At 63.3% G+C, this 56,612-nt stretch carries 52 protein-coding genes, 2 tRNA genes and 1 pseudogene (2 of these 55 only partly in view); 30 read left to right on the top strand and 25 right to left on the bottom strand.

Features of this window, described 5'->3' with window-relative positions:
* Nucleotides 1-601, top strand: partial view of a TonB-dependent receptor plug domain-containing protein gene (locus ACZ5TH_RS10430; protein ID WP_464793859.1) — the 3' portion only. 1,412 nt of this gene lie to the left of the window's left edge; only the last 601 of its 2,013 coding nucleotides appear in the window; its start codon lies off the left edge, out of view; it ends in the stop codon at nt 599-601.
* Nucleotides 602-733: 132 nt separating this feature from the next.
* Nucleotides 734-1,444, top strand: coding sequence for a Crp/Fnr family transcriptional regulator (locus tag ACZ5TH_RS10425; protein ID WP_464771426.1), 711 nt, complete (start codon nt 734-736; stop codon nt 1,442-1,444).
* Nucleotides 1,445-1,495: 51 nt separating this feature from the next.
* Here the strand turns inward: ACZ5TH_RS10425 and ACZ5TH_RS10420 are convergent, their stop codons facing one another.
* Nucleotides 1,496-2,386, bottom strand: coding sequence for a GGDEF domain-containing protein (locus ACZ5TH_RS10420; protein WP_464793858.1), 891 nt, complete (start codon nt 2,384-2,386; stop codon nt 1,496-1,498).
* Between the two features lie 204 nt (nt 2,387-2,590).
* Nucleotides 2,591-2,665: transfer RNA gene (locus tag ACZ5TH_RS10415), tRNA-Thr, on the bottom strand.
* Between the two features lie 86 nt (nt 2,666-2,751).
* Between ACZ5TH_RS10415 and ACZ5TH_RS10410 the strand changes: the two genes are divergently transcribed.
* A complete protein-coding gene (locus ACZ5TH_RS10410; protein WP_449474368.1) occupies nt 2,752-2,922 on the top strand; it encodes a hypothetical protein in 171 nt (56 codons plus the stop codon).
* A gap of 13 nt (nt 2,923-2,935) precedes the next feature.
* Here the strand turns inward: ACZ5TH_RS10410 and ACZ5TH_RS10405 are convergent, their stop codons facing one another.
* Nucleotides 2,936-4,717, bottom strand: coding sequence for an aminopeptidase P family protein (locus ACZ5TH_RS10405; protein ID WP_464793857.1), 1,782 nt, complete (start codon nt 4,715-4,717; stop codon nt 2,936-2,938).
* A gap of 106 nt (nt 4,718-4,823) precedes the next feature.
* Between ACZ5TH_RS10405 and ACZ5TH_RS10400 the strand changes: the two genes are divergently transcribed.
* From ACZ5TH_RS10400 to ACZ5TH_RS10390, 3 genes are all read left to right on the top strand, one after another.
* On the top strand, nt 4,824-6,887 hold the full coding sequence (locus ACZ5TH_RS10400) for a S9 family peptidase (protein WP_464793856.1): 2,064 nt from the start codon (nt 4,824-4,826) through the stop codon (nt 6,885-6,887).
* Nucleotides 6,888-6,996: 109 nt separating this feature from the next.
* Nucleotides 6,997-7,395, top strand: a complete 399-nt coding sequence (locus ACZ5TH_RS10395) for an acyl-CoA thioesterase (RefSeq protein WP_464793855.1) — start codon at nt 6,997-6,999, stop codon at nt 7,393-7,395.
* Nucleotides 7,396-7,484: 89 nt separating this feature from the next.
* A complete protein-coding gene (locus tag ACZ5TH_RS10390) occupies nt 7,485-8,102 on the top strand; it encodes a hypothetical protein (RefSeq protein ID WP_464793854.1) in 618 nt (205 codons plus the stop codon).
* 53 nt (nt 8,103-8,155) lie between these two features.
* Here ACZ5TH_RS10390 and ACZ5TH_RS10385 read toward each other — a convergent pair whose 3' ends face one another.
* The 6 genes from ACZ5TH_RS10385 to ACZ5TH_RS10360 all read right to left on the bottom strand — a co-directional run bounded on the left by ACZ5TH_RS10385 (nt 8,156) and on the right by ACZ5TH_RS10360 (nt 13,846).
* Nucleotides 8,156-8,431 (bottom strand): hypothetical protein, encoded by a 276-nt coding sequence (locus tag ACZ5TH_RS10385; RefSeq protein ID WP_464793853.1) that lies wholly within the window; start codon nt 8,429-8,431, stop codon nt 8,156-8,158.
* Between the two features lie 11 nt (nt 8,432-8,442).
* Nucleotides 8,443-10,302 (bottom strand): ABCB family ABC transporter ATP-binding protein/permease, encoded by a 1,860-nt coding sequence (locus tag ACZ5TH_RS10380; protein WP_464793852.1) that lies wholly within the window; start codon nt 10,300-10,302, stop codon nt 8,443-8,445.
* A gap of 174 nt (nt 10,303-10,476) precedes the next feature.
* Nucleotides 10,477-11,316: a 2,3,4,5-tetrahydropyridine-2,6-dicarboxylate N-succinyltransferase gene (gene dapD, locus ACZ5TH_RS10375; protein ID WP_460986913.1), complete on the bottom strand. Its 840-nt coding sequence runs from the start codon at nt 11,314-11,316 to the stop codon at nt 10,477-10,479.
* A complete protein-coding gene (locus ACZ5TH_RS10370) occupies nt 11,313-11,984 on the bottom strand; it encodes a pyrimidine 5'-nucleotidase (protein ID WP_464793851.1) in 672 nt (223 codons plus the stop codon). Before ACZ5TH_RS10370 ends, dapD begins: the two co-directional genes overlap by 4 nt.
* Before the next feature lie 211 nt (nt 11,985-12,195).
* Complete coding sequence (locus ACZ5TH_RS10365) at nt 12,196-13,071, bottom strand: LOG family protein (RefSeq protein ID WP_464793850.1); 876 nt, start codon at nt 13,069-13,071, stop codon at nt 12,196-12,198.
* A gap of 79 nt (nt 13,072-13,150) precedes the next feature.
* Nucleotides 13,151-13,846: an extensin family protein gene (locus ACZ5TH_RS10360; protein ID WP_464793849.1), complete on the bottom strand. Its 696-nt coding sequence runs from the start codon at nt 13,844-13,846 to the stop codon at nt 13,151-13,153.
* A gap of 159 nt (nt 13,847-14,005) precedes the next feature.
* Between ACZ5TH_RS10360 and ACZ5TH_RS10355 the strand changes: the two genes are divergently transcribed.
* From ACZ5TH_RS10355 to ACZ5TH_RS10325, 7 genes and pseudogenes are all read left to right on the top strand, one after another.
* A complete protein-coding gene (locus ACZ5TH_RS10355) occupies nt 14,006-15,166 on the top strand; it encodes a phosphoserine transaminase (RefSeq protein ID WP_464793848.1) in 1,161 nt (386 codons plus the stop codon).
* Between the two features lie 122 nt (nt 15,167-15,288).
* Nucleotides 15,289-16,869: a phosphoglycerate dehydrogenase gene (gene serA, locus ACZ5TH_RS10350; protein ID WP_464793847.1), complete on the top strand. Its 1,581-nt coding sequence runs from the start codon at nt 15,289-15,291 to the stop codon at nt 16,867-16,869.
* 85 nt (nt 16,870-16,954) lie between these two features.
* On the top strand, nt 16,955-18,085 hold the full coding sequence (locus ACZ5TH_RS10345) for an ATP phosphoribosyltransferase regulatory subunit (RefSeq protein ID WP_464793846.1): 1,131 nt from the start codon (nt 16,955-16,957) through the stop codon (nt 18,083-18,085).
* A gap of 132 nt (nt 18,086-18,217) precedes the next feature.
* A complete protein-coding gene (locus ACZ5TH_RS10340) occupies nt 18,218-19,507 on the top strand; it encodes an adenylosuccinate synthase (protein ID WP_464793845.1) in 1,290 nt (429 codons plus the stop codon).
* A gap of 4 nt (nt 19,508-19,511) precedes the next feature.
* Complete coding sequence (locus ACZ5TH_RS10335) at nt 19,512-19,694, top strand: hypothetical protein (RefSeq protein WP_062113188.1); 183 nt, start codon at nt 19,512-19,514, stop codon at nt 19,692-19,694.
* 174 nt (nt 19,695-19,868) lie between these two features.
* A pseudogene (locus ACZ5TH_RS10330) lies at nt 19,869-20,438 on the top strand (NADPH-dependent FMN reductase).
* A 113-nt stretch (nt 20,439-20,551) separates the two neighbouring features.
* Complete coding sequence (locus ACZ5TH_RS10325; protein WP_464793844.1) at nt 20,552-21,436, top strand: bestrophin family protein; 885 nt, start codon at nt 20,552-20,554, stop codon at nt 21,434-21,436.
* Nucleotides 21,437-21,439: 3 nt separating this feature from the next.
* Here the strand turns inward: ACZ5TH_RS10325 and ACZ5TH_RS10320 are convergent, their stop codons facing one another.
* Nucleotides 21,440-22,771 (bottom strand): dicarboxylate/amino acid:cation symporter, encoded by a 1,332-nt coding sequence (locus ACZ5TH_RS10320; RefSeq protein WP_464793843.1) that lies wholly within the window; start codon nt 22,769-22,771, stop codon nt 21,440-21,442.
* 192 nt (nt 22,772-22,963) lie between these two features.
* Nucleotides 22,964-23,539: a pyridoxamine 5'-phosphate oxidase gene (gene pdxH / locus ACZ5TH_RS10315; protein WP_464793842.1), complete on the bottom strand. Its 576-nt coding sequence runs from the start codon at nt 23,537-23,539 to the stop codon at nt 22,964-22,966.
* Between the two features lie 118 nt (nt 23,540-23,657).
* On the opposite strand from pdxH, the gene ACZ5TH_RS10310 reads away from it, so the two are divergent.
* From ACZ5TH_RS10310 to ACZ5TH_RS10290, 5 genes are all read left to right on the top strand, one after another.
* A complete protein-coding gene (locus tag ACZ5TH_RS10310; protein WP_464793841.1) occupies nt 23,658-24,584 on the top strand; it encodes a DnaJ C-terminal domain-containing protein in 927 nt (308 codons plus the stop codon).
* Between the two features lie 14 nt (nt 24,585-24,598).
* Nucleotides 24,599-25,570 carry a YihY/virulence factor BrkB family protein gene (locus tag ACZ5TH_RS10305; RefSeq protein WP_464793840.1) on the top strand — a complete coding sequence of 324 codons (972 nt, stop codon included), beginning with the start codon at nt 24,599-24,601 and terminating at the stop codon, nt 25,568-25,570.
* The gene (fabI, locus tag ACZ5TH_RS10300; RefSeq protein WP_464793839.1) at nt 25,567-26,376 is read left to right on the top strand and encodes an enoyl-ACP reductase FabI; all 810 of its coding nucleotides are present in this window, start codon (nt 25,567-25,569) and stop codon (nt 26,374-26,376) included. The genes ACZ5TH_RS10305 and fabI overlap by 4 nt, the downstream gene beginning before the upstream one ends.
* A gap of 37 nt (nt 26,377-26,413) precedes the next feature.
* Entirely contained in the window at nt 26,414-27,487 is a 1,074-nt protein-coding gene (gene aroC, locus ACZ5TH_RS10295; RefSeq protein ID WP_464793838.1) for a chorismate synthase, read from the top strand.
* A gap of 400 nt (nt 27,488-27,887) precedes the next feature.
* Nucleotides 27,888-28,676, top strand: coding sequence for a PhzF family phenazine biosynthesis protein (locus tag ACZ5TH_RS10290; RefSeq protein WP_464793837.1), 789 nt, complete (start codon nt 27,888-27,890; stop codon nt 28,674-28,676).
* A gap of 43 nt (nt 28,677-28,719) precedes the next feature.
* Here the strand turns inward: ACZ5TH_RS10290 and ACZ5TH_RS10285 are convergent, their stop codons facing one another.
* Nucleotides 28,720-29,454 (bottom strand): hypothetical protein, encoded by a 735-nt coding sequence (locus ACZ5TH_RS10285; RefSeq protein ID WP_464793836.1) that lies wholly within the window; start codon nt 29,452-29,454, stop codon nt 28,720-28,722.
* Nucleotides 29,455-29,963: 509 nt separating this feature from the next.
* On the opposite strand from ACZ5TH_RS10285, the gene ACZ5TH_RS10280 reads away from it, so the two are divergent.
* The 4 genes from ACZ5TH_RS10280 to ACZ5TH_RS10265 all read left to right on the top strand — a co-directional run bounded on the left by ACZ5TH_RS10280 (nt 29,964) and on the right by ACZ5TH_RS10265 (nt 35,465).
* On the top strand, nt 29,964-31,268 hold the full coding sequence (locus ACZ5TH_RS10280) for a beta strand repeat-containing protein (protein WP_464793835.1): 1,305 nt from the start codon (nt 29,964-29,966) through the stop codon (nt 31,266-31,268).
* A 1,762-nt stretch (nt 31,269-33,030) separates the two neighbouring features.
* Nucleotides 33,031-34,797 carry an autotransporter family protein gene (locus ACZ5TH_RS10275; protein ID WP_464795099.1) on the top strand — a complete coding sequence of 589 codons (1,767 nt, stop codon included), beginning with the start codon at nt 33,031-33,033 and terminating at the stop codon, nt 34,795-34,797.
* A 110-nt stretch (nt 34,798-34,907) separates the two neighbouring features.
* Nucleotides 34,908-35,195: a hypothetical protein gene (locus ACZ5TH_RS10270; protein ID WP_460986894.1), complete on the top strand. Its 288-nt coding sequence runs from the start codon at nt 34,908-34,910 to the stop codon at nt 35,193-35,195.
* Nucleotides 35,196-35,201: 6 nt separating this feature from the next.
* Nucleotides 35,202-35,465, top strand: a complete 264-nt coding sequence (locus ACZ5TH_RS10265) for a DUF5818 domain-containing protein (RefSeq protein ID WP_464793834.1) — start codon at nt 35,202-35,204, stop codon at nt 35,463-35,465.
* A 414-nt stretch (nt 35,466-35,879) separates the two neighbouring features.
* Here the strand turns inward: ACZ5TH_RS10265 and ACZ5TH_RS10260 are convergent, their stop codons facing one another.
* Nucleotides 35,880-37,007 carry a serine hydrolase domain-containing protein gene (locus ACZ5TH_RS10260; protein WP_464793833.1) on the bottom strand — a complete coding sequence of 376 codons (1,128 nt, stop codon included), beginning with the start codon at nt 37,005-37,007 and terminating at the stop codon, nt 35,880-35,882.
* Between the two features lie 38 nt (nt 37,008-37,045).
* Between ACZ5TH_RS10260 and ACZ5TH_RS10255 the strand changes: the two genes are divergently transcribed.
* The 4 genes from ACZ5TH_RS10255 (at nt 37,046) to ACZ5TH_RS10240 (ending at nt 41,257) form a co-directional block, all read left to right on the top strand.
* On the top strand, nt 37,046-37,366 hold the full coding sequence (locus ACZ5TH_RS10255; protein WP_464793832.1) for a hypothetical protein: 321 nt from the start codon (nt 37,046-37,048) through the stop codon (nt 37,364-37,366).
* Nucleotides 37,367-37,692: 326 nt separating this feature from the next.
* On the top strand, nt 37,693-39,465 hold the full coding sequence (recQ, locus tag ACZ5TH_RS10250; protein WP_464793831.1) for a DNA helicase RecQ: 1,773 nt from the start codon (nt 37,693-37,695) through the stop codon (nt 39,463-39,465).
* 167 nt (nt 39,466-39,632) lie between these two features.
* Complete coding sequence (locus tag ACZ5TH_RS10245; protein WP_464778303.1) at nt 39,633-40,061, top strand: protein tyrosine phosphatase family protein; 429 nt, start codon at nt 39,633-39,635, stop codon at nt 40,059-40,061.
* A gap of 62 nt (nt 40,062-40,123) precedes the next feature.
* Nucleotides 40,124-41,257, top strand: a complete 1,134-nt coding sequence (locus ACZ5TH_RS10240) for a BaiN/RdsA family NAD(P)/FAD-dependent oxidoreductase (protein WP_464795098.1) — start codon at nt 40,124-40,126, stop codon at nt 41,255-41,257.
* A gap of 18 nt (nt 41,258-41,275) precedes the next feature.
* On the opposite strand, the gene ACZ5TH_RS10235 is transcribed toward ACZ5TH_RS10240, so the two are convergent.
* The 3 genes from ACZ5TH_RS10235 to ACZ5TH_RS10225 all read right to left on the bottom strand — a co-directional run bounded on the left by ACZ5TH_RS10235 (nt 41,276) and on the right by ACZ5TH_RS10225 (nt 44,247).
* A complete protein-coding gene (locus tag ACZ5TH_RS10235) occupies nt 41,276-42,706 on the bottom strand; it encodes a porin (RefSeq protein WP_464795097.1) in 1,431 nt (476 codons plus the stop codon).
* A 252-nt stretch (nt 42,707-42,958) separates the two neighbouring features.
* The gene (gene dmeF, locus ACZ5TH_RS10230) at nt 42,959-43,978 is read right to left on the bottom strand and encodes a CDF family Co(II)/Ni(II) efflux transporter DmeF (RefSeq protein ID WP_464793830.1); all 1,020 of its coding nucleotides are present in this window, start codon (nt 43,976-43,978) and stop codon (nt 42,959-42,961) included.
* A complete protein-coding gene (locus tag ACZ5TH_RS10225; RefSeq protein ID WP_460986886.1) occupies nt 43,975-44,247 on the bottom strand; it encodes a metal/formaldehyde-sensitive transcriptional repressor in 273 nt (90 codons plus the stop codon). The genes dmeF and ACZ5TH_RS10225 overlap by 4 nt, the downstream gene beginning before the upstream one ends.
* Before the next feature lie 90 nt (nt 44,248-44,337).
* On the opposite strand from ACZ5TH_RS10225, the gene crtY reads away from it, so the two are divergent.
* The 4 genes from crtY to ACZ5TH_RS10205 all read left to right on the top strand — a co-directional run bounded on the left by crtY (nt 44,338) and on the right by ACZ5TH_RS10205 (nt 48,543).
* The gene (gene crtY, locus ACZ5TH_RS10220) at nt 44,338-45,489 is read left to right on the top strand and encodes a lycopene beta-cyclase CrtY (RefSeq protein WP_464793829.1); all 1,152 of its coding nucleotides are present in this window, start codon (nt 44,338-44,340) and stop codon (nt 45,487-45,489) included.
* Nucleotides 45,489-46,970, top strand: coding sequence for a phytoene desaturase (locus ACZ5TH_RS10215; RefSeq protein WP_464793828.1), 1,482 nt, complete (start codon nt 45,489-45,491; stop codon nt 46,968-46,970). The genes crtY and ACZ5TH_RS10215 overlap by 1 nt, the downstream gene beginning before the upstream one ends.
* The gene (locus tag ACZ5TH_RS10210; RefSeq protein WP_464793827.1) at nt 46,967-47,548 is read left to right on the top strand and encodes an LOG family protein; all 582 of its coding nucleotides are present in this window, start codon (nt 46,967-46,969) and stop codon (nt 47,546-47,548) included. The genes ACZ5TH_RS10215 and ACZ5TH_RS10210 overlap by 4 nt, the downstream gene beginning before the upstream one ends.
* A gap of 95 nt (nt 47,549-47,643) precedes the next feature.
* The gene (locus ACZ5TH_RS10205; RefSeq protein ID WP_464795096.1) at nt 47,644-48,543 is read left to right on the top strand and encodes a phytoene/squalene synthase family protein; all 900 of its coding nucleotides are present in this window, start codon (nt 47,644-47,646) and stop codon (nt 48,541-48,543) included.
* Nucleotides 48,544-48,649: 106 nt separating this feature from the next.
* Here ACZ5TH_RS10205 and ACZ5TH_RS10200 read toward each other — a convergent pair whose 3' ends face one another.
* The 9 genes from ACZ5TH_RS10200 to ACZ5TH_RS10160 all read right to left on the bottom strand — a co-directional run.
* A complete protein-coding gene (locus ACZ5TH_RS10200) occupies nt 48,650-50,074 on the bottom strand; it encodes an ammonium transporter (protein WP_464793826.1) in 1,425 nt (474 codons plus the stop codon).
* A 13-nt stretch (nt 50,075-50,087) separates the two neighbouring features.
* Nucleotides 50,088-50,426 (bottom strand): P-II family nitrogen regulator, encoded by a 339-nt coding sequence (locus ACZ5TH_RS10195; RefSeq protein WP_196224712.1) that lies wholly within the window; start codon nt 50,424-50,426, stop codon nt 50,088-50,090.
* Nucleotides 50,427-50,583: 157 nt separating this feature from the next.
* The gene (locus ACZ5TH_RS10190; RefSeq protein ID WP_464793825.1) at nt 50,584-51,159 is read right to left on the bottom strand and encodes a DUF924 family protein; all 576 of its coding nucleotides are present in this window, start codon (nt 51,157-51,159) and stop codon (nt 50,584-50,586) included.
* Between the two features lie 54 nt (nt 51,160-51,213).
* Nucleotides 51,214-52,656 carry a metalloprotease TldD gene (gene tldD, locus ACZ5TH_RS10185; RefSeq protein ID WP_464793824.1) on the bottom strand — a complete coding sequence of 481 codons (1,443 nt, stop codon included), beginning with the start codon at nt 52,654-52,656 and terminating at the stop codon, nt 51,214-51,216.
* 57 nt (nt 52,657-52,713) lie between these two features.
* The gene (locus ACZ5TH_RS10180; RefSeq protein WP_464795095.1) at nt 52,714-52,941 is read right to left on the bottom strand and encodes a zinc-finger domain-containing protein; all 228 of its coding nucleotides are present in this window, start codon (nt 52,939-52,941) and stop codon (nt 52,714-52,716) included.
* A gap of 69 nt (nt 52,942-53,010) precedes the next feature.
* Nucleotides 53,011-53,086: transfer RNA gene (locus ACZ5TH_RS10175), tRNA-Val, on the bottom strand.
* Nucleotides 53,087-53,168: 82 nt separating this feature from the next.
* Nucleotides 53,169-54,116 (bottom strand): MarR family transcriptional regulator, encoded by a 948-nt coding sequence (locus ACZ5TH_RS10170; protein WP_464793823.1) that lies wholly within the window; start codon nt 54,114-54,116, stop codon nt 53,169-53,171.
* 301 nt (nt 54,117-54,417) lie between these two features.
* Nucleotides 54,418-55,269 (bottom strand): D-amino-acid transaminase, encoded by an 852-nt coding sequence (locus ACZ5TH_RS10165; RefSeq protein ID WP_464793822.1) that lies wholly within the window; start codon nt 55,267-55,269, stop codon nt 54,418-54,420.
* 69 nt (nt 55,270-55,338) lie between these two features.
* Nucleotides 55,339-56,612, bottom strand: partial view of a UdgX family uracil-DNA binding protein gene (locus ACZ5TH_RS10160; protein WP_464793821.1) — the 3' portion only. The gene runs 127 nt beyond the window's last position; 1,274 of the gene's 1,401 nt are visible here — the last part of the coding sequence; the start codon falls outside the window, past its right edge; it ends in the stop codon at nt 55,339-55,341.

Here is a 56,612-nt window from a genome sequence, read left to right as displayed (position 1 = left end):
CGCTCTGGTGCCCGAGAAGCTGAAGGGGATCGAGGCCGGGATCGATGTCAGCCCCGTCAAAGGCATGACCTTGTCGGCAACCGCCTTCTATAACCGGCTGGACGACGCCATCGCCAACCTCACGATCGGCACCAATATGCGCAAGCGGGAAAATGTCGACGCCATCGTGGCCAAGGGGATCGAACTGAGCGCTGTCGGCCAGATAGGCTCGCTATTCCTGTCTGCCTCCTATGCCTACAGCCACAGCGTCGTTCATGCGTCGGGCAGCCTGTTCGACGGCCTTTCCCCTGCCCAGACGCCCCGCCACGCCGCCAGCACGACATTGGCCTGGCAGCCCCGGCGCGGATCTGGCCTGTCGGCCACCCTGCGTTATGTCTCCGCCCAGTATGAAGACGATCTTCATGCCGATCGCCTGCCGGGCGCCGTGACGGCCGACGCCGTCGCCCGCTTGTCGATCGGTCACGGCGTCCAACTGATCCTGCGCGGCGAAAATCTGTTCGATGAAGATGTCGTCACCCGCCGCGTCACCACCGGCACGGGGGTGTCGGAGGACCTCGGCGCGCCACGCACATTGTGGGTCGGACTGACCCTCAACCGCTGAATCTTACGCTTCTTGCTCCACTTTAAAGAGGGCAGACGCGCGCTTTGCTAGAGCGGCCGGAACGATCCGATCCGAGGTTCCGTGCGCGCAATTTTCGATGACTCTTCCCCGCCAGCTTTTTCGACGGCCCGATTGGCTGAATTTCGGTCGCCAAGCCCGGCGGAACTCGAAATTTTCTCCAGCCTCGCAGGCCCGGTTCAGCAGATCGCGCGCAACCGGACGATACGGCGGGAAGGGGATACCCCCCAGTCAATCTATATGCTGCTGGAAGGCTGGGCGATCAGCAGCATGACGCTGGCCGATGGCGGGCGGCAGATATTGAAGGTGCATTTGCCCGGCGACATTCTGGGCACGCCCAGCATGGCGCTCGACCGGGCGGCGGAGACTTTGACGGCGCTCACGCCCGTCAAGCTGCGCACGATCAGCCTGTCGGCCTTTGGCGGCCTTTTCACCCGCGCGCCGCACATGGCGGCCCTCATGTTCCTCAGCGTGCAGCAGGAACGCGTCATGCTGATGGACCGGCTCTGCTCGATCGGCCGCACTTCGGCCGAATCCCGCCTCGCCGACTTTCTGGTTCACCTGCATGGCCGCCTGAACGTGGTTCAGCCGGGCACCGGGCCGCGCTTCGAGCATCCGCTGACGCAGGAACAGATTGGCGACGTCATCGGCCTTACCGCCGTCCATGTGAACCGTGTCTTCCGCACGCTGGAGGACAAGGGACTCATCCTGCGGGACGGCCACATGATCGAACTGCTCGACATTCCGGCCCTGCGCAAACTCAGCGGCGTACCGCCCCGTACACTCGCGCGGGATTTGAGTTGGCTGCCCAAGCCGCTGCCCTGACCCGTGTCTGCCATGCTCCAGGAAAAGCCGGGAACGCGGCAGGACCGCCCGTCATCCCATCAGGATCATGTTCCGCCCCTGCGCCTTGGCCCGGTATAGCGCCGCGTCGGCATCGTTGAGCGCGCCCGCCCATTCCGCACCTTCGTTGACGAGCGCAACGCCCGCCGAAAAGGTGATGGCGCCCATCGGCTCATCGGTGTCACGCAGCCTGAAGGCCCGTTGCCCCAGATCGCGTCGGGCTGTGTCCAGCAGCTCCACGGCCTGTTCTGGCGCCAATCCCTTCATTACCACCAGAAATTCCTCGCCGCCCCAGCGGCCCACCAGTTGCCCGCCGCAGCTTTCGACCAGCGAAGTTGCGACCATCTTCAGCACCCGGTCGCCGACCGAATGGCCATATTGGTCGTTGACACGCTTGAAATGATCGACGTCGCAGATCGCGACGGCGAAGGAGCGTTTCGCGCTTTTCAGCTGGTCCATCGCCGTTTCCAGCGCTCGCCGGTTAAACAGGCCGGTCAACGCATCAAGGTTCGCGTCATGGCGCGCGGTGTCGAGTTCCTGCCTTAGGACCTCCACCTCCCTTGCTGCTGCGGCGAGATCCTGCTCGGCCCGCAAGGAACGTTCGATCATGTCGGAAATGACAAGGCCCACGCCAGCGACGTCCTTGTCCGCCAGCTTTTCATAACCGATGTTGAGGTCCCGGTTGAAATCTCCGGTCCGTTCCGCCGCGCTGTTGGCGACTTCGGCCAGCCGCAGGAGTTGATGCCGGGTCTGGTTTCTCAGGGCGTCGGCGTTATGGGCTGTACCCTGACCGCCAAAGCTGCCGAGACAGCGCACAAAGATGTCGTCCGCCTGCTGCTGACTCATCCTGATGCCGCCATCCGTGGCATCGTTGACGGCTTTCGACAGCGGCTCGTTCGTGCCGCTTTTCAGCACGTAGCCCATTGCATAATTTTGCGGCGTAGGCGCGAGGCTTTGACGTTGAAGAAACGTTAAGACCTCGTGCGCAACGGCTTGTTGCTCGCGCACCTAAAATTCCCCCCCGGATTTCCCGATTCCCCCGCAGGCGAAATAATATGGATTAAATTACGTAACAATAATCAAAAATAGGAAAATAGGCGAGCATGACTGCTCCAGCCGGTCGGGAAATGGTGCTGCCGGCGAGGATTGAACTCGCGACCTCAGCCTTACCAAGGATGCGCTCTACCACTGAGCTACGGCAGCACTTTCACCATCCCGCAGAGCCTTTCGGGCTGCGGAGCCGGGCCTATGGCCGCGCGCGTCCTGCTTGTCAAGGCGGGTTGCGGCCGATGCCCCAATTTGCTTATGGCGCGGCGATGACCAGTGGACAGGACGATCGCAAGGCACGGCTGGCGCAGGCGCTGCGCGACAATTTACGCCGCCGCAAGGCGCAGGCGCGGGAGGAGGCAGGTCGCGCCACGCCGTCACCAGCCAACCAGAAAGATCAGGCCGACGAATAAGGGTGCGACGCCGTCACAAGGGCGCGCAGGCCTGTTTCAACCATTCCAGCGCGTCACCATCCAGCTGCGGCCCGACAATCTCGACCGCCTTGGCATGATAGGCATCGACCCACGCCCGTTCGTCCGCCGTCAATAATTCCACCGCGATGGCGTTGCGATCGATCGGCGCGAAGGTCAGCGTTTCAAAGCCCAGCATCTCCCGCTCGGCTCCGGGCACATCACGCCGCTCGACCAGCACCAGATTTTCGATGCGGATGCCATATTCGCCGGTCTTGTAATAGCCCGGCTCGTTGGACAGGATCATGCCCGGTTGCAGAGGTTCGTCGCCACCTCCGGCTGTCGCAATGCGCTGCGGCCCCTCATGCACCGACAGGAAGCTGCCGACGCCATGCCCCGTGCCATGGGCATAGTCGAGCCCTTCCGCCCAAAGAAACTGGCGCGCCAGAACATCCAGCTGGCTCCCGCGCGTTCCCGCCGGAAACAGCGCCCGGCCAAGCGCGATATGCCCCTTCAGCACCAGCGTGAAGCGCCGCTTCATCTCTTCCGTCGGCGGCCCGATCGCGATCGTCCGCGTCACATCGGTGGTGCCGTCGCGATACTGGCCGCCCGAATCGACCAGATAGAAAGATCCCTGTTCAATCGGCCGATTGGTCTTTTCCTCGACCCGGTAATGCACCACCGCGCCATTGGGACCAGCGCCGCTGATTGTGTCGAAGGACAGGTCCTCCAGCAGCCCGGTCTCCTTGCGGAACACCTCCAGCCGGGCGGCGGCCGCAAGCTCATCGACCTCGCCCTTGGGCGTTTCGACGGCAATCCAGTGCAGGAAACGTGACAGGGCAGCACCGTCGCGTGCCTGCGCTGCCTTATGCCCGGCGATCTCCACCGGGTTCTTGATCGCCTTGGGCAGCACGGCCGGATCGCGGAGCGACAATATCGTTGCCCCGCCCGCGTCCAGCGCTTCGAAGATCGCCGCCACGGCCCGCTCCGGGTCCGCTGCCACCGTCTTGCCTGCAAAATCTCCCAGCGCGCCGGCAAAGTCCGCGCGCGGATGCACGCGCACTGCGTTGCCCAGATGCTGCACGACCACTTCGTCAATCTTCTCGGGCGCGACATAGAGGTCCGCCGTCGCATCGGCATGCACGATGGCATAGGCCAGCGCGACAGGGGTGCGCGACACATCCTTGCCCCGGATGTTGAAGGTCCAGGCGATGGAATCCAGCGCCGACAGCACCACCGCGTCCGCCTTCTTCGCCGTCAGCCAGTCGGCCATTGCCTGCCGCTTGTCCGCGGCGCTCTGCCCGGCATAGCGATCCTCATGGATCATCAGCCGCGCATCGCTGGGGGCAGGGCGATCGGGCCAAACGGCATCCACCGGATTGGTCTCCACCGCCACCAGCTCCGCCCCGCGTTCTGCCAGCGCTTCGCTCGCCGCCTTCACCCATGCGCGGGTGTGCAGCCAGGGATCATAGCCGATCCGCCCGCCCTCGGGAGCATGAACGCCCAGCCATGCCGCGACGGAGGTCTGCGGCACGCTCTCAAACTGCCAATGCGCGGCATCCACCTGCTCGCGCACTTGCAGCGTGTAGCGCCCGTCGACAAAGATCGCCGCTTCTTGCCGAAGCACCACCGCGCTCCCCGCCGATCCCTGAAAGCCCGTCAGCCAGGCGAGGCGCTGCGCATATTCGCCGACATATTCGCTCATATGCTCATCGGTCAGCGGCACCACAAAGCCGTCCAGCCGCTCGCGCACCAACTGTTCGCGCAGGGCTTTCAGACGGTCTTCATGGGTCGACATCGCATTTCCTTGATCGAGAACCCTTGCGCAGGGCAGGCTGCCGCCAACATAAGCAGGCCCAGCCGCTTATGCCAGCGCGCCTCCTATACGAGAATCAGGATACTGAATGACCGCCGACAGCACGCCTCCTTCCGCCGCCCGCCGCCCGCACAGCTTCGCCCGCCACGGCATCACAGTGGAAGATCCCTGGGCATGGCTGCGCGATCCGGGTTATCCGGACGTGAAGGACAAGGATGTCCTGTCCTATCTTGAGGCGGAAAACGCCTTTTTCGAAAAGGCGATGGAGCCGCACAAGCGGCTGACCGACGCGCTCTTTGCGGAGATGAAGGGCCGCATCAAGGAAGATGACAGCTCCGTCCCGCAAAAGGACGGCGATTATGTCTATTGGCGGGCGTTCGAGACCGGCGCGCAATATCGCAAATGGTATCGCCGCCCGGTCGCTGGTGGCGACGATCAACTGATCCTGGATGAGCCATCACTGGCGGAAGGACATGAATATTTTCGCCTCGGCGCGCTGTCGGTCAGCCCGGACGGCCGCTACCTCGCCTACGCCATCGACAATAATGGTTCGGAACGGTTCGAGGCGCGGATCAAGGACCTGTTCACCGGCGAAATCCTGCCCGAAGTCATCCCCGACACGCTCTCCTCGCTCGTCTGGACCAGCGACAGCAAGGGCCTGCTCTACGGCATTGCCAACGACCAATGGCGCACTGACAATGCGCGGCTCCACTGGCTGGGCCAGCCGGTGGATAGCGATGTCGAGCTTTTCCATGAGGATGATGAGGGCTTCCGCGTGTCGGTCGGCCTCACCTCCTCGGAAAAATGGATCGTCATCGCCACAGGCGACCATGTCACCACCGAAAGCTGGCTGCTGCCCGCCGACAATCCCTTGGCTCAGCCGCTGCTCGTTTCCGCGCGCAAGCCCGGCCGCGAATATGATGTCGATGAGCATGAGGACACGCTCTACATCCGCACCAACGACACCCATCCCAACTTCCGGCTGGTAAAAGCCTCGCTGAATGCTCCGGATAACTGGTCGGAAGTGATCGCCGCCGATCCGCATTTCTACCTGACCGATTTCACCCTGTTCAAAAACTTCTACGTCACCGAAGGGCGGCAGGACGGGCTCGACCAGATCGAACTGCGCGATTACGCGACCCACTCGGCCAAGCGGCTTTCCTTCCCGGAGGCGAGCTATTCCGCCTCGCTCGACGACAATCCCGAATATGATGTGACGAAGCTGCGCATCGGCTATGAATCCATGGTCACGCCGGACACCATCTACGACTACCACCTCGGCAACGGCGAGATGGAGGTTCTGAAGGTCCAGGAAATCCCCTCGGGCTACGACGCGACCCGCTACGCAACCGAACGGCTGACCATCCCCGCGCGTGACGGCACGCCCATCCCGGTCTCAATCGTCTATCCCAAGGACCACCCCCGCGATGGCAGCGCGCCGCTCCACCTCTATGGCTATGGCGCCTACGGCATCGCGATGGAACCGGGTTTTTCGACCAGCCGCCTGTCGCTGCTCGACCGGGGCTTTGTGTTCGCTCTCGCCCATATCCGGGGCGGCGATGACCTCGGCCAACAATGGTATCTGGATGGCAAGCTCGACAAGCGCACCAACACCTTCAACGACTTCGTCGATGTGGCGAAGGGCCTGATCGAGCACGGCTATACCTCAAAGGGTCGGATCAGCATCTCCGGCGGCTCGGCGGGCGGCGAGTTGATGGGGGCGGTGATTAATTCCGATCCTGACCTCTGGGGTGCCGTCGTCGCGCACGTCCCATTCGTCGATGTCCTCAACACCATGCTCGATGAAAGCCTGCCGCTGACGCCCGGCGAATGGCCCGAATGGGGCAATCCGATCGAGGACAAGGCGGCGTTTGAGACGATCCTGTCCTACGACCCCTACAATAATGTGAGGGCGCAATCCTACCCGCCGCTCCTCGTCACCGCCGGGCTTAACGACCCGCGCGTCACCTATTGGGAACCGGCCAAGTGGGTGGCAAAGCTGCGCGCGACCAAAACGGACCAGAATGTCCTGCTGCTCAAAACCAACATGGGCGCAGGCCATGGCGGTAAATCAGGCCGCTTCGAAAGCCTCCAGGAAACGGCCGAGGAATTCACCTTCATCCTCTGGCAGTTGGGTGCTGATGAGGCATGAGCGTGCTCGTCTCTCCTCCGTTCGCCCTGAGCCTGTCGAAGGGCTCTTCTTTTCTTTGGAGAGAAGTAATGGGCTTCGACAAGCTCAGCCCGAACGGAGAGAGGGGATAATGTCCTCCACATACACCACCCGGATCACCGCAGGCCCCGAGCATATCGACATGCTAGGCCATGTGAACAACGCCGTCTGGGTGCAGTGGATGGAGCAGGTCGCGACCGAACATTGGACCCGCGATGCCGCGCCGAAACATCTCGACGCTTATCTCTGGGTCGTGACGCGGCACGAGATCGACTATCGCGGCAATGTGCGGGAGGGGGAGCTGGTTACCGCGCGCACCTGGATAGCGGAACCGCCGCGTGGCGCTCGGTTCGACCGGCACATGGAATTCATCGGCCCGGACGGCAAGGTCAAGGTCAGCGCCAAATCCACCTGGGCGATCATCAACCGGACAAGCGGCCGCATCCTGCGCGTCCCAGCCGATGTCGCCGCCCCTTTTCTGCCAGACTGACGGCAGCCCATCTCTCTCCAGCAACCGCGCATCCGGAACCCGGTTCATTCCGGCACGTTACCCGGCCCTCAACAGTCTCAGGAGAGAATATGCGTAAATCCGGCTATTCCCTACGCGCTCTTGCCGCCGCTTCGGCGCTTTTCCTGGCGAGCGGTCCCGCGCTCGCAGGCGATGAAGAACAGGCGCTCACGGCCATCGCGCAGGCGCAGGGCAAGATCGACGCCGCCGCCAAGCTGCAGGCGGGCCAGTTCGATCCGGCCGTTCTCGCCAAAGCCCAGACTTCGCTCCGCCTAGCTCAGGAACGGCTGAAGAGCGGCAAGGAGCAGGATGCTATCAAGGCCGCCGTCGAGGCGCAGGGCTTTGCCGACACCGCCATCGGCCAGAGCCAGGTGAGCGTCAAGACCGATGCAGAGGTTCAGGCGTCCACCGCCGCCGCCGCGCAGCAGGATGCCGCCGCCGCCAATGCGCGCGCTGATGCCGCCGAACGTGCCGCCGTTTCCGCTGCTGCCGACGCAAGGGCCGCGCGCGCCGCCGCTGCGACCGCCCCGGCCGCCACCACCGTCACTACCGAAACCGTGAAAAGCGCACCTGTGACAACCGTCCGCAAGGCAGCGCCGGTCAAGCGCAAGATCGTCCGCAAGACGACTTCCGCGCCCGTGCGTGCCACGGTCGTTGAAAAGACGACGACCACCGTCACCAACCGCTGACAACTGGAAGGCAAGCGGCCTCGCGTCCTAAACCGGGGCCGCTTTGCTTAACCTTAGGAGAAGATGCCCACGGCACCTTCCGCCCATAGCAACGTGGCCAGGATGAAGATGGCACCGGCCCACAACAACCGTCGCCCGCGCCCGGTAATTAGCCGCGCACCGAGCTGATAGATCAGCGTAGCGCTGGCGAGCAGCACGCTCGCCACAAGGAAATCATGGCCGGTCCAGCGCACCTCATCGGTGAACCGCATTGCGACCAGCGGCACCATCAAGATGATCGCGATCGCCGCCCAAGGCGCCAGTCGCCAGCCGCGACCGGAGTCCGTCATCTGCCGCATCCTCAACCCATCCTCATCGACGCTTCCCTGACCGCGATGCCGTCATCGATCACCGGATCTGAGGGCATCTCCTCTCGCTCTGTCGCCTGGCGCGTCCACATCGCGGCATAGAGCCCATCGGCCCGCACCAGATCAGCATGGCGTCCGCGTTCCACGATCCGTCCCTGATCCAGCACGATGATCTCATCCGCGTCCACCACCGTCGACAGGCGATGCGCCACCACCAACGTCGTTCGCTTGCGGGAAATGTTGCGCAATACATCCTGGATTTCCGTCTCCGTCCGGCTGTCGAGCGCGCTTGTCGCCTCGTCCAGCACCAGCACGGGCGGGTCCTTCAGCAGCGTGCGAGCAATCGCCACGCGCTGCTTTTCGCCGCCCGACAGCTTCAAGCCCCGTTCGCCCACCCGCGTGTCATAGCCCTGCGGCAGCCGCATGATGAAATCATGGATCGAGGCAGCCTTGGCCGCTGCCTCGATTTCCGCCTGCGTCGCGCCTGCCCGGCCATAGCCGATATTATAACCGACCGTGTCGTTGAACAGCACCATGTCCTGCGGCACGATGCCGATCGCCGCGCGCAGGGATGCCTGCGTAACCTGCGCAATGTCCTGTCCGTCGATCAGGATGCGGCCACCCTGAATGTCGTAGAAACGGAACAGCGTACGCGCGATGGTGGACTTGCCCGCACCCGAAGGCCCGACGATCGCCAATGTCCGTCCGGCTGGCACGGCAAAGCTCACATCATGCAATATCTCGCGATCGGGATCATAGCCGAAGCGCACATGATCGAAGCGTACTTCCCCCGCGTGGACGTGCAGCGCCGGGGCGTTCGGCGCATCGGCGATCTCCGCCTCCGTATCGATCAGCTTGTACATCGCCTCCATGTCGATCACGCCCTGCCGGATCGTCCGGTAAACCATGCCCAGCAGATCGAGCGGCCTGAATAGTTGGCTAAGTAATGTGTTAACCAGCACCACGTCGCCGGTGGTGAAGCTGCCCTTGCTCCATCCCCACACGGTATAACCCATCGCGCCCGCCATCATCAGATTGGTGATCAGCGATTGGCCGATATTCAGCCAGGCTAGGCTGTTTTCCGATTTGACGGCGGCATCGGCGTAACGCCGCATCGCCGTGGAATAGCGCGCTGCCTCGCGACTTTCCGCGCCGAAATATTTCACCGTCTCGAAATTCAATAGGCTATCAACGGCGTGCGCGACCGCGTTGGTGTCCATGTCCACCATGTCGCGGCGCAGTTGATTGCGCCATTCGGTGATGGTGCGGGTGAACCAGATGTAGAGGCCCACCATCGCCAATGTCGCGACGACGAGGCCCGGCCCGAACTTGACGAAGAAGATGACGCAGACCGCCGCCAGTTCCAGCACCGTCGGCGCAATGTTGAACAGCAGGAAATACAGCATCGTGTCGATGCTCTTGGTCCCGCGCTCCACGATCTTGGTGACCGCGCCCGTGCGCCGATCAAGGTGAAAGCGCAGCGACAACCGGTGCAGATGCTTGAAGACATCATCGGACAGCCGCCGCCCGGCCTCCTGCCCAACCCGCTCGAACACGGCGTTGCGCAGATTGTCGAACAGCACGCTCCCAAACCGCGCGCCCGCATAGGCGACGACCAGGGCGACGGCGAGCGCTACGCCCGGTTCCAGACCCGGCGCCATCCGGTCGATCGCGGCCTTATAGGCGAAGGGCATGGCGAGGCTGATGACCTTGGCGAATACCACCAACAGCATGGCAATGGACACGCGCCGCCGCAGCGCCGGGGCGTCTGCGGGCCAGAGATAGGGAAGAAACCGCCGCAGCGTGGCCCAGACGGGCGGAAGGGGGGTGTTGTCAGGTGTGGATGGCGGCATCGGGGGAATGTAGGCGACCGGCGCCCATCTTATAAGCCCCTCCCTTCAGGGAGGGGGAAGGGGTGGGGGCGAGCGCAGCGAGCCGACGCCCTATCCCAGAGGGCGGCACGATTGCTGGCGCAATCGCGGCCCACCCCCCGGCCCCTCCCGCCTGCGGGAGGGGAGTAGTGTCGCTTAATCCCGCAACAACTCATTGATCCCGGTCTTCGACCGCGTCTGCGCATCCACGCGCTTCACGATCACCGCGCAATAAAGGCTCGGCCCTGGCGTGCCGTCAGGCAGCGGCTTACCCGGCAAGGACCCCGGCACGACCACCGAATAGGGCGGCACTTCACCGATGAACACTTCGCCGGTCGAGCGATCGACGATCTTGGTCGACATGCCGATGAACACGCCCATCGACAGCACCGAACCCTTGCCGATGCGCACGCCTTCAACGACTTCCGACCGCGCGCCGATGAAGCAGTCATCCTCGATGATCACCGGGTCAGCCTGCAACGGCTCCAGCACGCCGCCAATGCCAACGCCGCCCGACAGGTGGACATTCTTGCCGATCTGCGCGCAGCTGCCAACGGTCACCCAGGTGTCGACCATCGTGCCTTCATCGACGAATGCGCCGATATTGACGAAGCTCGGCATCAGGATGACATTCTTCGCGATATGCGAACCCGCACGGGCGAAACTGCCCGGCACCGCACGGAAACCGGCGGCGCGAAATGCCCCTTCATCCCAGCCCGCGAACTTGCTCGGCACCTTGTCCCACCAATGGCCAGCGCCCGGACCATTGTCGATCATGACATTGTCGTTGAGGCGGAAGGACAGAAGAACCGCCTTCTTCGCCCATTGATTGACCTGCCAGCCCTCCGCCGTGGGTTCAGCAACGCGCAACTCACCCTTGTCCAGCAGCGCCAGCGCCTTGTCGACCGCCTGACGGACTTCGCCCTGCGTTGTCAGGCTGACATTGGCCCGGTCCTCCCAGGCGGCGTCGATGGTGGCGATCAGATCTTGGCTCATGGTCTTGTCCCCAGAATGTCGGCCAAAAATGGCGTCAGATGGTCGGTTTCGAAATCGATAAAATCCGGATGATGCTCGTGATTGCCTGCTTCAGAGCCATTATTCACCCAGATGGTGGACATGCCGATCGCCTTGGCAGGCCGCAGGTTGCGCGCCATATCCTCGAAGAAAGCGGCGCGGGTAGGATCGACGCCATGGACACGGCACAGCTCGGCATAGCCCGACGGATCGGGCTTCGGAATATATTGGCAGGCATGGATGTCGTGGATCAGCTCGAATGTCTGCCCAAGACCCAGCTTGTCGAGTACGCGCTGCGCATAATCCGCATCGCCATTGGTGAAGATCAGGCGGCGGCCGGGCAGGGCAGCGATATGCGCATTCAGCGCCTCATCCACCTCCAGCCGATCCATGGAAATATCATGCACATAGTCCAGGAAAGCGCGCGGCTCGATGCCATGATGATGCATCAGCCCCGATAGCGTCGTGCCATGTTCCATGAAATAGCGCTTCTGCGTGGCCTTCGCGACGTCCGGGTCACAGCCCAGCAGCCCTTGAATAAACTCGCCCATCTTCACGTCGATCAGCGCGAACAGGTCCGCCTTCGCCGGGTACAGCGTATTGTCCAGATCGAAGATCCAGCAATCGACATGATCAAGCTCGGCACGCATGGCCGCGCCCTAGTCTTCACAACCCCAAGAGGCAACATCTAACCCTTCTCCCCCATGGGGAGAAGGATACGAAGCCTTGGCCCGAAAGGCCTTAGGCGAAGTTGGATGAGGGGGAAGGGGCTAGGCGTCATCTCTCGCCCCTCTCCAGTTCCGACTAGGCGCTTCGCACCAAGTCTCCACATCCTCTCCCCTGAAGGAGAGAGGACAAGCATCAGCGCCCCGGCACTTCACTATCCTGATAAAAACTCTGCACAGCCTCCCACGCATCCTCGGCCGTCTCGACCCAGGTCAGCAAATTCAAGTCCGAAGGCGAAATCACCCCCTCATCCGCCAGCGCTTCGAAATCCACAACACGGGTCCAAAAATCCCGCCCGAACAGCAATATCGGGATGGGCTTCATCTTCCCGGTCTGGATCAACGTCAGCAGTTCAAACATTTCGTCAAAAGTACCGAACCCGCCCGGAAACACAGCCAATGCCCGCGCCCGCAACAGGAAATGCATCTTCCTGAGCGCGAAATAGTGGAACTGGAAGCTCAGCTCCGGCGTCACGAAACGATTGGGCGCCTGCTCATGCGGCAGCACGATGTTCATCCCGATCGTCTGCGCGCCCACATCCGCCGCGCCGCGATTGGCCGCTTCCATGATCGAAGGGCCGCCGCCCGAACACACCACGAAGTGGCGGCATCCCGCCTCATTCACCGGATATTGCGCCGCCATCCCCGCTAGCTTGCGCGCTTCTTCATAATAGCGCGCCTTCTTCCCCAGATTCTCCGCGATCCGCCGCTGGTCGGGCGTCGTGGCGGCGTCGATCCGCGCCTGCACTTGGCTTGGCTCCGGGATGCGAGCCGATCCATAAAAGACGAAAGTGGATTCGATCCTCGCTTCGTCCATCAACAGTTGCGGCTTCAACAGTTCCAATTGAAACCGCACCGGCCGCAAATCCTCGCGCAGCAGGAACTCCGTATCCTGAAAAGCCAGGCGGTAGGCGGCGCTGGTGGTTTGCGGGGTGTCCACGCCTTTCTGGGCATCGGCGGCTTCCTGCCGGGCGGGACGGAATTTGCGTTCTTCGATTTCTTTTCTTGTCATTCAACCCAACTTAGGAAGGTCAGCGGCAAAAGCCACCCGCCTTTTTCGCGCTCAGCGGCAAAAGCCGCCCTCGCCGCTGTCAGCGGCAAAAGCCACCTCTTCCACCCATATCGAAATGAAAATGATCATGATGCGCGACATTATAGTCGGGGCTGAGCACCGTGCGGAACCGCTTGCAGGCGCTCGCTCTGACTACCTCCAGAAACTGCCGCGTCTGCCGGTCGCCATTCCATCCCTGCTCGATGGTGATCCGCCGCCCGTCTGACAGGACAAAGGCCGACACATCCACCGCATTGCTGTGCGCATGTTCGGACAGCCTCCCGCTGCCAGCGATCGGCCGACAATTATAGGTGCCGAAAGTCTCGATCCGCTCGATCTCCGCGCCCAGGATCAGTCGCGCGGCAGGCTGAACCCCATAGCGCGCCCATGCCGCGAAATTGGCTGCCAGCCCGCATGTCATCGCGCCCAGATTGGTGGCAGGCACGCCGATGTCGAGCAGCTTGACGCTGCCCATCGCCGAACAGCCGCCGCCGAAATTCTGATCGGGCAGGGGCGTGAACAGCACCGATTGCGATTGCAGCTTCACCAGGCACTGGCGCAATTCCATCGGCGGAGGCGCGGCAGGACGGGCGCTCTTTACAGGCTTGGACGGACGCTCCACCCGCCCGCGCGGGACGAGGTCCCCGCCGCACGATGCCAATGTCACGCACAGCGCCAGCAGAGCCGCCTGGCCCGCGCCGCGTATCGCCGCTTTCCCCCTGACCCGCTCGTTCATGATCAACCATTTACCATGCCTGACGCAATTGAGGGTTAACGAGCGCAACGGTTCGTCGCATCCAGACATTCAGCTTGACTCTTCCCCTGCGATCTTTAGGGCGGCCAGCGGGCCACGCGGTCCCAACGCCGCGCGAGCTCTCTGCAAGGAGAAGCGTACATGACTGATGTTACCGCCGCCGACGCCACTATTGCGCCCGCGGCCAAGCCGACGAATAAACCGGCTCGCCCCTATTTCTCTTCGGGTCCCTGCGCCAAGCCTCCGGGCTGGAGCGCCGACAAGCTGAGCGCTGAATCCCTCGGCCGCTCGCACCGCGCAAAGATCGGCAAGACGCGCCTCGCTTACTGCATCGACCTGATGCGCGAGCTGCTGAACCTGCCCGACACCCACCGCATCGGCATCGTGCCTGGTTCCGACACCGGCGCTTTCGAAATGGCGATGTGGACGATGCTGGGCGCCCGCCCGGTGACGACGCTCGCCTGGGAAAGCTTTGGCGAAGGCTGGGTGACGGACGCCGCCAAGCAGCTCAAGCTCGATCCCACGATCATCCGCGCCGACTATGGCCAGTTGCCTGACCTCGGCACTGTCGATTTCTCGAACGACGTTCTCTTTACTTGGAACGGCACGACCTCGGGCGTGCGCGTGCCGAACGCCGACTGGATCCCGGCGGATCGCGAAGGCCTGACCTTCGCCGACGCCACCAGCGCAGTCTTCGCGTACGAGATCGACTGGACCAAGATCGACGTCGCCACCTTCTCCTGGCAGAAAGTTCTCGGCGGCGAAGGCGGTCATGGCGTGCTGATCCTCGGCCCCCGCGCGGTCGAGCGTCTGGAAAACCACACCCCCGCCTGGCCGCTGCCCAAGGTCTTCCGCCTGATGGCAAAGGGCAAGCTCGCCGAAGGCATCTTCAAAGGCGAGACGATCAACACCCCGTCCATGCTGGCTGTCGAAGACGCGATCTTCGCGCTGGAATGGGGCAAGTCGCTGGGCGGCCTCAACGGCCTGATCGCCCGCAGCAACGCCAACGCGGCCGCGCTCAACAAGATCGTCGAGGAGCGCAGCTGGCTCGGCCATCTCGCTGCCGATCCGGCGACCCGCTCGACCACCAGCGTCTGCCTGACCGTCGAAGGTGCGGACGAAGCTCTCATTAAGAGCATGGCTGGCCTGCTGGAAAAGGAAGGCGCGGCCTATGACGTCGCGGGTTACCGCGATGCCCCGGCTGGCCTGCGCATCTGGTGCGGCGCGACGGTAGAGACCGCCGATATCGAAGCGCTCGGTCCGTGGCTCGACTGGGCCTACGCAACGGCCAAGGCTGGCTGACCCTCACCTAGTTACGTCACCCCGGCCTTGAGCCGGGGTCCCGCTTCTTCTTCCGTCCGCCCGCAGCCAAGCGGGACCCCGGGTCAAGCCCGGGGTGACGGTGAAAACACAGGAATCATCAGATGCCCAAGGTACTTATTTCCGACAAAATGGACCCCCGCGCCGCCGCGATCTTCCGCGAACGTGGCTTGGAAGTCGATGTAATCACCGGCAAGACCCCGGAAGAGTTGAAGGCGATCATCGGCCAATATGACGGCCTCGCCATCCGCAGCTCGACCAAGGTGACCAAGGAAATCCTGGACGCCGCGCCCAACCTCAAGGTCATAGGCCGCGCAGGCATCGGCGTCGATAACGTCGATATCCCTGCCGCCTCGGCCAAGGGCGTGATCGTCATGAACACCCCGTTCGGCAACTCGATCACCACCGCCGAACATGCCATTGCGCTGATGTTCGCGCTCGCCCGCCAGTTGCCCGAAGCCAACGCCCAGACGCAGCAGGGCCTGTGGCCGAAGAACGGCTTCATGGGCGTTGAAGTCACCGGCAAGACGCTGGGTCTGATCGGCGCGGGCAATATCGGCTCGATCGTCGCCAGCCGCGCGCTTGGCCTCAAGATGAAGGTGGTCGCCTTCGACCCCTTCCTCACCCCCGAGCGCGCCGTTGAAATGGGCGTGGAAAAGGCCGACCTCGACACGCTGCTGGCGAAGGCGGACTTCATCACGCTGCACACGCCGCTGACCGACCAGACCCGCAACATTCTGAGCAAGGAAAACCTTGCCAAGACCAAGAAGGGCGTGCGCATCATCAACTGCGCGCGCGGCGGTCTGGTCGATGAAGCCGCGCTCAAGGAAGCGATGGATTCCGGCCACGTCGCAGGCGCGGCGCTCGACGTGTTCGTGCAGGAACCGGCCAAGGAATCGCCGCTGTTCGGCACCCCCAACTTCATCTGCACCCCACACCTTGGCGCCTCGACCGACGAAGCGCAGGTCAACGTCGCGCTTCAGGTCGCCGAACAGCTCAGCGACTATCTGCTCGACGGCGGCATCACCAACGCGCTGAACGTGCCCAGCCTGTCCGCAGAAGAAGCCCCCAAGCTCAAGCCCTATATGGCGCTGGCGGAAGAACTGGGCAGCCTCGTCGGCCAGCTGGAAGGCGACCGCATTCAGGGCGTCTCGGTCGAGGTCGAAGGCCATGCCGCCGAACTCAATCAGAAGCCGATCACGGCGGCGGTCCTCGCTGGCCTGATGCGCGTCTATTCGGACACGGTGAACATGGTCAACGCACCCTTCCTGGCGAAGGAACGCGGCCTCGACGTCCGTGAGGTCCGTCACGACCGCGAGGGCGACTATCAGACCCTCGTCCGCGTCACGGTTAAGACCGAAGCAGGCGACAAGTCGGTCGCTGGCACCCTGTTCGGCCACGGCAGCCCGCGCCTTGTCGAGCTGTTCGGCATCAAGGTTGAAGCCGACCTCGAAGGCCACATGCTCTACATCGTCAACCAGGACGCGCCCGGCTTCATCGGCCGTCTCGGCTCGACGCTCGGCGAAGCAGGCGTCAACATCGGCACCTTCCACCTCGGCCGTCGCAGCCAGGGCGGTGAAGCCGTGCTGCTGCTGTCGGTTGACGGCGCGGTCAATGACGATGTGCTGAAGGCCATCTGCAACCTCGCAGGCGTGAAGACGGTGAAGCTGTTGAAGTTCGCCTGATCCTGAACAAACTCCGTTCGGTTCGAGCTTGTCGAGAACCGAACGGAGGCTGGATAATCTGGCCGATCTTGCTAAAGGCCAGCCCATGACCACCATCCCACCCGGCCTCCTTCCCGAAGGACTCTCCGACCGCCTGCCGCCGCAGGCCGAAGCCTCCGCGCGTCTCGCGCGCCGCGTGCTCGATACCGTGGCGTCCCATGGCTATGAGCGCGTCATGCCGCCGCTCGCCGAGTTTGAGGAAACGCTGGTCAGCCGCCTCAAATCCATGCGCGCGCAGGACCTTGTCCGTGCCGTCGATCCGGTGTCGCAGCGCAGCTTGGCGCTCCGCCCCGACATGACCGCCCAGGTCGGCCGTATCGCCGCCACCCGCCTCGCCAGCGCGCCCCGTCCGCTGCGCCTGTCCTATGGCGGCCCGGTCATCCGGCTGAAGGCCAACCAACTCCGCCCCGAACGCGAACGCCTGCAAGTCGGCGCCGAACTCATCGGCAGCGATAGCGTCGCCGCCGCCGTCGAGATCGTCAACGTAGCGATCGAGGCGCTGCAAGCCGCGGGCGTCACCGGAATCACGATCGACTTCACCCTGCCGGACCTGATCGACAGCCTAGCCGCCGGCCCCCTCCCGCTCGCTCCCGAAGAGATCGAAGCCGTCCGCGCCGAACTCGACGCCAAGGATGCGGGCGCCCTCGCTGCGATCAGCCCGGCCGCCGCCGCGTATCTCCCCCTGATGGAAGCGACCGGCCCCTTCCACCCCGCGATGGAGATGCTCGAAGCGCTCAACGCCAAACTCGGCGGCGCAATCGACAGCCGAATCGCGGGCCTGCGCGCCATCGCCAAGCCGATCGGCTGGGACATCACGCTGACGCTCGATCCCACCGAGCGCCACGGCTTTGAATATCAGAACTGGTTCGGCTTCTCGATCTTCGCCGAAGGCTTCATCGGCGAGATCGGCCGGGGCGGCAGCTATGCCATCACTCGCGCAGACGGGTCGGAAGAACCGGCGATCGGCTTCTCGCTCTACCCCGATCCACTCATCGACGCGGGTTTCGGCGCGGAAACGCCTCAGCGCCTCTTCCTCCCCCTCCACCATGACGAAAGTCGCGCCGCGCAACTTCGCGCTGACGGCTGGCAGACCGTCGCAGCACTCACAGGCCAGGAAAATGGGGAAGCGCTGCGCTGCACCCATTGGCTGGACGGCGACGAGCCGCGCCCCTACTGACTTGACGCATAGGGGGCAGCGCGGCTAACGCGCGCCCCGCATAGGGCGTGAAGCGTCCGCTTGATCCCACCGGCATGCCGAGTCCCGTCGAAGGGCATGGCCGGTCCCCGCGGCGGGCGGAGGACTGTATCTGTGGCTAACGTGACCGTGATCGGCGCCCAATGGGGTGACGAAGGCAAGGGCAAGATCGTCGACTGGCTGTCGGAGCGCGCCGATGTCGTCGCCCGCTTTCAGGGCGGCCATAATGCGGGCCACACGCTGGTTGTGGGCGAAAAGGTCTACAAGCTCTCGTTGCTCCCCTCGGGCATCGTGCGCGGCACGCTCAGCGTCATCGGCAACGGCGTCGTCCTCGACCCCTGGCACTTCCGCGATGAAGTCGCCAAGCTGAAGGGGCAGGGCGTCGAGATCACCCCTGAGAACCTCCAGATCGCCGAAACCTGCCCGCTGATCCTGCCTTTCCACCGCGACCTCGATGGCCTGCGCGAAGATGCATCGGGCACGGGCAAGATCGGCACCACCCGCCGCGGCATCGGCCCGGCCTATGAGGACAAGGTCGGCCGCCGCGCCATCCGTGTCTGCGACCTTGCCCATCTCGACGATCTTGGCCCGCAACTCGACCGCCTGACCGCCCACCATGACGCCCTGCGCGCGGGCTTCAACGAAGCGCCGATCGACCGCGACGTGCTGATGGCGGAATTGCGTGACATCGCCAGCTTCATCCTCCCCTTCGTCAAGCCCGTCTGGCTGACGCTCAACAAGGCGAAGGCGGCAGGCCAGCGCATCCTGTTCGAAGGCGCGCAGGGGACCTTGCTCGACATCGACCACGGCACCTATCCCTTCGTCACCTCGTCCAACACGGTCGCGGGCACGGCGGCGAGCGGCACTGGCCTTGGCCCCAATGGCGCGGGCTTCGTGCTCGGCATCGTCAAAGCCTACACCACTCGCGTTGGCTCCGGTCCCTTCCCGACGGAACTGGAGGACGAAACCGGCCAGCGCCTCGGCGAGCGCGGCCATGAGTTCGGCACCGTCACCGGCCGTAAGCGTCGCTGCGGCTGGTTCGACGCCGTGCTGGTACGCCAGTCGGTCGCCGTCTCGGGCGTCACCGGCATCGCGCTCACCAAGCTCGACGTGCTGGATGGCTTCGACACGCTGAAAATCTGCGTCGGCTACAAGATCGGCGACCAGACCTACGACTATCTCCCCGCCCATGCGCAGGATCAGGCGAAGGCGCAGCCCATCTACGAAGACATCGAAGGCTGGCAGGACACGACGGCGGGCGCCCGCAGCTGGGCCGACCTGCCCGCGCAGGCGATCAAATATATCCGCCGGATCGAGGAACTGATCGGCTGCCCGGTCACGCTCGTCTCGACCAGCCCCGAGCGCGAGGACACCATCCTCGTGCGCGATCCCTTCGCGGATTGATCCGATGGCAGGCGATCGCTTCGAGCGTCACAAACAGCCCTGGACGGCGGATGAGCTGCAAAAGCTCCATTCTCTGGCGAAAAAGGGCATGGCACTGAAAGCGATCGCCAAGGCCCTGACCCGCAGCGAGGAATCGGTAAAAGCCCGCGCCAAGCAGGACGGGCTTTCGATAGCGAAGTTGCGGTAAAGGCCATCGAATCCCGTCATGCCAGCGAAAGCTGGCATCTCGGGCCTCACGCCGTGCCCTATCTCCTGAGATGCCAGCTTCCGCTGGCATGACGAATGAAGGGGTGAGCCGATATGCTGGACGCGCGCTCATGCCGATGCGACAAACCTCCCTTTACAGCAAGGGAGCGCCGCCATGTCCCTCAACCTCCTCATCCTCTACGGCTCCTACCGGCGTAACCGCATGGGCATCCGCCTCGCCGACTATCTCATCAACGGCTTCCAGCAACTCGGCCACAAGCCCGAACTTATAGACGCGATGGAGGTCGGCCTCCCCATGCTCGACCAGCGCTACAGTGACTACCCGCCCGGCCAGGCCCCCGCAGCCATGGCCGCGCTGGCCGACCGCCTCACCGCTGCCGACGCCTTTGTCTTCGTGACCGGCGAATATAATCGGGGCGTTCAACCCGGCCTCAAGAATCTCGTCGATCATTATCTCAAGGAATTCGACCGCCGCCCCGCCGCGATCGCCAGCTATTCGGCGGGTCGTTATGCAGGGGTCAACAGCCACGCGGCTTGGACCGTGACGCTGTCCGCCATGGGCATGGCCGTCATCCCGGAACGTTTGAGCGTCGGCCAGATCGCCCAGACGCTTGATGAGCAGGGTTAGCCACAGGGTGACGGCGGCGCGGCGCTCGAACGCGGTTTTGCGGGTTTCGCGAGCAGCCTCATCTGCTGGGCGGAAGCGGCGAAGGCAGCGCGCTGACCTCCCCCCGTTGCAAAGAGGGCGTCACGCGCAGCCGGTAAATTGTCCCCCGCCCGCATCCAAAGGATGGCCGCTTTGTTTATGCCCTCCTGTGCTGAAATCCGGAGAAATGCATGATCGTCAATGCCGCGCCCAGCCTGCGCCAGATTGCGAGTGAAGTTTGGAAGCCGCTCGCCCTGTTGTTCATCTGGGACTGTGCGGTCACGATCACCTATTTCATCCTGCCCTTTCGCGCGCCACCGCTGCCGCTCACCCTGTTCGGCTCGGCGCTGGCGCTCTTCCTCGGCTTTCGCAGCAACTCATCCTATCAACGCTGGTGGGAAGGACGCATCCTCTGGGGCGCGATGATCAACGCCTCGCGCAGCCTAGCGCGCGCCACGCGCAACTTCCTGCCCGATCCCGAAGCGCGGGACCTGAAGCGAGAGATCATCAAACGGCAGATAGCCTATGTGAACGCCTTGCGATGCCAGTTGCGCCGCCAACCCTTCGATGATCGGGTCACCGGCTTTATCGAGGAACGGGACAAGGAGCAAGCGCTGGCGCGCACCAATCCAGCCAATGGCCTGCTGGACAGCGCCGGGCGCCGGATCGACATCGCCCGCCGGGAAGGATGGATCGACACTATCCAGCAAACGCAGATGGAAAAGACGCTGGTCGATATCTCCAATGCGCAAGGGGGGATGGAGCGGCTCAAGAACACGCCGTTGCCTATCCAATATCGGTTCCTGCCGACGCTGTTCACGCATCTCTTCTGCGTATTGCTGCCGATCGGGCTGGTGGAAACCCTTGGCCTTGCGACGCCGCTGGGGTCGACGGTGGCGGGCCTCATGTTCCTCGCCGTGCTGCGGATCGGCGACGATCTGGTCGATCCCTTCGCTAATAGTGTCCATGATGTGCCACTCTCCGCCATGTGCCGGACGATCGAGATCGACCTGCTCCAATCCATCGGCGACGACGCGCCTGCGCCGGATCAGCCGGTCAGGGGCATATTGTGGTAGCGATCAGCTTCGCGGATCTTCGTCCACCATGTCCGACGCCAGCTCCAACCCCGCGCGGCCATGCGCGGGCGTATGGGCCGGGGCCTTGGGATGCGGCACGAATTCGGGTTCCTCGACCTCCAGCATGCCTTCCCATTTGGTGATGACCGACGTGGCGATGGCGTTGCCCAGCACATTGGTGGCGGTGCGGCCCATGTCCATGAAATGATCGACGGCCAGGATGAAGGCGATGCCTTCCACCGGCAGGTCGAACTGGCCCAGCGTCGCCGCAACGACGACGAGCGAGGCGCGCGGGACGGCGGCGATGCCCTTGCTCGTCACCATCAGGACAAGCAGGATAGTGATCTGCGTCGCGATCGGCAGGTCGATGCCATAGGCCTGCGCGATGAAGATCGTAGCGAAGGTCGAATACATCATCGACCCGTCGAGATTGAACGAATAGCCGAGCGGCAGCACGAAGCTATAGATACGACGGGGGACGCCGAACCGGTCCAGCTGCTCCAGCATCTTGGGGTAGGCGGCTTCCGACGATGCCGTGGAAAAGGCGATCAGCAGCGGCTCACGCACATATTTGAGCAGCTTGATCATCCGCCGCCCCAGGAAGATCGCCCCGGCGCCACAGAGCAGCAGCCACAGCGCGAAGAGCGAAAGGTAGAATTCGCCCACCAACTCGCCAAAGGTCTTGAGCACGCCCAGCCCTTCGGTCGTGATTGCCGACGCCAGCGCCCCGAATACGGCAAGGGGCGCGACGCGCATCACATAGCCCGTCACTTGCAGCATCAATTCGACCATCGCCTCGATCACGGTAACGATCGGCTTGCCCTTCTCGCCAATGGCGGTCAGCGCGACGCCCACGAACAGCGAAAAGACGACGATCTGGAGGATCGAATTTTCCGCCATCGCGCCCACCATGGACGTGGGGAAGACATGCAGGACGAAATCCCTGAAATTGAGCGCTTCAGTATTCACGCCGGATGCGGCGCCCGACCGGACAAGGTTCAACCCTTCACCCGGCGCGAAGAAATTGACGAAGAAGAGGCCCAGCGTCAGCGAAATCAGGCTGGCGATGATGAACCAGGCCAACGCTCGCCCGCCGATCCGCCCCAACGCCGCGCTGTCGCCCATATGCGCGATCCCCGCGACCAGCGTCGAAAACACCAGCGGCGCGATGATCATCTTGATGAGGTGGAGGAAAATGTCGGCCAGCAGGTGGAAATATCCTGCCACATCCTTGGCAAGGGTCTTGTCGGCTCCGACCCACAAATTGGCCGCAAAGCCGGTGAGAACGCCCAGGATCATGCCAGCAAGAATGAAGGCCGTCAGTCGATTCCGCATGCAACCCCTCTTAGCCGTGCTGGCCTCACATCTAACAGGCGCCGACCGGAACGCCTATCCTGTTGAACGAACGACCGCAGCCTTATCCTCCCTGCGCCGGAGGCGTGGGGAGGGGGACCAGCCAAAGGCTGATGGAGGGGAAGCGCAACGCTGGCCACGCTCTCTCCACCACCGCTACGCGGCCCCCGCGCCTCAAGGATAAAGCAGCCCCTCGCGCCAACCATCGCCGTCCCGCTCGAACAACCGCCGTTCGTGCAGCCGATGCTCGCGGTCCTGCCAGAATTCGATCCGCTGCGGCACCACGCGAAATCCCGACCAGTGCGGCGGGCGAGGCACCGGCCCGCCCTCGAACCGGGCGACCGCATCGTCATAGCGGGCCATGAAAACCTCCCGAGACGGCAGGGGTCGCGACTGGTCGGAAGCCCATGCACCCAGCTGGCTGTCACGGCTGCGCGTAGCGAAATAGGCGTCGGCGGTCGCCTCATCGACCGTCTCGACCGGCCCTTCGATGCGGATCTGACGCCGCAGAGATTTCCAGTGAAACAGCAGCGCCGCATGCGGATTGGCGAGCAAATCCTCGGCCTTGCGCCCTTCGAAGTTCGTGTAGAAAATAAAGCCGTCCGGCCCATGCCCTTTCAGCAGCACCATCCGCACCGACGGCCGCCTGCGCGCGTCGGCGGTGGCCAGCGCCATCGCGTTGCTATCGTTGATTTCGGCGTCACGTGCTTCGCCATACCATTGGTCGAACAGGGTGAAGGGATCAGTCATGCTGCTGATCTACGGCTGGTTTCCGTTCATGTCGATGGCCGCGCCGCTTGAACGATCGTGACTATTTCGCCACATAAGGTGCAAATCAGCTTTCACGAACAAGGATAGACACTCGGCAATGGCGGATCCCTACTCCACTCTGGGCGTCGCGCGCGGCGCGAGCGAGGCAGAGATCAAGTCGGCCTACCGCAAGCTCGCCAAGGAGCTTCACCCTGACCGGAATCAGGATAATCCCAAGGCGGCCGAGCGTTTCTCGTCGGTTTCCAGCGCCTATGAGCTGCTGTCGGACAAGGACAAGCGCGCGCGTTTCGACCGGGGAGAAATTGACGGCGATGGTAATCCCACTGCCCCCTTCGGATTTGGCGGCGCTGGCGGCGGCGGTTTTCGTGGACGTCCGGGCGGCGGCGGCTTTGAATTCAACGAAGGCGCCGACTTCGGCGACATATTCGAAGGATTGTTCAGCGGCGGCGGCGCCCGGCGCGGTGGCGGGGGTTTCGGCGGCTTTGGCCGTGGAGCGCCATCCCAGAAGGGCGCCAATGTGTCCTACCGCCTCGCCGTCTCGTTCGTTGACGCGGCCACCCTCGCGCCGCAGCGCATCACCCTGCAGGACGGCAAGAGCATTGACCTCAAGCTGCCTGCTGGCGTCGAAACCGGCACGCAGATGCGGCTGTCGGGGAAGGGGCAGGCGGGGCCAGCCGGGGCAGGGGACGCGATCGTCACTATCGAGGTGAAACCGCACCCATTCTTCACCCGCGACGGCGATAATGTGCTGCTCGACCTCCCCATCACCCTCGACGAAGCGGTGAAGGGCGGCAAGGTCAAGGTGCCCACCGTCGATGGTCCGGTGATGCTCGGCGTCCCGGCCGGGACCACATCGGGCAAGACGCTGCGCCTGCGCGGCAAGGGCTTCACGCACAAGGCGGGCGAGCGGGGCGATCAGCTCGTCCGGCTGCTGATCGACATCCCCGGTGACGACCCGGCGATCCTGTCGCTCGTGGAAAGCTGGCAGGATGGCCGTGCCGTTCGCGCCCATTTGGGCGTCTAGGACGTTAGGAGGGCATGCCGCAGCCTTCACCCTACTCACCCGAATCCCGCCGCAAACGGATCGCGGACGACGCTCGTGCCCATCTCAACCGCGGCATAGCCAAGGTCCGACCCGGCAGCCACGCCTTCGAAATCATGAAGCGGGTGGCTGTCGGCACCTATAGCGATGGCTTCATCCACGCGGGAAACCTCGCCTATCTTTCGCTGATGACGCTCTTCCCCTTCTTCATCGTCGCGGCGGCGGTAGCCAGCATCTTCGGCCGGTCGCAGGATGGCCTGGCGGCGGTGGGCGCTTTCCTTGAAACCGTGCCGCCCGGCGTCGCCAGCGTGGTGAAACAGCCCATCATCGACGTGCTCACCGCCCGCACCGGACCGCTGCTCTGGCTGGGCGGCCTTGTCGGCCTGTGGACGGTGGGGAGCCTCATCGAAACCATCCGCGACATTCTCCGCCGCGCCTACGGCACCAAAAGCACGCGCCCTTTCTGGCACTATCGCCTGACCGCGATCGGCATCACGCTTGTCAGCGTATTCGCCGTGATGTTCGCCTTTTCCCTTCAGGTCGTCATAACCGGCATCGACCAGTTCCTGCACCAGCTGCTGCCCTTCGCGGACCAGGCGATGCAGATCGTCACCCTGACGCGCGCCCTGCCGATGCTGATCCTCTGCGTCGCTCTTTATTATCTCTATTTCTCGCTCACACCCAGCGCCTACAAGGACAAACGCTTTCCCAAATGGCCCGGCGCTGTCGCCACGGCGCTATGGTGGTATGGCGTCACCATGCTGCTTCCGCCCACGCTTTCGCTGCTCGGCGGCTATGACCGCACCTATGGCAGCCTGGCTGGCGTGATGATCACGCTCATTTTTTTCTTCCTCGTCGGGCTTGGCGTGGTAATTGGCGCGGAACTCAATGCGGCGCTTGCCGAATTTCCCGAAGAGGAAATCGAGCGTGGCAGTGAGGATAGTAAAGGGAACGGGACGGTAGAATGACGGGCTTGATGGCGGGAAAACGGGGTCTCATCATGGGCCTGGCGAATGACAAGTCGCTCGCATGGGGTATTTCCAAGGCACTGCGCGCACAGGGGGCGGAACTGGCCTTCTCCTATCAGGGCGATGCGCTGGCCAAGCGCGTGCGACCCTTGGCGGAAGAATTGGGATCGGACTTCCTGCTAGATTGCGACGTGTCCGACATGGACAAGCTCGACGCAGCTTTCGACGAGGTGAAGGCACGCTGGGGCAAGCTCGATTTCGTGGTCCACGCGATCGGCTTTTCCGACAAGAATGAGCTGCGCGGCAAATATGTCGATACCAGCCTCGAAAACTTCCTGATGACGATGAACATCTCCGCCTACAGCTTCGTCGCCGTCGCCAAACGCGCCCGCGCGTTAATGGCAGAGGGCGGCAGCCTGCTGACGCTGTCCTATTATGGCGCTGAAAAGGTCATCCCCCATTACAACGTGATGGGCGTGGCCAAGGCAGCGCTGGAAACCAGCGTCAAATATCTGGCGATGGACTTGGGACCCGAAAATATCCGCGTCAACGCCATCTCGGCAGGCCCGATCAAGACGCTGGCGGCCAGCGGCATCGGCGATTTCCGCTACATCATGAAGTGGAACGAGCTGAACAGCCCGCTTCGCCGCAACGTCACGATCGAGGATGTGGGCGGCGCGGCCCTCTATCTCCTCTCCGACCTTGCGTCAGGCGTCACCGGCGAAGTCCACCATGTCGACGCGGGCTACAATGTCATCGGCATGAAGGCCGAAGACGCCCCCGACATCGCGCTCGACAAGAGTTGACTCGACAGGGGCTGATCCGGGCGCCAAAGGGCAGGGCATGAGCTTCAACACCTTCGGCCGCGTATTCCGCTTCACCACCTGGGGCGAAAGCCATGGTCCAGCCATCGGCGCGGTCGTCGATGGCTGCCCTCCCGGCCTGCCGATCAGCGAAGCCGACATCCAGCCCTTCCTCGATAAGCGGAAGCCCGGCACGTCGAAGTTCACGACCCAGCGCCGGGAGCCGGACGAGGTCCGCATCCTGTCGGGCGTGTTTGAAGGCAAGACCACCGGCACCCCGATCAGCCTGATGATCGAGAATACCGATCAGCGGTCAAAGGATTATTCGGACGTCGCCAAGGCCTATCGCCCCGGCCATGCCGACTACGCCTATGACGCCAAATACGGCTTTCGCGATTATCGCGGCGGCGGCCGTTCGTCGGCGCGCGAAACCGCCAGCCGTGTGGCGGCGGGCGCGGTTGCCCGGCTGGTCCTGCCGGAGGTCGACATCTTCGCCTATGTCAGCGAAATCGGCGGCGACGCGATCGACTATGCGCGCTTCGATGCTGCGGAAATCGACAATAACCCCTTCTTCTGCCCCGACCCTGAAGCCGCCAAGCGGTGGGAGCAACTGGTGGACGGCGCGCGCAAGGACGGCTCGTCCCTTGGCGCCGTGGTTGAATGCGTCGCGTCCGGCGTGCCTGCTGGTTGGGGCGCGCCGCTCTATGCCAAGCTCGACAGCGAACTCGCCGCCGCGATGATGAGCATCAACGCGGTCAAGGGCGTGGAAATCGGCGACGGTTTCGCCGCTGCCCGCCTGCGTGGCGAAGACAATGCCGATCCCATGCGTCCGGGTGAAGAGGGGCCAGCCTTTCTTGCCAATCACGCAGGCGGCATTGCGGGCGGCATCTCGACCGGCCAGCCCGTGAAGCTGCGCGTCGCTTTCAAGCCGACCAGCTCGATCCTCATCCCCGTGGAAACGATCACGCGTGAAGGCGAGGCTTCCGACATCATCACGAAAGGCCGCCACGACCCCTGTGTCGGGATTCGCGGCGTACCCGTCGTGGAAGCGATGATGGCGCTGGTGCTGGCGGACCAGAAACTCCTGCATCGCGCGCAATGCGGCGGCGCATAACCGGCTGACACGAGCCGATTACCCGTTGAAAACCATGTTTGCGCGAGACGACTCAGTGAATCTGCGTTAACATCGTCAGCATCGATCGCCCGCGGGAGGGCGAGCGGCAGTGCGTAAGCCTGGGGAGCGTCATTCCTCACCGGCCTTCGGGCCAAACTTGGATTGACGGTCAAAGCGTCCCCTCAAGCCGCGAACACGGGCCAGCCATTTCATATGGCTGGCCCATTTCGTTTCCCCACCCACGTCATGCCAGCGAAAGCTGGCATCTCAGGCCCCTGCATCGAACGCCAGATCACTCTCCCCCTCGACGCACATCCAGACCAATGTCTCCTCGCTGGCCCTATCGCCCGGCGTCACCGCGCGTCATCATCGGCCTCACAAGCCAGCGGAAACCCAATCGATGACCAGCCTTCCCTTCACCCAGGTTGACGCATTCGCCGACGCGCCCTTCACCGGCAATCCCGCCGCCGTGATGCCGCTCGGCCGCTGGTTGGACGATGCCACCCTCCAGGCGATCGCGGCTGAAAACAACCTTTCGGAAACCGCCTTCACCGTTCCGACGCCCGATGATCCCGACGCCGATTATGCGCTGCGCTGGTTCACGCCCACGGTCGAGGTGAAGCTTTGCGGCCATGCCACGCTGGCGAGCGGGCATGTGCTGATGGGCGGCCGCACCGCGCTGCGCTTCCGCACCCGTGACGCGGGCGTGCTGACGGTTATGTGCGACCGGGATGGCTATGCCCTTTCCCTCCCCGCGTGGGACATGGAGCCGCGCGCGCTGCCCGATCTTGCGGCCGGGCTCGGCGGGGAGCCCCTCGAATCCCATTGGCGCGACGGCGGGTACAGCCTGTTCCTCTTCCCTGATGCTGCCGCCGTCCGCGCGCTCCAGCCTGACTTTGCGGCATTGACGGCGCTCGGTGACATCATGCTGATTGCCACCGCGCAAGGTGAGGACAGCGACATCGTCAGCCGCGTCTTCGTGCCCGGCGGCGGCGTGGACGAGGATCCTGTGACAGGCTCGGCCCATTGCCTGCTTACACCTTTCTGGGCGTCCCGGCTCGATAAGGTAAAGCTCAGCGCCGTGCAGGCATCTGCTCGCGGCGGCCGCCTCGGCTGCCGTCTGGACGGCGATCGGGTCATCCTGACCGGCGCCTGCCGCACGGTGATAGAGGGGCAGTTCCTGCTTTAGGCGAACGATATTGAGCTTGGCGGCAGCCGGGCCGCTTCAACCCTCAAGCCTCGTCGCCGAGCATCCCGATGATCGGGAAGATATGCCGGACCTTGCTGCGGTGAATGGACGCGGTCACCCGGTCCTTATACTGGGTCAGGCCGATCAGGTTGCGATCCCGCGCGCTCAGTCTGCCTATCGTCCAAAGCGACCGTTCCTCTTCGTCGCGCAGTTGCACGATTACGTCGGTATCGATGGACGCAGGCTTGATCCTGTCCAATATCACCCGCTCGCCTGCCCGGAACCTCGGCTCCATCGCTTCGCTGGGGATGTAGATAGCGAAATAGCGGCTCGCGTCGGCACGGCCGAATGGCGCGGGGATAAAGGCGGCTGGCTGGGTGAAGTCGCCCTCCCACATCTCCAGGTCGTTGGCGAGCGATATGCTGTCCTCGTCTGGGAACAGCAGCGACGCGGCATAGACCGGGATGGTCCTTTCACTCGGCATCGCAAAGGGCAGGGGCCGCTCTTTCACCAGATGAGTAGGTGCCGGTGAAGGGGTGGCGGTGATCCCTCTTGCCTCGCACATGGCGAATGGCTCGGGGAATGCTTCCTTGAGCTTGGATATGCTCCGCGCCGAAAGGGAATAGCCTACCGAAGGTGTGGGATAAATGCGCGTCAGCGTCGATGGGGCCAGCCCCGATCGGCGCGCTACCTCGGTCGCCGAAAGGCCGGTTTCCTCAATCAGACAGCTGATTAGCCCCCGTGCTTTCTGCTGATCCCACTCATAATCAAAAGGCATGTTTTCCTGCGCCTGCTCTGGGCACACCCGTGCGACCACCTGGAGAAACGACGATCGCAAATCTTGCGTCGCCTTTTGTTCGTTGTTGTTTCTAGAAGCGTTCACACCGCTGTCGCAAACCTGCCAAGTGCATATTGAACGATCATACAATTTGCGCACTTAAGAATCCAGAATTTTCATGGAAAAGGCCAAAAGCCCGGCCTAAATCCGTCAAATCTCGGAGCTATTTGCGCACATCTTTGCGACGCCGCAAAAAGCGATTGCGAACCAATGCGATTGCGCATAGGAGATTTGCGCAAGTTGCGCACACGCACGTGAAGTGCGTCTAGCAATGTGCAGGGGGTGAAGGGGATTTCACCGCGCATATCAGATGCGGCAGGTCGGGTGGTGTCGTCCCGGCCCGGATGTCCCCTTGTGCCGTCTGGCTTTGCGGCTTTGCACGATGACTAGGGGAATAAAGAATGAGAAATAACTCGAAACTGCATCGGATGCTGCTCTTGTCAGCCTCGATGCCGGCGATGGCGCTCCTCGCCAACGCCAGTGGAGCCTCAGCCGCTCCCGCAACTGTGAACGTGCCCACCGGCGCGGGTACAAGCGCCGCGGTGAACGCCAGCATCGATGCCGCGATCACCACTCCTGCAAATCCTGACCTTACGGTGACGATCGCCTCGGGCGCGGACATCAGCGGCGGCAGCGTCGGCTATGATTTCGTCGCGGGCGGCTATGCCGCTGGCGAGGGCGATGGCGCTGTTTCACTGACCAACGATGGCCTGGTCACCGGCATCGCTTTTGGCGGCGTCGGTAGCACTGCCGCTGCGAACAGCTTCACCGCCACAAACAATGGCGAAGTCACGGGCAGCATCAGCGCAACGGACTTCGGCGGCACGGCTTCGGTCACCAATAACGGTTCGGTAGGCGGCAGCGTATTCGGCTCGGCCTATGGTGATGTTGCGCTCGTCAACGGTCCCGCGGGCGAAGTCGGCGGCAGCCTGATCGGCTCAGCCCTCGATACCGCCAACGTCTCCGTCACCAACAACGGTTCCGTCGATAGCGACCTTGTCGGCACGGCAACGACCGGCTCTGTCACCCTGGCCAATAGCGGCTCGGTCGGCGGCAGCGCCTTGGCCTCGACCACTGATGGTGCCATCTCGATTACCAATGCGGCCGCTGGACGGATCAGCGGCGACGTAGATGCCGATTCGGACACCGGCGCGATCACCATCGCGAACAATGGCCAGGTCCTCGGCCAGACTACCGCATCGAGCGGCAGCACGGTCTCGACCAGCACCGGTCCCACGGTCACCGTATCGGGAACGACCACGACCACGCAGTCGAGCAGTTCGAGCGAAACCGTCGGCGGCGACGTCACCGGCACCTATGCGGGCATCAACGGCTCGCTGAACTTCGGCACCGGCAATGACGGCAGCGTCAGCCAGTTCTCCGCCGCCAACAGCACTGCGACAGTCAGCGGCAGCGTCTATGGCGACGTGTCTTCTGTAGCCCAGGGTGGGTCATCCGCAACTGCCAGCACGGACGTTGCGACGGACTCCCGCGATGGCGCAGGCACCGGAACGGTCGTCGCCACCAGCCTCGACACGACCGATTTCGCCACCACCGGCGGCACGAGCACCGTCAACGTCAGCGGTACGGTTGCGCCCGGGCGATTCCGGCCGCAACGGCGATGTGTTCTCCTCCGGCAACGCAGGCAGTGCGGTCAACGTCAACGGCGGCCAGATCTCGGGCAACGTCACCTCGACGAGCCAGGGCTTCGCCATCAACCTGACGAACGCCTCGGAAAGCACCGACACCTATGACGCTGGCGTTCTGCAGGGAACCAGCTCGTCCGCCAGCTCGCAGTTCACCCAGAGCCAGACCGGCGGTGCGGCTTCCGTCGCGCTTCAAGGTGCGGCGAATGTGGGTGGCAACGTGAATGTTACGGGCACCGCTTCGGCATTGGCCGACATCGGCGCGGATGCAGCTGTCGCTGGCAACGTGTCTGTCAGCACCGCGCAGGTCGGCCCCTTCGTCTTTACGCCCGCTGACGTGGCATTCGCCACCTCCGAAACGCGGACGGTAGACGCCGCTGGAGATGGCACGGCTACTGTCACCACCACCTCGACGCAAACGGCTCCGGCCGCTGCTGGCAACGCCACGCTCAACAATGCCGGACGCATCGATGGTGACGGCAGCGTCACCTCGGCTTTCGGCAACGCGAGCGCCAACATCACCGGCTCGGTCGGCGGATCGGTCTTCGCCTCGTCGGGCACCGACCTGTCAAACAGCGAGAGCGTTGACAATTACAGCGTCACTGGCGGTATCGACACGCTGACGACCAGCACGCAAACCAACAGCTTCACCTCCGCAGGTGGTCAGGCTTCGGTCGTCGTGGATGCTCCCTCGCAGCAGGGCGTGCCCAGCGTGGCGGGCAACGTCTTCGCTTCCGGCGTAGGCGGTGCATCGATCACCATCGGCCAAGGCAGCGTCATCGGCGATGCCAACAACGGCACCGGCGGCAACCTTTTCGCCAGCAGCTCGGGCTTCGACAGCAGCGAAGAAACCGTCACCACCTATGCGGCTGATGGCTTCACCCCCGTCAGCGTCGTAACGACGTTCACGGGTCAGCCGGTCGGCGCCGCGGCTTCGGTCACGAACAACGGCACTGTCCTTGGCGATGTCGATGTCGAAGGTCTGGCCTCCGCCTCGCTCGTTAACAATGGCTCGCTCGGCACGCCGGGTGCGGGCAATGTGTTCAGCGTTTCCGCGTTGGACGGTGGCGGCTCCGCGACGATCACCGACACCAACCCGACCGACGCTGGCACCCGCACGATCGCGGCAAACGTCACGGCGGCTCCGGCAGGCGGCAACGCCAGCTTCACCAACAACGGCATCGCCTTTGGCGACGTCGAGCTGGAAGGCGTCACGGGTGCTGTCACGAACAGCGGCATCCTGACGGGCAACACGACGCTCGGCGGATCGGTGTTCAGCGGCACGGCTACTGTCGATGCGACGGTCAACACGACCGCCGTCACCGTCACGGCTGCTCCTGCGGCTCAGACCTACACCGTCGATCAGAACGGCATCTCGCGCGGTTTCACCGTGACGGGTGCGGCATCGACGCAGGGCGAAGTCGCCTCCGAACTGGCGTCGCTCGTTTCGCCAGCGGTCCCTCTGAACGCATCGCAGGTTGATCCTGCCGCGTTCAACCTGGCCGTAGGTGGCGAAGCTGCCGTCAAGACCGCCGATATCAGCGCGACGATCAACCTCAACAACGGGTCGATCACGCTCGGCGACATCGACGCACAGCGCGACGACAGCGGGGCCTATCTGACCGACACGACCGTCAACCTGAACGGCGGCGGTTTCCTGGGTGCCAGCGAGCTCAAGATCGCGGGATCGACCGCAACGTCGAACTTCACGCCGGTCGCGACCCTGCCGGAAGAAGCGGAAGGGCTGTTCAACCCGACGCCGGTTCGCGTGCTGGGCGTCAACACCGTCAACAAGACGGGCGCTGGCACCTTCGTCGTGACGGGCTCCGAATATGTCCCGGCTGAAGGCTCCTCGCCCGCAGCCTGGACGATGGATGTCGGCAACCTCAACGTGCAGGCTGGCGAACTCCAGCTGGACGTTGCTTCGGACGATGCGGTCTTCGGTATCAAGGGCAACATCAACAATGATGCGACCCTCGTCCTCGGCCGCCGCGCACCGACCTTCATCCGCACGGTCGGCAACAGCATCGTCACGCCGGGTCCCGAAGCCATCAAGGGCATCGAAGTCTATCAGCAGGGCAACTACACCCAAACTGCCAACGGCACGACGGTCGTAGGCGTCAACCCCTCGCTGGTCCGCTTCGGCAGCCTGAACGTGAACGATGGCGGCTCGGCTCCGGAAGTCCTGGGTCCGATCACCGGCGGCGTCAGCATCCCCTACTTCACCACTCCGACCAATGCCGGTGTCTTCTCGACCCCGTCGTCCGTCACGGTGGATGGGAACCTGAACCTGGCTGGCAAGGTCGCGGTGACCGTGTCGAAGGACAGCCTCTATTCCACGGGCGACGGCTACACGCTGTTCACCTACACCGGAACGGGCGACGTCACGGCAACTGCAACCCCTTCGCTTAGCTCGCAGTTCGTCACCTTCGGCCTGAAGCATGACGCAACCGCCAAGACCGTGGCGATCGAAGCGACCCGCAACAGCTATGCCGTCGGCGCGACAAACCGCAACGCGGCTGCCGCCGCTGTGGGCCTCGACAGCGCTCTGGCTGACGTCATCGCCCGGGTGAAGACGGATGCTGCTGGTGGCAACGGCTTTGCTTCGGTCACGGAGATCGCCAACGCTCAGGACATCGCCAACATCGCGGCCGGTCTCGACTGGCGCCTGAACAGCGCTCAGGCGGCGCAGGTCTTCAACGAGCTTTCCTCGGCGGAGATCTACGGTTCGCTTGCTGCGGTGGATCAGAACGCGGTCTTCAACACCACGGTCAACCGTCTGGCGGCACGTCGCGGTTATGGAGAGGCTCTGGGCACCCAGCTCTGGTTCAACCCCTCGGCTAACTTCGCCAAGACGGGCGGCACCCGTTCGGGCGCGTCGAAGATCAAGACCAACAGCTATGGTGGTGCCTTCGGTATCGACGTCGCTTATCAGGAAGACGGCGCCTTCGGCATCGGCTTCGGCTATGGTCAGCATGACGTAACCGCTCAGGGTTCGCCGGAAGAAGCGCAGGTCCGCACCTACACCATCGGTGCCTATGCGACGCAGGGCTTCGGTCCCTTCTACGGCAGCTTCCAGTTCGCCTACGGCTTCTCGAAGTTTGAAGTCGAACGCGACCTGACCCTGCTTGCCCGCACGATCGAAGGCAACTTCAAGGGTTCGCAGTGGGATGCCAGCCTGGAAATGGGTTATGACTTCGCGGCCGGTAACGGTCTCGTCGTAACGCCCTTCGGTAAGCTGGCGCTTCGCCGCTGGTCGATGAACGGCTTCACCGAAAAGGGTGGCGCAGGCATCGGTCTCAACGTCGAAGACGCGTCGAAGACGGTCTTCTCGCCGGTCATCGGCGTGAAGGCAGGCGCTCTGCTGGGTGATGTCGATGGTGTGGCTTACCGCCCCTATGCCAAGGTGCAGTACAGCTTCCAGGGCAACATCGGCAGCGATCGCACCGTCCAATATGTGGGCGGCGGCAATGCCTTCAACCTGAAGGGCGTCGATCCCGATGGTCATGGCCTGATCGAACTTGGCATCGACACTTCGGTGAACAAGCGTGTCAACCTGTTCCTGTCCGGCGGCTACGGCTTCGGTGGGCACAACAGCCTGGCTCAGGTCCGCGGCGGCATCAGCTTCGGTTTCTGATCCAACCCTCCTCATGCACTGGGCGCGTCGATTTCGACGCGCCCTTTTTTTGCTCCAGCTACCGTGCTGGCAGACCATGACATTCCAGGATTGGAACGACGGGCATGAATATGAAATGGGAACACTATGTCGCTGACATGCTGATCGAGCGGCTAAGGCAACATCATGTTGAGCTTCTGACGGGCGAACAGGAAACGATATGCTTCTTCGTCGATCCAACGTCCCCATCCACCCGTCGTTGGACAGTCAGTGATTATGACAAGGGCGTGGTCGATGGCGCCATTCGCGAACTGCAACATCTCATCCACTCGTCCCCGCTGCTCAAACGTGCCATATTCGATCGACTGTCGGCGTCAGGCAGCGCCGAAGGGGCGCACCGCCAGCGGGTTCGGGGATAGGCCGCGATGCCCAAAGGGACATGGCATGTGGAAACCGGAATATTGCGCATCGGCCAATGGGGCTATGCGCTGGAGAGAGATGATGGCGGCACGTGGCAGCTTGACGCCCCCCGATCGGCGCGACGCTATCTCGACAGGCGAGTGACGGTAGAGGGCAGGCGGTCGGGCTTTGACCTGCTGGACGTGCATCGCATCTGTCCCGGCGACGGTCTGCGGAAACGGCTGCCGCCTGGCTGGTCGGCACTATTTGGGCGCTTCAGCCTCGGCTGACGTGGCGGCCTCTATAGCGTGATCGTTTTACACGGAAGCATGAGCATTAGGGCCGATTTTCCGTCACCCCGGGCTCGACCCGGGGTCCCGCTGCCTCGGCAGCATCAGAAAAGAAGTGGAACCCCGGATCCAGTCCGGGGTGACGATCACTCAAACATCATCATGCTTTAGCGAGCGGACGCAGGCCCAGACGAGTTCGCCATCATGCAACGCCCTGTTGTCAGCGCTACCTCCCACCACCGTTCGCGCTGGAGCTTCGGCTTAACGGCGACTGATATCTTGCATGTGGCGCGTTCGTGGGCTGTCATCCGGGCCTGATCCAGATGTCCTCGGCGAGGCGCCATAGCATCGTGCCTTGTATCTGGATCACTCAGCCCGATGACGGGGCATATTAACATCCGGCGGAAATCACCCTCAGGCAGGAAATAGCCGCATCAATCTTGCCAGCCCTTGCTTCACGGCCGTTCGCTGCTCCTTTTCCGGTGACGCCCCGATCCGAACGATCGTCAGCGCCTGACCCGGCGACACCAATATATATTGCCCCCCATGTCCTACACAGCCGAACAGGCTGCGCGGCGCATCCCCCGGCATCAGCACGCTTTCCTCGCTTTCGCGGTTCAGCCACAGATGCGCGCCATAGGCCGCATTGCGCCCTGAAGGCGTGCGCATGAAATCGACCCATTTTTCCGGCACGATCTGATGCCCGTTCGGCCCGCGCCCATGGTTCCGCAGCAGTTCGCCAAAGCGTGCATAATCGCGCGCCGTCATATGCAGGAAACTGCCCCCTATCATCGTGCCCGCCGCGTCATATTCCACCGTCAGGCTCTTGATCCCCGCCGGAATCTTCAGCCGTCCATCGATGAATGTCTGCACTGCCTGCCGCCGCACATCGGGATCGGGATTGCTGGTCAGCATCCGCGCCATCAGGTCGCCGAGGATCAATGTATTGCCGGTCGAATAGGAAAAGCGCGAACCCGGCGAATGTGCCAGCGGCTTCGCCTCGGCAAAGGCGCTCATGTCCTGCGCGCCGTCGGTGAACAGCATCCGCACCGTGTCCGCCTCGGCCAGCGGCTCGTCATCCTCGACATGGTCCAGCCCTGACGTCATGGCGAGCAATTGCCGCAGCGTAATCTTTCCGCGCGGATCGCCCGGCTGGCCCCATGCTGCGACCGGCACCGGCGAATCCAGGGCCAGCCGCCCGTCAGCAACCATCAATCCGACCAGCACCGCCGTCACGCTCTTGCCCATCGACCAGCCAAGCAGCTTGGTCTCCGGCCCGAAGCCGGGTGCATAGCGTTCCGCGACGATCTCGCCGCGATGCATGACGATCAGCGCCCGCGTCTCACCGACATCCTCGTCGCCGTCGAACAGCGGATCGATCGCCGCGCGCAGATCGCCTTCATTCACGCCCGCATCCGCCGTCACGCTATAATCCGTCTCCGGATCGGCGGCGCGCACGGCGAGGCCCCCCGCCAGCGCCAGCAGCGACAAAATGGCAGCACCTGCGCCAACAGCCTTTACGCTTTTCCGATCGATCTTCATAAGCCGCGCCCTTAGCACGGCTCATCGGAAAGGGGAGCATGTCCGGACGCCCGAAATGGATTTATGCGCTCGCCGCCATCGTCGCGCTGCTCGTCCTGCTGCTGGCATGGAACTGGAGCGCCCTGCGCGCCCGCGCCGCCGTGGGCGCGGGTTTTGGCGCGCGTGTCACCTGTTCCTGCCGTTATGTGGAGGGGCGGGCAATAAACAGCTGCAAGGGCGACAAGGAACCGGGCATGACCTTCGTCACCCTCTCCGACGACCCCGAATCGCGCAGCGTCGAAGCCAGCGTCCCCCTTCTTGCTTCCCGCACGGCGCAATACCGCAAGGGCTGGGGCTGCCTCCTCGACCCAATCGACTAGGGCGCGCGGAAGCGCCGAAGACCCAAAATAGCGCGCCGTGCCTTTATATGGGTCACTAACCCCGTTCGGGCTGCCCGAACGAGTCACTTGCCTCGTTCGAATGTCGAAGCCCTCTTCTTTCCAAAGAAGTTGAACCAGGACGCGAACGGTAATGGGGGCAGCGCCGATTAAGACGCGATGCCCTAAAAGCGTTTCGGCCACAGCGCTCGGCAAACCCTCTGCCCGCAAATCCACAGCACAGCCACTTTATCAGCCCACCTGAAGCGCGACCTTCTTCCGTCGCGCATCTGCATTGCCTCGCCAGCCGAACCCGCTACAGCCGCCGAATGCGTTCGGACATCCCCAGTCTCCTCCACGACATTTTCGGCTTTCCCGGCTTCCGCGGCGTACAGGAACAGGTCGTCGGACGCGTCATGGCTGGCCAGCCAACGCTCGCCATCATGCCGACGGGCGCAGGCAAGTCGCTTTGTTACCAACTCCCCGCTGTCGCGCTCGATGGCTGCTGCGTCGTCATCTCGCCCCTCATCGCCCTCATGCACGACCAACTCCGCGCGGCGCAGGCGGTCGGCATCCGCGCCGCCAGCCTGACCAGCGTCGATGCCGACTGGCGCGAAACTCAGGACCGTCTGCGCAATGGCGACCTAGACCTGCTCTACGTCGCACCCGAACGCGCAAGCGGCGAAGGTTTCCGCAGCCTCCTCCGCTCGGCAAAGATCGCCCTCTTCGCCATAGACGAAGCGCATTGCGTATCCGAATGGGGCCATGATTTCCGCCCCGACTACCGCCTGCTCCGCCCCCTGCTGGACGAGTTCCCCGCCGTCCCGCGCCTCGCGCTCACCGCCACCGCCGATCATCACACACGCGACGACATCCTCGTCCAGCTCGGCATCCCGCGCGAAGGCCTCATCATCGCGGGCTTCGACCGCCCGAATATCCGCTACGCCGTCCACCCGCGCGACGGCCTGCCGCGACAGCTGTCCGATCTCATCTCCGCCAGCGAAGGCCCCGGCATCGTCTACGCCCCCACGCGCGCGGCCACCGAAAAGCTGGCTGACACCCTGACCCGCACCGGCCGCCCGACCCGCGCCTATCATGCCGGGCTAGACCCCGCCATCCGCGCCGCCAACCAGGCCGCCTTCATCGCCAGCGAAGACATGGTCATGGTCGCGACCATCGCGTTTGGCATGGGCATCGACAAGCCCGACGTCCGCTTCGTTGCCCACGCCGCGCTGCCCAAGTCGATCGAGGGCTATTACCAAGAATCCGGCCGCGCCGGCCGCGACGGCGAACCGGCCGAAGCACACCTCTTCTGGGGCGCCGACGACTTCGCCCGCGCCCGCCAGCGCATCGCCGAACTGGACCCCAGCCGTCAGCAGGGGGAACGCACCCGCATCACCGCCCTCGGGGGCCTCGTCGAAACCGGCACCTGCCGCCGCGCCATCCTCCTCCGCCATTTCGGCGAGAACCCGCCGATGAGCTGCGGCAACTGCGACAATTGCCTGAATCCCCCGCCCAGCATCGACGCGACCGAAACCGCGCGCAAATATCTGTCCGCCGTCTATCGCACCGGTCAGAGCTTCGGCACCGGCCATATCGAGCAAGTCCTGACCGGCGCCGTCACCGACCGCATCCGGGAACGCGGCCACGACAAGATTTCCGTCTATGGCATCGTCTCCGGAGAAGAGGCAGCGCTCCTCCGCCCAGTCTCCCGCGCGCTGCTCGTAAAAGATGCTTTGCAAACTAACGAACATGGCGGCCTCGAACTAGGCCCCAGCGCCCGCCCGATCCTGCGCGGGGAGGAGGAGGTCAGCCTGATCCTCCCCCCACGCCGCGAACGCCGCCGCCGCAGCGCCCGTAACGGCAATCCGGAAAACCCCGTCGGCGATCCGCTGTTCGACGCCTTGCGCGCCTGCCGCCGCGAACTGGCGCAGGAACAGGGCGTGCCCCCCTATGTGATCTTCCACGATTCCACCCTGCGCGAAATGGCCGAACAACGCCCCGCGACACTCGCCGAACTCGCCCACATCAGCGGCATCGGCCAGCGCAAACTCGACGCCTTTGGCGACGCCTTCCTCGCCGCCATCCGCCCCTTCCTCTAACTACGTCCTCGCCCCTTCAGGAGAGAGGATAGGCAGCCTTGCTGCTTCAGCAGCTAGGCGAACTTGGAGAGGGGGAGGGCGGATGCCCCCCCTGTGCCCACCAAAAAACCCCCCTTGAATCCCGCCCCCCGCAAGCGCATGGCTCGCGGCAGAAGGAGTCCAGCCCCATGTTCCGTCAGATCACCCCCAACCTCTACGTCTCCCCCCAGATCAGCGTCGATCAGGTCGAGGAAGCCAAGGCCTTGGGCGTGACCGTCATCATCAACAACCGCCCCGATGACGAGGAACCGGGCCAGACCAACGGCGCGGAAATCGAAGCAGCCGCAAAGGCCGCAGGCCTCGCCTACGCCGCTGTCCCGGTCGCCCATGGCGGCTTTGCCCCCTGGCAGCTTGACGGAATGGCCGCAGCACTGGGCCAAGCAGGCGAAGGCAAGGTCCTGGCCTATTGCCGCTCCGGCACCCGCAGCACGCTCCTTTGGGCACTCACCCGCGCTCGCGCCGGTGAACACCCCGCAGCGCTCAGCGAAAAGGCGGAAGCGGCCGGCTATGACCTCACCCCGATCCGCCAGATCATGGACGCGCTCTCCGCAGGCTGATCTTGTCCACCACAGCCGATCAATTTGACGCCATCGTTCTCGGCGCTGGCGGAGCGGGCCTCATGTGCGCGGCGGCCGCCGGGCAGCGCGGCAAGCGTGTCCTCGTCCTCGATCACGCCGACCAACCGGGCAAGAAAATCCTGATCTCGGGCGGTGGCCGCTGCAACTTCACCAACATCCACACCGCGCCCGACCGCTATCTCTCGGCCAACCCGCATTTCGCCAAGTCCGCGCTCGGCCGCTATACGGCAGCGGATTTCGTCGCGCTGGTCGATCGCCACGGCATCGCCTGGCACGAAAAGACGCTGGGCCAACTCTTCTGCGATCAGTCCGCGCGCCAGATCGTCGCCATGCTGCTCGCCGAGTGCGAAGCAGGGGGCGTCACCATCCGCCTCGGCCACCCTGTCGGCGCGATCACCCACGCCGATGGCCGATACAGTGTAACCCATGGCGGCAAGACAGCACAGGCCCCCGCGCTGGTGATCGCCACAGGTGGCCCCTCCATCCCGCAAATGGGCGCGACCGGCTTTGCCTATGACCTCGCCCGGCAGTTCGGCCTCAAGGTGGTGGAGCCGCGCCCCGCCTTGGTCCCGCTCACCCTCGGGGGCGAAGATATGCTGTTCCGCGAACTTTCCGGCGTCTCGACGCCCGTGATCGCCCGCCATGGTAAGACGGCCTTCCGCGAAGCCGCGCTGCTGACCCACCGTGGCCTGTCCGGCCCGGCCATCCTGCAAATCTCCTCCTATTGGCGTCATGGCAGCGAAGTCAGCCTCGACTTCCTGCCCGACATGCCCGCCAATTGGCTGACCGAAGCCAAGCGTAGCAAGCCGCGCACGTCGCTCGTCAGCCTGCTACGCGCCCATCTTCCCGACCGCCTCGCAGACGCCTTGGCCGATCGCCTCGCGCTCTCCGGCGACCTTGGCAACATCGCCGACCGCAAGCTGGAAGAAGCGCAGCGCCGCCTTGCCGCCTGGTCTTTCGCCCCCAATGGCACCGAAGGTTTTGCCAAGGCGGAAGTCACGGTCGGCGGCATCTCCACCGCCGAACTCTCCTCCCGCACCATGGAGGCGCGCCGCGTCCCCGGCCTCTACGCGATCGGCGAAGCCGTCGACGTCACCGGCTGGCTAGGCGGCTATAATTTTCAATGGGCATGGGCCAGCGGCTGGGCAGCGGGGCAGGCGATCAGCGAAGCCTGACCGCTTGCCCGCCACCAATCAGTAATTCCACTGCACCTGCGTACGGATCAGGTCTCCCGTCGCCCGACCCGTCCGCCGCTCGTCCGCTTCGGCCCGCTTCATCCGCGCATAGGCCAGCGTTATCTCCAGCGCCTTCCACGGCTGCCATTCCAGCCCCAATTCAAACTCGTCCGTTTCCAGGCGAGGCGCATTGGTGGAAGCCTTCCACCCGCCACGATAATGCTGCCAGCGGCCATAAGGCACCAGCACGCCGATCGAATCCGTGGGCAGGCGATACATCATCTGGACATAGCCACCGTTCAGCTTCTTCTTTTCGATCGACTGGCTTACCCGGTCGAACTCCGGCCCCTTGCCCCAATTCCATTCGGCCTGAATGCCGAAGGGCTGCGGATAGAGCATCGCATGGATGCCGACGCGCTTTTCGTCATAGGACTGCTCACTGATCGCGACCGTCGATCCGTTGCGCACTTCCGGCTGGTAGTCGTTCATCATCGCCGACCCGCCGATTTCGAACACCTGATCCTCGAACATGCCGTCCAGACCATCCAGTTCGAACGGCCAGGTTGCAAAGGCAACTTTCATCAGCCCGCGATTCTGCTCGGTCTTGTTGATGCCCTGACCATTGAAGACGCCCAGACCGAACGCACCATAATTGCCGAACAGCTTCTGCCCGTCATGCCCCAGCCGGTCCCAGATCTTCTGCACCGAAGGCGGCGTGTAATAGCCGACGATGCCCAGATCGCGCTCGCCCGGCACCGCGCTGTTGATCGCGTCGCTGCGGTCCAGCGTCAGGCGATTGGAGGACGACTGCATATTCTCCCAGCCATAGGGCACCTTGGACTGGCCCAGGCGCACGCGGAATGTCTTGGCCTTGTCCAGGAAGACGTCGGCATAGGCGTCGCGCAGCTGTACAAAGCCTTCCCGCCGCTCACTGCCTGCCTGATTGTTTACGGCAGCGGAGAAATCGGACTGAAGGTAGAGCGACACGCGATCGGAAATGTCACCCTGAACGACAAGGCGCGTCCGGCGGAGCGAGAAGCTGCTCTTGTCGGAAATTCCGCTGTCATGCACCGACCGCAGGCGCGACTGGCCTGCCGGTGCGGTGTCGTCGCCCGACAGAAACGCATTATAGCGCATCTGGGTATAGCCGCGCAGCGACAGCCGCTCATACCAGGCCTTCGACTTCTTTTCCGGCGCCGATGCCTGAGTCACGACCGGCGGCGCGGGCGCAGCGGCAAGAACCGCAGGAGCCGTCGCCGAGCCCGTGACCGGAGCAGGCGTGGCCGATGCGTTCGCGCTGGCGACTTCACTGCCCTTGTTGGCGGCAAGCGCATTCGTCAGCGCCTGAACCTGCGCCTTCAACTCGTCAATCTGGCGCTGCAACGCCTCGTTGCTCTGCGCCTGCGCCACTTCCGGCATCAACGCCAGCAGGCTCACGGCCAGAGCCATGCTTTTCATCTTGGAACCTGTCACGAAAATTTCCCCTGTTTCGATCGAGGGGCGAATTATGATTTTTCAGTGACAGTTCAGTGACAAATATCTTTCGCTTACATGACAGCGAAACGCTGACGTATTTTTTCAACCGTCATCCCAGCGAACGCTGGGATCTCGTGCCCCAAGCCGAACGCTAAAGCGTCGTGCCTCTTATCACCCCGTTCGGGCTGTCCCACCGTTCAGCCCGAATGGAAACAAAGCCTGGGTTCAGCCGCACTCGACCGTGACATGCTCCATCCTTGGTAGCGCGCGCACCCGCTGCCGCACGGCGGCAACATCGCCGCCCGGCGCCAGGCTGATGATCGCGGCATGGGCGTGCGGCCCGATCCGCCAGACATGCAGGTCATGGATGATCGCGCCCTCGGCCTCCACTAGCGTCTTGATCCGCTTCATCAACGCCGGTTCGGCGGTGTCGAGCAGGATGGCCGAGGTGTCCTTCATCAACCCCCAGGCCCAGCGCGCGATCACCACCGCGCCCAATATGCCCACCGCCGGGTCGAGCCACCACCAGCCCATATAGCGCCCGGCGAGCAGCGCCGCGATCGCCAGCACGGATGTCAGCGCGTCGGTCAGCACATGCACATAGGCGGCGCGCAGATTATTGTCGGCATGCCCATGCTTGTGATCGTGCCCATGATCGTGATCCGTCCCATGGCCCCCCGCATGCTCATGATCATGCCCATGATGATCATGGCTATGGTCATGCCCCAGCAGCAACGCGCTGATCAGGTTGATGGCGAGGCCAATGACCGCGACCAATGTCGCTTCGCCAAACTTCACCGATACAGGCTCAAAGAAGCGCAGCACCGATTCGACCAGGATGAACAGGGCAGTGACACCCAGCAGCAGGGCGGATGCAAAGCCCGAAAGGTCGCCGACCTTCCCCGTGCCGAAGGTAAAGCGCGGGTTGCGGGCATGACGCCGGGCATAGCCATAGGCCGCCGCCGCCACGGCCAGCGCGCCCGCATGGGTCGCCATGTGGAACCCATCGGCCAGCAGGGCCATCGACCCGGTGATCCAGCCAAAGGCGATCTCGACCACCATCGTCGCTGCCGTCAGCCACACGACCCACATCGTCCGCCGGGCATTCTGGTCATGGCCCGCGCTCAGGTAAATATGGTCGAAATAATGGCTTTCTTCCTCATCCCCATTGGTGGGGAAGGGGGGCAGCGCCCCGCTTTGGGCCTGCGGCGCGTCATGAGGGTGGGAGTGGCCGTGCATCGTCATTTCCCGTACCGCCGGATCAGCTCCAGCATTTCTTCCGCCGCCGTCTGCCGCTCTTCATCGGTCAGGCCGGGGCGGGCGACATGGTCGCGCATATGCTGTTCGATCAGCTCTTCCATCAGACTGCCGACCGCACCGCGCACCGAAGCGACCAGCTGCAACGTCTCCGAACAGCCCGCATCTCCGCCTAGCTGCCGCTCGATCGCGCCGACCTGCCCCGCGATCCGCCGCACCCGCGCCAGCAGCTTTTCCTTGTTCTCGATCACATGCATAGGATACCCCCCTATCCTATATGGCCATTTTCGTCAAACCCCGTTCTTTTCGCCAATTGCTTCATTAATTCACCCTCCCTAACAGGACTCATGGCCAAGACGTTCGACTGCGACCTAGCGATTCTGGGCGGCGGCCTTTCCGGCACTCTGACCGCGCTCGCCTTCGCCCGCCTCCGCCCAGACGTCGATCTGCTCCTGATCGAACGCGGCCAATCGCTGGGCGGCAACCATCTCTGGTCCTTCTTCGACGGCGATGTCCGCCCCGCCGATCGCTGGCTGGTCGATCCGCTCATCACCCATCGCTGGCCCCAAGGCCATGAAGTCCGATTCCCCGCATACCAGCGCCGCCTGCCCACTGCCTATAACAGCATCGCCTCCGTTCAGCTTGACGCCCACGCCAGCCAACTCCTCGGCGATCGCGTCCTGCTCAACGCCGACGTCACCCACATCACGCCCACGAGCGTCACCCTTGGCGACGGCCGCCATATCCAGGCTCGCGCCGTACTCGATACTCGCGGCGGCGGCGATATGTCGGCGCTGGAGTGCGGCTGGCAAAAGTTCGTCGGCCAGGTCCTCCGCCTCAATCACCCACACGGCTTGGAGCGCCCCGTGATCATGGACGCGACCGTCGCCCAGATCGACGGCTATCGCTTCGTCTATCTGCTCCCCTTCGATGATCGCACCATCTTCGTCGAGGATACCTATTATAGCGACGATCCGGCGCTCGATGTCCCGGCGCTCACCAGCCGGATTGCCGCCTACGCGAAAGAGCAAGGCTGGCAGGTCGAAGAGGTCATCCATCAGGAAAGCGGCGTCCTTCCCGTGGTACATGGCGGCGACTTCGATCGTTTCTGGCCAGCGGATGATGACATTGCCCGCGCCGGAGTTCGCGCCGCACTGTTTCACCCGATGACCGGCTATTCACTTCCCGACGCCGCTGCCACCGCGCTCTGGCTCGCCGACCAGCCCCTCGAAGACCTTGCCGCCACCACCCGTGCCCGCGCTGCGGCGCATTGGCGCGCTGGCGGATATTACCGGCTGCTCGGCAAGATGCTCTTTCGCGCTGCCCGGCCGGACCAGCGCTGGCGCATCTTCGAACGCTTCTATCGACTCAATCCCCATCTGGTCGGTCGCTTCTACGGGGGCCAATCAACTTGGGCCGATCGCATCCGCATCTTGTGTGGACGCCCGCCGGTGCCCATAAGGAGCGCCATGCGCGCATTGTTGACCCCCTCCGCCTGATGAACCGCAAAGCGATAGTAATAGGGGCGGGCTTTGGTGGCCTCGCTCTTGCCATTCGCCTGCAATCGGCGGGCATCGACACCACGCTGGTGGAAGCACGGGACCGTCCGGGCGGGCGCGCCTATATGTGGGAGAAGGACGGCTTCGTCTTCGACGCAGGCCCGACCGTCATCACCGATCCAGATTGCCTTGCAGAGCTCTGGCGCCTTTCCGGTCATGACATGGCGGAAGATGTCAGCCTTGTGCCGGTCACTCCCTTTTACCGGCTGAACTGGCGCGACGGCACAAACTTCGATTATTCCAACGACGAAAACAGCCTGCGGGCGCAAATCGCAAAGCTGAACCCGCAGGATGTTGCGGGGTATCAGCGCTTTCTCGACTATGCTGAAGGCGTGTATGAGGAAGGCTATCGCAAGCTCGGCTCGGTGGCTTTCCTCGACTTCGCTTCCATGATCCGCGCTGCGCCAGCGCTGGCGAAGCATCAGGCATGGCGTTCGGTCTATTCCATCGTCTCTTCCTATGTGAAGGACGAAAGGCTGCGGCAGGCGCTGTCCTTCCACACGCTTCTGGTCGGCGGCAATCCGATGCAGACCAGCGCGATCTATGCGCTGATCCACAAGCTGGAAAAGGATGGCGGCGTCTGGTTCGCCAAGGGCGGCACGAACCGCCTGGTCCAGGGCATGGCGACGCATTTCGAGCGGCTCGGCGGTACGCTGCGCCTCGCCGACCCCGTCGTGCGCATAGAAACCCACGGCGATCGCGCGGTTGCGGTTTCGACCGCGTCGGGATGGCGGGGGGAAGCCGATGCCATCGCCACGAACGGCGATCTCATGCACAGCTATCGGGATCTTCTCGGCCATCATCCAAGAGGGCAGAAACAGGCCGAGAGCCTCGCGAGAAAGCGCTGGTCCCCCAGCCTGTTCGTGCTGCATTTCGGCATCAAGGGCAGCTGGCCCGGCATCCCTCACCATATGATCCTGTTCGGTCCGCGCTATGAAGGGTTGCTGACCGACATCTACGATTACGGCGTGTTGCCGCAGGATTTTTCGCTATACCTTCACCACCCGACCGTCACCGATCCGTCGATGGCGCCGGACGGCCATTCAACCTTTTACGCGCTCGCTCCGGTGCCGCACATGGGCAAGCTGCCGATCGATTGGAAGCAGTTCGGCCCGGTCTATGCGGAGCGCATCCTTGACGAGATCGAACATCGTCTTATCCCCGACATCCGCTCTCGCATCGTCACGCAATTCCACTATGCGCCGCCCGATTTCCAGAGCGACTTGTCCGCTCATCTTGGCAGCGCCTTCAGCCTTGAACCGCTGTTGACGCAAAGCGCCTGGTTCCGCGCCCATAACCGCGATGACGTGATCCCGAACCTCTATCTCACTGGCGCCGGTACTCATCCGGGGGCGGGCATCCCTGGCGTCGTGGGCAGTGCGAAGGCGACCGCCGCGCTGATGCTCGAAGACCTGCTGTGAAGCGACTGGCCGTCTATTGTGGATCGGCTTTACCTGCTGAACCGGTCTATGTGGAATCCGCTCGCCAAGTCGGCCGTACGCTTGCTGGGCGGGGCATCGGAGTCGTCTATGGCGGGGGAAGGCTGGGTTTAATGGGCGCGGTTGCCGATGCCGCGCTCGAGGCCGGAGGCGAGGTGATCGGCGTCATTCCGGAAGCCTTGGTACGGGCGGAGGTCGCGCATCAGGGCTGCACCGAGCTTCACGTCGTCCAGACCATGCATCAGCGCAAGGCATGCTTCACCGATCTGTCTGACGGCTTCATCACGCTCCCCGGCGGCGTTGGCACCATGGATGAGTTATGGGAGGCGATCAGCTGGGCGCAACTGGGCTATCATGCCAAGCCCGTTGGCCTGTTGAATGTGTCGAGCTTCTATGACCAGCTCATCGCCTTCAACCGGCATATGATCGACACCGGCTTCATCCGCCCGCAACATGCCGACATCCTGGTCCATGCCGACTCGATCGAGGCGCTGCTTGATAAAATGGCAGCCTATGAGGCGCACGAGCCGATCTTTTCGATGAAGGCCGACAGGCTGTAATTCGTGCCACCCTTGCGGCGACCATCGGCGCGGGGCATGGCCGCAGTGTGACCATTCTCGATCGCACCGCCCTTGTCGCCCATGCCCGCGAAAGTATCGCCCGGGGCTCCAAATCCTTCGCCTTGGCATCGAAGCTGTTCGACCGGCAAACGCGTGAGCGTGCTTGGCTTCTCTATGCATGGTGCCGCAAGTGCGACGATATCGCCGACGGGCAGGATCATGGTGGCGTAATGAGAGGCGTGGCCGATGGGCAGGTGCGCCTTGCCAGTATGAGGGCGCTGACCGATGCCGCCCTGCGCGGCGAGCCGACGGGCGATCCCGCCTTCGATGGCTTTGGCCTAGTGATGCGCGAATGCGCCATCCCGGCCCGCTATGCGCATGACCTGATCGAAGGGTTCGCGCTCGATGCTGAAGATTGGCGGCCTCAGAACGAAGCGGACATGCTGCGCTATTGTTATCATGTTGCTGGCGCGGTCGGCTGCATGATGGCGGTGCTGATGGGGGTTGATCCGGCGGATGAGTCTACGCTTGACCGGGCCTGCGACTTGGGACTGGCGTTTCAGCTCGCCAACATTGCGCGCGACATCGGTGAGGATCAGGCGGCGGGACGCTGTTACCTGCCCCAGCAATGGCTGGCGGAGATGCACATTCCTTGCGGCAGGCATATGGAGCCAGGCTTCCGTCCGCAGCTAGTGATATTGGCGCGCCGTCTCGCCGGTCTGGCCGCGGATTATGAGGCCAGCGCCCGGCATGGCACGGGCGCCTTGCCGCCGCGCTCCGCTTGGGCGGTTCTGGCCGCAGCGGGTATTTATGGCGATATCGCGCGCGAAGTGGATCGGCGGGGCGATCATGCCTGGGACGATCGCGTGGTGACGCCGAAGAGTCAAAAGCTGGGCTGGGTGTTCCGGGCCGGGTTGCAGATCGTGGCCCGGTCCCGCCGCTGGCCTTTACCGGTGCCCCGGCCAACACATCTCTGGACCCGACCAAAGGCCTGACATCAAAAAAAAGGACCGATACTTTCGTACCGGTCCCGAGGCGTGTTCGCAGGAGGAACATCGTGTGGCGGGCGGGCCGTTCTTTCCGGCCCGCCCTGCCGAAGTCTTAGTAGTTGTAGGCGCGCTCGCCGTGGCTCGCGAGGTCCAGGCCTTCCATCTCGGCATCGCGGCTCGGACGCAGACCCATGGTCTTGTCGATGATGAAGTAGATAATCGCGCTGCCAATGCCCGAGAAGAGCAGGGTGAACACCACCGCCTTGGTCTGGATCCAGACCTGGGCCGGGATGCTGTAGGCTTCCGGATGGAAGGCTGCCGGGAAGACGGTGTAGTCGAACACACCCTGACCGCCGAGCGAAGGAGCCGCGACGATACCTGTCGCGATCGCGCCGACGATGCCGCCGATGCAGTGCACGCCGAACACGTCCAAGCTGTCGTCATAGCCGACCTTGCCCTTCACGAACGCCACGAAGAGGTAGCAGATCGGGGAGACGGCGAAGCCGAGCACGATGGAAGTCATGGGAGCGGCAAAGCCAGCCGCCGGGGTGATGGCGACGAGGCCAGCGACAGCACCGGTGACTGCGCCGAGCAACGAAGCCTTGCCATGGTGGACCTGTTCGACCAGCGACCAGCTCACCGCCGCCGCGCAGGTGGCGACCATGGTGTTGATGAAGGCGACGCCAGTGACGGCATTGGCTTCCAGGTTGGAGCCGGCGTTGAAGCCGAACCAGCCGACCCACAGCAGGCTGGCACCGATCATGGTCATGGTCAGCGAGTGCGGCGGCATGGGCTCCTTGGGGAAGCCGACGCGCTTGCCGATCATGATGGCGCCGACGAGGCCCGCGATACCCGCGTTGATGTGGACCACGGTGCCGCCCGCGAAGTCGAGCGCGCCCCAGCCCCAGAGCATGCCATAGTCGGTCGGAGCATCAGCCAGGAAGTCCGGGCCAGCCCAATACCACACCATGTGCGCCATCGGGAAGTAGATGAAGGTCAGCCACAGCACGACGAACACGATCAGCGAGGAGAATTTCACGCGCTCCGCGAACGCACCGACGATCAGCGCCGGGGTGATCATGGCGAAGGTCATCTGGAAGACGACGAACACGAATTCGGGCAGATAGACGTTGTTGCTGAACGTCGCCGCCGAGGTCGTGCCATCGACGCCCATCAGGAACGCCTTGGATAGACCGCCGAAGAAATGATTGTCGCCACCCGAGGTGAAGGCGATGGAATAGCCCCAGCAGGTCCAGACCAGACCAGCCACGGAAACGATCGTGAACACCTGCATGAGGATGCTCAGCATGTTCTTGGTACGGACCAGGCCGCCGTAGAACAGGGCAAGGCCCGGAATCGACATCATCAGCACCAGCGCGGCCGAGATCAGCATCCAGGCGACGTCGCCCTTGTTGACCATGCTGGCCATTGCGGCAGCGTCTGGCGCCTTTATCGGCGCGGCGAGCGCCGGTGCGGCTGCGAGAAGGGTCAGCGCAGCCGCCCCCATCACGCCGCAGAATTTCTTGGAAAAGGTCATTATTCCCCCCTTCTTACAGCGCGGTTTCGCCGGTCTCGCCGGTGCGGATGCGCACGGCCTGACCGACATCGAGAACGAAGATCTTGCCATCGCCGATCGCGCCGGAATTGGCGGCCGCCTGGACCGCTTCGACTACGCGCGGTGCAAGATCGTCATCGCAGACGACCTCGATCTTGATTTTCGGAACCATGTTCGTGGAATATTCGGCGCCCCGGTAGATTTCGGTTTGCCCCTTCTGGCGGCCGAAGCCTTTCACCTCGCTCACCGTCATGCCGGCGATGCCTAGCGAGGAGAGTGCCTCGCGGACATCGTCAAGCTTGAACGGCTTGATGATAGCCATGACAAGTTTCATGTCGCCCCCTGTTAATGGTGTGCGGCGACATTCCAGCAAGAGGCGTGCCAATTGGTCAGCGCCGTTTAAAAGCGTGCTTTTTAGACTGGCCTTAAACACCACCCGCCAAAAAAATGGGCAGTCTGCCTACGCTGCCCAAAAATTGGGCAGCTTTTCCCTACCAGTTGGCCGTCATATGGACGGCGTCTTTTTCCTCCGGCAAAGTTGGCCGCCCAATCGTAGCGTTTCGATGCGGGAACCGGCCAAAGCGGGCGATGACGTCGTGATGCTGACGGGCATATTCCAAGGACTGCGCATCGCCTGCTGCCTCGAACAGACTAAGTGACAGATTCTGATCGTCGATATCTTCGCTATGCTGGAACGGCATGTAGAAAAACCTGCGGCCCGCGCCGCCAATCTGGATGTCATAGCCATGCGCAATGGCGCCGCGCGCGACGCTTCGAGCGAGTTCGTCAGTTTTGAACGCCTCGGCGGTGCCGCGGAACATATTACGCGGTAACTGATCGAATAGCAGGACTGCCGCCAATGCGTCATCAGCCCGATCAAGGAATGTTTCGGCGGCCAACTTGCGTTTTTCCTCCCACAGCTCGCAAAAGCGCGTCGCGCACTGTTGGTCCAGCTTCGGGTCATGCTTCCACCAGCCCTCCTCCCCGACCTGATTGAACCAGAAGTCCAGCAGGGCAGCCGCCCAATCGGCGGTCACGGCGTCATGGCTGTCCGTAAGCATGTTCATACAAGGAAAAAGAAGCAGTGGGCCGCAGGTTCCGCAGCCCACGGCGCGAGGATGTCAGGTCGCCGTGCCGCCAACCGTCAGCCCTTCGATCAGCAGCGTCGGCTGCCCGACGCCCGCTGGAACGCTCTGTCCACCCTTACCGCACATGCCGACGCCCTCATCCAGAGCCCAGTCATTGCCGATGCCGACCACCTTGGTTAGCGCCGTTGGCCCGTCCCCTATTAACGTTGCCCCCTTGATTGGGTCGCCCAGCTTTCCATTCTCGACCTTGTAGGCCTCGGTGCAGGAAAAGACGAATTTGCCTGAGACGATATCGACCTGACCTCCGCCAAAGCTCTTGGCGAAAATGCCGGAACCCATGCGGGACAGCAATTCCTCAGGATCATCATGGCCGCCTTTGATGAACGTGTTGGTCATGCGCGGCATCGGCGCATGGGCATAGCTTTCGCGACGCCCGTTGCCCGTGGGTTCCACGCCCATAAGCCGGGCGTTGAGGCGATCCTGCATATAGCCTTTAAGGATGCCATCCTCGATAAGGACATTCTCTCGTGTGGGCGTGCCTTCGTCATCGATCGAGAGCGATCCACGGCGGCTGAGGATCGATCCGTCATCCACCACCGTGACGCCGGGAGCGGCAACGCGCTCGCCGATCCGGCCGGAAAAGGCGCTGGTGCCCTTACGGCTGAAATCACCCTCAAGGCCATGGCCGATCGCCTCATGCACCAGTACGCCCGGCCAGCCCGGCCCCAGCAGCACCGTCATTTCGCCCGCAGGCGCAGCGACGGATCGCATGTTCACTCTCGCTTGTGCCAGTGCCTCGTCGATGGCCCGGTTCCATATCGCGGAATCCATCACCTGATCGTAGAGATAGCGTCCGCCAATACCGAAGCTGCCGGTTTCGCGGCGGCCATTTTCTTCAAGAATCAGGGAGACATTCAGCCGTACCAGCGGCCGGACGTCGGTAGCGGTAAAGCCATCGGCACGGACGATTTCCACAACCGACCAGCTCCCGGCCAGACTGACCGAAACCTGCGCGACGCGGGGATCACGAGCTCGCGCCGCCGCATCAATGGCAGCGCACAGCGTCACCTTTTCGGCGAACGGGACGATGTCCAGAGGGTTGGCGTCTGTATAAAGATGCCGGTTGGTCCGCTGCGGCGGCGGAGCGGGCTGGCCCATGGCCGGGTCCAACAAGGTCAGCGTTTCGGCCGCCCGGCGAATCGCTGCTTCGCTGATATCGTTGGCATGGGCAAAGCCCGTCATCTCGCCCGATACGCCGCGCAGGCCAAAGCCCGCATCGGTCGAATAATCGGCTGTTTTCAGCCTTCCATCGTCGAACCCGAAACTCTCGCTGGCGCGATATTGCAGATAGAGCTCGCCATCATCACAATTGGTGAGCGCCTGCGCCGTCAGCCGCTGCGCGCCATCGGGATCAAGCAAGCCCGGCCGGTAGAGAAGGCCGCGCGCATCGGTGAACTGGGAAGCGATGTCAGTCATGCCGCCCGATATAGGAGCGACACAGCCCAAGCCCAATCAAATTCGAAGGGCGCTTCTTTATAGGCTCGCGCCGGACGAAATGTCAGGCAGGCCCGCAACTTCCGGCGTATCCGCAGGACCGCTAATCAGGACGAAGCGCTTGTCGCAATAACCGCAATCGACATAGCCATGTTCGTCAATCTCCAGGAACACGCGCGGGTGACCCAGAGCGGCGGGAATGTCGCCTGACCCGTCGCATGAGACGCGGGCTTTGGTGACTCGAAGAATTTCAGGCGGCTGTATCATGATGGCGTCGATTAGCAGCGGCTCCATCGCACCGCAATATCCGGCACGGCTTTCTGGCAGCATAAGGGATGGTGGGCGATGACGGGCTCGAACCGCCGACATTCTCGGTGTAAACGAGACGCTCTACCAACTGAGCTAATCGCCCGATACCGCATCCATGCCGGTGCAGCCGGAGCGCGCCTATCTAGGCCAATCAGCGCGCGGGTCAAGCGTTGATGATCAACGAGTCACGCACAAAGAAAACGGCGGCTGGCCATGAACCAGCGTGTAAGGGCTTGGGCCGTCTCTTCCGCAAGGGCGATGAACACACGGCGGCCATCATGCGGATCGGCCTGCCGATGAACGATGCCCTTGTCTGTCAGCGTTCGAATCCAGCGCAGTGCTGTGGTGGGCGGCACTGCCGACGCGATGCACAGGCTGGAAACGGACACGCGCTCCTGCTCCAGACGCGCCGCCAGCAGATCCAGCAGCATGTCCCATGCGGGATCCGCAAACAGTTCTCCAGGCAGGAAATCCTCGCGCAGCCGCCGCGCGCGCAGCATGTCCCGTACCTGCGCGGCGCCCAGCGCTACTTCGTCGGCGGCGGCTGGCTGATTACCTATCGTCTCCACGGTCGGCATGCCGATATAATCGCTTGCCCGATCGGATATGCGAGGCCCCAATGCGAAGGAGGGGGTCGCGTGGCGCGGTCGCGATGTCAGCGCCTCCAGCGTCCGCGCAAGGCGGCTGACCTCTTCGCTCAGCTGTTGCAGGCGGACGCCCTCGCTTTCCTGATTGACCTCATGAACCGTGCGCTGCGGCGTCGTTCCCCCGGCAGTCAGCAAAGCGGCGGCGAGGTCGGTGTGATCCGGCGTGCAGAGCAGTTGCGTGCGGTCGCTCCGCATGCAGGCGAAGGCAAGATCGATTGTGTCGAGACCGGCAACCAGAATGACGGACAGGTCATTCTGCACCGCCAGCGTCTCCACCTGCACCAACAATCGCTCGAGCAATGCGGACGGGTTTGTGCAGAAGAGCAGAATGACGTCGCACCCCACCTGCATGTCGAGCCGAAGCATCGCCTGATCCAGCGGCACGATATCGAGGAGCCGGAACTGGGCGGCCTCCGCCAATCCTGCGACATCGTCCAGAAAGACGTCGTCCGCCAGAATGAGGAGTCCCGCGCGAGGGTCTCTCATCCCATAGATTTCCTCGCTGCTGGATCCAAATTCAGTCCGGGGGCGATCCATTTCCACCTGTTACTCCTGTCCCTGCTTTGTTCCGAACCTATCGCAATATTGCGGCGGCGCGCCTGCTCTTTCCTCCGGATCGGACATGCCAGCTTCCCTTTATTGCCCGGTCATTCTGCTGGCCCGCCCAATTTCACGAGCCTCGGCCCTCGCTGCCGCCAAAATGGTTTGGCTTTTCGCCGAAATGGCGGGAGGCGATGGAGAAGAGGCAACCCATCCAAAATGGATGTTGTTATCCCAGGTTGTCGCTTCAGACCGCCGTCCGGCGTGCGAAATCGATGTAGAACTGGCGTAGCCGGGTGGCGACCGGGCCGGGGGTGCCATCGCCGATCTTGGTCCCGTCGATACGCACGACCGCCTGGCAGAGTGTCGATGCACTGGTGATGAAGGCTTCGCGGGCTTCCTTGGCTTCCGCCACGGAAAAGGGGCGATGGACAATATTCAGGCCGCTTTCTTCGGCCAGAGCGGTCAGTGCGGCGCCGGTGCATCCGGCAAGCACGACCTGCGAATAAGGGCGGGTGATGATGCCTTCATCCGTGACCAGAAAGGCCGTGGAAGAGGCGCCTTCGGTTATGAAACCGTCCTCCACCATCCAGGCTTCCTGTGCCCCGGCCTCGGCCGCGATCCGTTTTGCCATCGCTTGAGCCAGCAGACCGACACTCTTGATGTCGCGCCGCGCCCACCGCAGGTCGGGTGTCGTGACAACCGCGATGCCGTTCTGCACATCGGGAGAATCGAGAAAGCGCTTGGCGTGTGTGAACATCACAAGCGTTGGCTGCAAAGCCGATGATGGCAGGAAGTCGCGCCCTGCGTCAGCGCCCCGCGTCAGTTGCAGATAGATCAAGCCCTCTTCGAGATCATTGCGCGCCGCCAATTCCTTCTGCACCGCTTCAATCTCGGCAAGGGAGACGGGAAGGCTAAGCCCTATCGCGGCCGCCGAACGTTCAAGCCGCACCAAGTGCGACGCGCTGTCAATCAGTCTGCCATCAAGGACGGCCGTCACCTCATAAACGGCCTCGGCGAACAGAAAGCCGCGATCCAGCACCGAGACCCGCGCTTCGGCGAGCGGCAGGAACTGGCCATTGAGATAGGCGATGGACATGAAGCGCTAAAATCCTCCGGCATGAACATCCGCGATGTTGCCGGGGCAGGATCGTCGGTCAAGCAATGATCATCGGCTTAACGTCCTTACCCGCTCTCCTATCTCTCGCAAATCTGCGACAAAGCGCGCTCGCTCGGCCGCCTTCCGTGCTTCATCGGGTATGCGCAGCAGGAAACTCGGATGCACGGTCACCCAAGCTTCGGTGCTGTTTTCCAGTGGAATCGGCGCGCCTCGCGTGCGGCTGATCGTCACGGCCTTGCCCAATATGGCGCGCGCGGCAGTTGCGCCCAGAGCGACGACGACGCGCGGACGAACGAGGGCCAACTCCTGATCCAGCCACCAGCGGCAGGCAGCAATCTCGGGTGTGTCAGGCGTCTGGTGAATGCGCCTCTTGCCCCGCCGCTCATGCTTGAAATGCTTGACGGCGTTCGTGACATAGACGCTCGCGCGATCGATCCGGGCTTCCTCTAACGCTTGGTCCAGCAACTGGCCCGCCGGGCCTACGAAGGGGCGCCCGGCAATATCTTCCTGATCGCCCGGCTGTTCCCCCACGAGAACCAGGGGCGCATCGATGGGGCCTTCGCCGAACACAGTCTGCGTGGCGTCACAATAAAGGTGGCAGCGGGTGCAGCCCATCGCCTCCTCGCGCAATCTCGTCCAAGCGGCAGCCGCGTTGCTGGCGCGGGCAGGTATTTTGGGTGGAGTGGCGATCATGGCCGCTTCCCGTGCCTGTGCCCCGGCAACAAGGTCGGGGATAAGGGCCGCCTCCGGCAGGTTGCGCCAGTATTTCTTGGGCATCTCGGACAGCATGGCTCGCTGCTTGAGCCGGGCGGGGTTGAATGTCGCAGCATAATAGCCTTTCCAGATTTCCTCGACCGGGTCGCCGCCCGGCGCATCTGTCTTTGAAGCGCCGGGACTTTCTTCCAACCTTTCGCCATCCCAATGGATACTGAGTTCGGGCGTCAGGATCGACCAGTGCATCGAGGCGAAACGTCGCACGAAAAACCCGGCATTCGCGCGGACGATATGATGATCAGGCTCGAACCAGGCGACGAAACGGGCGCCGTCATCATCCTGCATTTCGCGGAATCGGACAAAAGCGCGCATCTTATGCATGTCGCGCCGAACTGCTTTTGCCAGCATCTCGACACGGCGGACCAGGGGATCGGCTTTATCGTCCAGGCGTGCGGGGCTTTGTCGCACTTCGATCAAAAGGGCGTAGAGCAAGGCGAAGCGCTCTTCATCCTGATGCAGTATTACGCTCTCGGCCAAGTCCAGAAAGGCGCGCGGCACTGAAAATGCTCCGCCGCCATCTTCCGGAGGCGGCGGATCGAAGGCCAGCA

It is taken from the genome of Sphingobium sp. TomTYG73 (assembly GCF_055394245.1).
The sequence above is the reverse complement of the archived record's forward strand: the minus strand, read 5'-3'. Positions and strand labels throughout refer to the sequence as shown.

Coding starts and splice junctions, on each gene's coding strand:
- ACZ5TH_RS10420 (WP_464793858.1), bottom strand. CDS start 2,386: ATGGGCTACGTGCTGAAAAGCGGCACGAACGAGCCGCTGTCGAAAGCC.
- ACZ5TH_RS10410 (WP_449474368.1), top strand. CDS start 2,752: ATGCCCCAATTTGCTTATGGCGCGGCGATGACCAGTGGACAGGACGAT.
- ACZ5TH_RS10405 (WP_464793857.1), bottom strand. CDS start 4,717: ATGTCGACCCATGAAGACCGTCTGAAAGCCCTGCGCGAACAGTTGGTG.
- ACZ5TH_RS10400 (WP_464793856.1), top strand. CDS start 4,824: ATGACCGCCGACAGCACGCCTCCTTCCGCCGCCCGCCGCCCGCACAGC.
- ACZ5TH_RS10395 (WP_464793855.1), top strand. CDS start 6,997: ATGTCCTCCACATACACCACCCGGATCACCGCAGGCCCCGAGCATATC.
- ACZ5TH_RS10390 (WP_464793854.1), top strand. CDS start 7,485: ATGCGTAAATCCGGCTATTCCCTACGCGCTCTTGCCGCCGCTTCGGCG.
- ACZ5TH_RS10385 (WP_464793853.1), bottom strand. CDS start 8,431: ATGACGGACTCCGGTCGCGGCTGGCGACTGGCGCCTTGGGCGGCGATC.
- ACZ5TH_RS10380 (WP_464793852.1), bottom strand. CDS start 10,302: ATGCCGCCATCCACACCTGACAACACCCCCCTTCCGCCCGTCTGGGCC.
- dapD (WP_460986913.1), bottom strand. CDS start 11,316: ATGAGCCAAGATCTGATCGCCACCATCGACGCCGCCTGGGAGGACCGG.
- ACZ5TH_RS10370 (WP_464793851.1), bottom strand. CDS start 11,984: ATGCGTGCCGAGCTTGATCATGTCGATTGCTGGATCTTCGATCTGGAC.
- ACZ5TH_RS10365 (WP_464793850.1), bottom strand. CDS start 13,071: ATGACAAGAAAAGAAATCGAAGAACGCAAATTCCGTCCCGCCCGGCAG.
- ACZ5TH_RS10360 (WP_464793849.1), bottom strand. CDS start 13,846: ATGAACGAGCGGGTCAGGGGGAAAGCGGCGATACGCGGCGCGGGCCAG.
- ACZ5TH_RS10355 (WP_464793848.1), top strand. CDS start 14,006: ATGACTGATGTTACCGCCGCCGACGCCACTATTGCGCCCGCGGCCAAG.
- serA (WP_464793847.1), top strand. CDS start 15,289: ATGCCCAAGGTACTTATTTCCGACAAAATGGACCCCCGCGCCGCCGCG.
- ACZ5TH_RS10345 (WP_464793846.1), top strand. CDS start 16,955: ATGACCACCATCCCACCCGGCCTCCTTCCCGAAGGACTCTCCGACCGC.
- ACZ5TH_RS10335 (WP_062113188.1), top strand. CDS start 19,512: ATGGCAGGCGATCGCTTCGAGCGTCACAAACAGCCCTGGACGGCGGAT.
- ACZ5TH_RS10325 (WP_464793844.1), top strand. CDS start 20,552: ATGATCGTCAATGCCGCGCCCAGCCTGCGCCAGATTGCGAGTGAAGTT.
- ACZ5TH_RS10320 (WP_464793843.1), bottom strand. CDS start 22,771: ATGCGGAATCGACTGACGGCCTTCATTCTTGCTGGCATGATCCTGGGC.
- pdxH (WP_464793842.1), bottom strand. CDS start 23,539: ATGACTGATCCCTTCACCCTGTTCGACCAATGGTATGGCGAAGCACGT.
- ACZ5TH_RS10310 (WP_464793841.1), top strand. CDS start 23,658: ATGGCGGATCCCTACTCCACTCTGGGCGTCGCGCGCGGCGCGAGCGAG.
- ACZ5TH_RS10305 (WP_464793840.1), top strand. CDS start 24,599: ATGCCGCAGCCTTCACCCTACTCACCCGAATCCCGCCGCAAACGGATC.
- fabI (WP_464793839.1), top strand. CDS start 25,567: ATGACGGGCTTGATGGCGGGAAAACGGGGTCTCATCATGGGCCTGGCG.
- aroC (WP_464793838.1), top strand. CDS start 26,414: ATGAGCTTCAACACCTTCGGCCGCGTATTCCGCTTCACCACCTGGGGC.
- ACZ5TH_RS10290 (WP_464793837.1), top strand. CDS start 27,888: ATGACCAGCCTTCCCTTCACCCAGGTTGACGCATTCGCCGACGCGCCC.
- ACZ5TH_RS10285 (WP_464793836.1), bottom strand. CDS start 29,454: ATGCCTTTTGATTATGAGTGGGATCAGCAGAAAGCACGGGGGCTAATC.
- ACZ5TH_RS10280 (WP_464793835.1), top strand. CDS start 29,964: ATGCCGGCGATGGCGCTCCTCGCCAACGCCAGTGGAGCCTCAGCCGCT.
- ACZ5TH_RS10275 (WP_464795099.1), top strand. CDS start 33,031: ATGGATGTCGGCAACCTCAACGTGCAGGCTGGCGAACTCCAGCTGGAC.
- ACZ5TH_RS10270 (WP_460986894.1), top strand. CDS start 34,908: ATGAAATGGGAACACTATGTCGCTGACATGCTGATCGAGCGGCTAAGG.
- ACZ5TH_RS10265 (WP_464793834.1), top strand. CDS start 35,202: ATGCCCAAAGGGACATGGCATGTGGAAACCGGAATATTGCGCATCGGC.
- ACZ5TH_RS10260 (WP_464793833.1), bottom strand. CDS start 37,007: ATGAAGATCGATCGGAAAAGCGTAAAGGCTGTTGGCGCAGGTGCTGCC.
- ACZ5TH_RS10255 (WP_464793832.1), top strand. CDS start 37,046: ATGTCCGGACGCCCGAAATGGATTTATGCGCTCGCCGCCATCGTCGCG.
- recQ (WP_464793831.1), top strand. CDS start 37,693: ATGCGTTCGGACATCCCCAGTCTCCTCCACGACATTTTCGGCTTTCCC.
- ACZ5TH_RS10245 (WP_464778303.1), top strand. CDS start 39,633: ATGTTCCGTCAGATCACCCCCAACCTCTACGTCTCCCCCCAGATCAGC.
- ACZ5TH_RS10240 (WP_464795098.1), top strand. CDS start 40,124: ATGTGCGCGGCGGCCGCCGGGCAGCGCGGCAAGCGTGTCCTCGTCCTC.
- ACZ5TH_RS10235 (WP_464795097.1), bottom strand. CDS start 42,706: ATGGCTCTGGCCGTGAGCCTGCTGGCGTTGATGCCGGAAGTGGCGCAG.
- dmeF (WP_464793830.1), bottom strand. CDS start 43,978: ATGACGATGCACGGCCACTCCCACCCTCATGACGCGCCGCAGGCCCAA.
- ACZ5TH_RS10225 (WP_460986886.1), bottom strand. CDS start 44,247: ATGCATGTGATCGAGAACAAGGAAAAGCTGCTGGCGCGGGTGCGGCGG.
- crtY (WP_464793829.1), top strand. CDS start 44,338: ATGGCCAAGACGTTCGACTGCGACCTAGCGATTCTGGGCGGCGGCCTT.
- ACZ5TH_RS10215 (WP_464793828.1), top strand. CDS start 45,489: ATGAACCGCAAAGCGATAGTAATAGGGGCGGGCTTTGGTGGCCTCGCT.
- ACZ5TH_RS10200 (WP_464793826.1), bottom strand. CDS start 50,074: ATGACCTTTTCCAAGAAATTCTGCGGCGTGATGGGGGCGGCTGCGCTG.
- ACZ5TH_RS10195 (WP_196224712.1), bottom strand. CDS start 50,426: ATGAAACTTGTCATGGCTATCATCAAGCCGTTCAAGCTTGACGATGTC.
- ACZ5TH_RS10190 (WP_464793825.1), bottom strand. CDS start 51,159: ATGAACATGCTTACGGACAGCCATGACGCCGTGACCGCCGATTGGGCG.
- tldD (WP_464793824.1), bottom strand. CDS start 52,656: ATGACTGACATCGCTTCCCAGTTCACCGATGCGCGCGGCCTTCTCTAC.
- ACZ5TH_RS10180 (WP_464795095.1), bottom strand. CDS start 52,941: ATGATACAGCCGCCTGAAATTCTTCGAGTCACCAAAGCCCGCGTCTCA.
- ACZ5TH_RS10170 (WP_464793823.1), bottom strand. CDS start 54,116: ATGAGAGACCCTCGCGCGGGACTCCTCATTCTGGCGGACGACGTCTTT.
- ACZ5TH_RS10165 (WP_464793822.1), bottom strand. CDS start 55,269: ATGTCCATCGCCTATCTCAATGGCCAGTTCCTGCCGCTCGCCGAAGCG.